At 39.5% G+C, this 57,671-nt stretch carries 48 protein-coding genes and 1 riboswitch (1 of these 49 running past the window's edge); of the genes, 37 read left to right on the plus strand and 11 right to left on the minus strand.

The features are described 5' to 3' along the window. Window positions 1-678: 678 nt before the first annotated feature. The 14 genes from RYO55_RS04005 to cysK all read left to right on the plus strand — a co-directional run bounded on the left by RYO55_RS04005 (window position 679) and on the right by cysK (window position 15,083). Window positions 679-2,682, plus strand: coding sequence for a molybdopterin-dependent oxidoreductase (locus RYO55_RS04005; RefSeq protein ID WP_314984246.1), 2,004 nt, complete (start codon window positions 679-681; stop codon window positions 2,680-2,682). Window positions 2,683-2,892: 210 nt separating this feature from the next. After that, window positions 2,893-4,224, plus strand: a complete 1,332-nt coding sequence (brnQ, locus tag RYO55_RS04010) for a branched-chain amino acid transport system II carrier protein (protein WP_278457232.1) — start codon at window positions 2,893-2,895, stop codon at window positions 4,222-4,224. A gap of 149 nt (window positions 4,225-4,373) precedes the next feature. Further along, a complete protein-coding gene (locus RYO55_RS04015; protein WP_004694993.1) occupies window positions 4,374-5,447 on the plus strand; it encodes an iron-containing alcohol dehydrogenase family protein in 1,074 nt (357 codons plus the stop codon). Between the two features lie 44 nt (window positions 5,448-5,491). Then, entirely contained in the window at window positions 5,492-5,728 is a 237-nt protein-coding gene (locus RYO55_RS04020; RefSeq protein WP_004698254.1) for a DUF1653 domain-containing protein, read from the plus strand. 8 nt (window positions 5,729-5,736) lie between these two features. Continuing rightward, window positions 5,737-6,513 carry an HAD family hydrolase gene (locus RYO55_RS04025; RefSeq protein ID WP_004695003.1) on the plus strand — a complete coding sequence of 259 codons (777 nt, stop codon included), beginning with the start codon at window positions 5,737-5,739 and terminating at the stop codon, window positions 6,511-6,513. A gap of 136 nt (window positions 6,514-6,649) precedes the next feature. Beyond that, window positions 6,650-7,558 (plus strand): DUF3829 domain-containing protein, encoded by a 909-nt coding sequence (locus tag RYO55_RS04030; protein ID WP_278457230.1) that lies wholly within the window; start codon window positions 6,650-6,652, stop codon window positions 7,556-7,558. 212 nt (window positions 7,559-7,770) lie between these two features. Next, on the plus strand, window positions 7,771-8,412 hold the full coding sequence (locus tag RYO55_RS04035; RefSeq protein ID WP_314984248.1) for a peptidylprolyl isomerase: 642 nt from the start codon (window positions 7,771-7,773) through the stop codon (window positions 8,410-8,412). Further along, window positions 8,402-8,683, plus strand: a complete 282-nt coding sequence (locus tag RYO55_RS04040; protein WP_278457227.1) for a GIY-YIG nuclease family protein — start codon at window positions 8,402-8,404, stop codon at window positions 8,681-8,683. The genes RYO55_RS04035 and RYO55_RS04040 overlap by 11 nt, the downstream gene beginning before the upstream one ends. 51 nt (window positions 8,684-8,734) lie before the next feature. After that, window positions 8,735-9,193, plus strand: coding sequence for a DUF1934 domain-containing protein (locus RYO55_RS04045; protein WP_278457226.1), 459 nt, complete (start codon window positions 8,735-8,737; stop codon window positions 9,191-9,193). Beyond that, the gene (gene argS / locus RYO55_RS04050; protein ID WP_314984249.1) at window positions 9,159-10,892 is read left to right on the plus strand and encodes an arginine--tRNA ligase; all 1,734 of its coding nucleotides are present in this window, start codon (window positions 9,159-9,161) and stop codon (window positions 10,890-10,892) included. The genes RYO55_RS04045 and argS overlap by 35 nt, the downstream gene beginning before the upstream one ends. 15 nt (window positions 10,893-10,907) lie before the next feature. Further along, a complete protein-coding gene (locus RYO55_RS04055; RefSeq protein WP_004695015.1) occupies window positions 10,908-12,518 on the plus strand; it encodes a CTP synthase in 1,611 nt (536 codons plus the stop codon). 222 nt (window positions 12,519-12,740) lie between these two features. Then, complete coding sequence (gene ahpC, locus RYO55_RS04060) at window positions 12,741-13,304, plus strand: alkyl hydroperoxide reductase subunit C (protein WP_004695016.1); 564 nt, start codon at window positions 12,741-12,743, stop codon at window positions 13,302-13,304. A gap of 377 nt (window positions 13,305-13,681) precedes the next feature. Next, the gene (locus RYO55_RS04065; protein ID WP_278457220.1) at window positions 13,682-14,131 is read left to right on the plus strand and encodes an Rrf2 family transcriptional regulator; all 450 of its coding nucleotides are present in this window, start codon (window positions 13,682-13,684) and stop codon (window positions 14,129-14,131) included. Window positions 14,132-14,147: 16 nt separating this feature from the next. Beyond that, window positions 14,148-15,083: a cysteine synthase A gene (gene cysK, locus RYO55_RS04070; RefSeq protein ID WP_278457218.1), complete on the plus strand. Its 936-nt coding sequence runs from the start codon at window positions 14,148-14,150 to the stop codon at window positions 15,081-15,083. Window positions 15,084-15,276: 193 nt separating this feature from the next. On the opposite strand, the gene RYO55_RS04075 is transcribed toward cysK, so the two are convergent. The 5 genes from RYO55_RS04075 to dapF all read right to left on the minus strand — a co-directional run bounded on the left by RYO55_RS04075 (window position 15,277) and on the right by dapF (window position 24,453). Further along, window positions 15,277-18,771, minus strand: a complete 3,495-nt coding sequence (locus RYO55_RS04075; RefSeq protein WP_314984250.1) for a subtype B tannase — start codon at window positions 18,769-18,771, stop codon at window positions 15,277-15,279. A gap of 478 nt (window positions 18,772-19,249) precedes the next feature. Continuing rightward, complete coding sequence (locus tag RYO55_RS04080; RefSeq protein WP_314984251.1) at window positions 19,250-21,244, minus strand: fructose-specific PTS transporter subunit EIIC; 1,995 nt, start codon at window positions 21,242-21,244, stop codon at window positions 19,250-19,252. A gap of 33 nt (window positions 21,245-21,277) precedes the next feature. Continuing rightward, a complete protein-coding gene (pfkB, locus tag RYO55_RS04085) occupies window positions 21,278-22,192 on the minus strand; it encodes a 1-phosphofructokinase (RefSeq protein WP_314984252.1) in 915 nt (304 codons plus the stop codon). A 28-nt stretch (window positions 22,193-22,220) separates the two neighbouring features. Further along, on the minus strand, window positions 22,221-23,558 hold the full coding sequence (locus tag RYO55_RS04090) for a Na+/H+ antiporter NhaC family protein (protein ID WP_314984253.1): 1,338 nt from the start codon (window positions 23,556-23,558) through the stop codon (window positions 22,221-22,223). A gap of 61 nt (window positions 23,559-23,619) precedes the next feature. Next, the gene (gene dapF / locus RYO55_RS04095) at window positions 23,620-24,453 is read right to left on the minus strand and encodes a diaminopimelate epimerase (RefSeq protein WP_308521694.1); all 834 of its coding nucleotides are present in this window, start codon (window positions 24,451-24,453) and stop codon (window positions 23,620-23,622) included. A gap of 317 nt (window positions 24,454-24,770) precedes the next feature. Between dapF and ptsP the strand changes: the two genes are divergently transcribed. Together ptsP and RYO55_RS04105 are read left to right on the plus strand one after the other, a co-directional pair. Next, window positions 24,771-26,498: a phosphoenolpyruvate--protein phosphotransferase gene (ptsP, locus tag RYO55_RS04100; RefSeq protein WP_314984255.1), complete on the plus strand. Its 1,728-nt coding sequence runs from the start codon at window positions 24,771-24,773 to the stop codon at window positions 26,496-26,498. 137 nt (window positions 26,499-26,635) lie between these two features. Continuing rightward, window positions 26,636-26,896: an HPr family phosphocarrier protein gene (locus RYO55_RS04105; RefSeq protein WP_005385362.1), complete on the plus strand. Its 261-nt coding sequence runs from the start codon at window positions 26,636-26,638 to the stop codon at window positions 26,894-26,896. A 93-nt stretch (window positions 26,897-26,989) separates the two neighbouring features. On the opposite strand, the gene RYO55_RS04110 is transcribed toward RYO55_RS04105, so the two are convergent. Further along, window positions 26,990-27,268 (minus strand): metal-sensing transcriptional repressor, encoded by a 279-nt coding sequence (locus RYO55_RS04110; RefSeq protein ID WP_004697521.1) that lies wholly within the window; start codon window positions 27,266-27,268, stop codon window positions 26,990-26,992. Window positions 27,269-27,599: 331 nt separating this feature from the next. Between RYO55_RS04110 and RYO55_RS04115 the strand changes: the two genes are divergently transcribed. From RYO55_RS04115 to RYO55_RS04160, 10 genes are all read left to right on the plus strand, one after another. Then, entirely contained in the window at window positions 27,600-28,406 is an 807-nt protein-coding gene (locus RYO55_RS04115) for a biosynthetic peptidoglycan transglycosylase (RefSeq protein ID WP_287529195.1), read from the plus strand. Between the two features lie 259 nt (window positions 28,407-28,665). Continuing rightward, on the plus strand, window positions 28,666-29,877 hold the full coding sequence (locus RYO55_RS04120) for an argininosuccinate synthase (RefSeq protein ID WP_287529190.1): 1,212 nt from the start codon (window positions 28,666-28,668) through the stop codon (window positions 29,875-29,877). Beyond that, entirely contained in the window at window positions 29,877-31,304 is a 1,428-nt protein-coding gene (gene argH / locus RYO55_RS04125; RefSeq protein WP_314984258.1) for an argininosuccinate lyase, read from the plus strand. Before RYO55_RS04120 ends, argH begins: the two co-directional genes overlap by 1 nt. A gap of 589 nt (window positions 31,305-31,893) precedes the next feature. Further along, window positions 31,894-33,225, plus strand: a complete 1,332-nt coding sequence (gene potE, locus RYO55_RS04130; protein WP_308521699.1) for a putrescine-ornithine antiporter — start codon at window positions 31,894-31,896, stop codon at window positions 33,223-33,225. Window positions 33,226-33,629: 404 nt separating this feature from the next. Beyond that, a riboswitch (cobalamin riboswitch) is annotated at window positions 33,630-33,817 on the plus strand. 144 nt (window positions 33,818-33,961) lie between these two features. Continuing rightward, window positions 33,962-34,900 (plus strand): nickel ABC transporter permease, encoded by a 939-nt coding sequence (nikB, locus tag RYO55_RS04135; protein ID WP_314984261.1) that lies wholly within the window; start codon window positions 33,962-33,964, stop codon window positions 34,898-34,900. Then, window positions 34,900-35,721, plus strand: coding sequence for a nickel transporter permease (nikC, locus tag RYO55_RS04140; protein ID WP_123138098.1), 822 nt, complete (start codon window positions 34,900-34,902; stop codon window positions 35,719-35,721). Before nikB ends, nikC begins: the two co-directional genes overlap by 1 nt. A gap of 153 nt (window positions 35,722-35,874) precedes the next feature. Then, window positions 35,875-37,443, plus strand: a complete 1,569-nt coding sequence (locus tag RYO55_RS04145; RefSeq protein WP_314984264.1) for an ABC transporter substrate-binding protein — start codon at window positions 35,875-35,877, stop codon at window positions 37,441-37,443. 12 nt (window positions 37,444-37,455) lie between these two features. Continuing rightward, complete coding sequence (locus RYO55_RS04150; protein WP_123138096.1) at window positions 37,456-38,253, plus strand: ABC transporter ATP-binding protein; 798 nt, start codon at window positions 37,456-37,458, stop codon at window positions 38,251-38,253. Then, entirely contained in the window at window positions 38,246-39,061 is an 816-nt protein-coding gene (locus RYO55_RS04155; RefSeq protein ID WP_024061594.1) for an ABC transporter ATP-binding protein, read from the plus strand. Before RYO55_RS04150 ends, RYO55_RS04155 begins: the two co-directional genes overlap by 8 nt. A 384-nt stretch (window positions 39,062-39,445) precedes the next feature. Next, window positions 39,446-40,999: an ABC transporter substrate-binding protein gene (locus tag RYO55_RS04160; RefSeq protein ID WP_314984267.1), complete on the plus strand. Its 1,554-nt coding sequence runs from the start codon at window positions 39,446-39,448 to the stop codon at window positions 40,997-40,999. Window positions 41,000-41,066: 67 nt separating this feature from the next. Here the strand turns inward: RYO55_RS04160 and RYO55_RS04165 are convergent, their stop codons facing one another. Further along, entirely contained in the window at window positions 41,067-41,996 is a 930-nt protein-coding gene (locus RYO55_RS04165) for a DUF3829 domain-containing protein (protein WP_314984269.1), read from the minus strand. Window positions 41,997-42,272: 276 nt separating this feature from the next. Between RYO55_RS04165 and RYO55_RS04170 the strand changes: the two genes are divergently transcribed. From RYO55_RS04170 to RYO55_RS04200, 7 genes are all read left to right on the plus strand, one after another. Further along, window positions 42,273-43,658 (plus strand): Sau3AI family type II restriction endonuclease, encoded by a 1,386-nt coding sequence (locus RYO55_RS04170; RefSeq protein ID WP_314984271.1) that lies wholly within the window; start codon window positions 42,273-42,275, stop codon window positions 43,656-43,658. A 145-nt stretch (window positions 43,659-43,803) separates the two neighbouring features. After that, complete coding sequence (dcm, locus tag RYO55_RS04175) at window positions 43,804-45,099, plus strand: DNA (cytosine-5-)-methyltransferase (protein WP_314984273.1); 1,296 nt, start codon at window positions 43,804-43,806, stop codon at window positions 45,097-45,099. Between the two features lie 191 nt (window positions 45,100-45,290). Beyond that, window positions 45,291-46,109 (plus strand): sulfurtransferase, encoded by an 819-nt coding sequence (locus RYO55_RS04180; RefSeq protein ID WP_314984275.1) that lies wholly within the window; start codon window positions 45,291-45,293, stop codon window positions 46,107-46,109. A gap of 13 nt (window positions 46,110-46,122) precedes the next feature. After that, a complete protein-coding gene (locus RYO55_RS04185; protein WP_012864802.1) occupies window positions 46,123-46,350 on the plus strand; it encodes a hypothetical protein in 228 nt (75 codons plus the stop codon). Between the two features lie 137 nt (window positions 46,351-46,487). Continuing rightward, complete coding sequence (locus tag RYO55_RS04190) at window positions 46,488-47,243, plus strand: exodeoxyribonuclease III (protein ID WP_314984278.1); 756 nt, start codon at window positions 46,488-46,490, stop codon at window positions 47,241-47,243. 164 nt (window positions 47,244-47,407) lie between these two features. Next, a complete protein-coding gene (queC, locus tag RYO55_RS04195; RefSeq protein ID WP_314984280.1) occupies window positions 47,408-48,097 on the plus strand; it encodes a 7-cyano-7-deazaguanine synthase QueC in 690 nt (229 codons plus the stop codon). Window positions 48,098-48,569: 472 nt separating this feature from the next. Next, window positions 48,570-49,061, plus strand: coding sequence for a QueT transporter family protein (locus RYO55_RS04200; protein ID WP_314984282.1), 492 nt, complete (start codon window positions 48,570-48,572; stop codon window positions 49,059-49,061). Between the two features lie 142 nt (window positions 49,062-49,203). Here the strand turns inward: RYO55_RS04200 and RYO55_RS04205 are convergent, their stop codons facing one another. The 4 genes from RYO55_RS04205 to ispE all read right to left on the minus strand — a co-directional run bounded on the left by RYO55_RS04205 (window position 49,204) and on the right by ispE (window position 53,998). Further along, window positions 49,204-50,460, minus strand: a complete 1,257-nt coding sequence (locus RYO55_RS04205) for a Glu/Leu/Phe/Val dehydrogenase (protein ID WP_314984284.1) — start codon at window positions 50,458-50,460, stop codon at window positions 49,204-49,206. A 352-nt stretch (window positions 50,461-50,812) separates the two neighbouring features. Further along, a complete protein-coding gene (locus tag RYO55_RS04210) occupies window positions 50,813-52,273 on the minus strand; it encodes an alanine/glycine:cation symporter family protein (protein WP_314984286.1) in 1,461 nt (486 codons plus the stop codon). Between the two features lie 139 nt (window positions 52,274-52,412). Then, a complete protein-coding gene (locus RYO55_RS04215; RefSeq protein ID WP_004697535.1) occupies window positions 52,413-53,105 on the minus strand; it encodes a GntR family transcriptional regulator in 693 nt (230 codons plus the stop codon). After that, window positions 53,102-53,998, minus strand: coding sequence for a 4-(cytidine 5'-diphospho)-2-C-methyl-D-erythritol kinase (ispE, locus tag RYO55_RS04220; protein ID WP_155085953.1), 897 nt, complete (start codon window positions 53,996-53,998; stop codon window positions 53,102-53,104). The genes RYO55_RS04215 and ispE overlap by 4 nt, the downstream gene beginning before the upstream one ends. A 205-nt stretch (window positions 53,999-54,203) precedes the next feature. Between ispE and RYO55_RS04225 the strand changes: the two genes are divergently transcribed. The 4 genes from RYO55_RS04225 to RYO55_RS04240 form a co-directional block, all read left to right on the plus strand. Continuing rightward, window positions 54,204-55,154: a YitT family protein gene (locus RYO55_RS04225; RefSeq protein ID WP_278604720.1), complete on the plus strand. Its 951-nt coding sequence runs from the start codon at window positions 54,204-54,206 to the stop codon at window positions 55,152-55,154. Between the two features lie 165 nt (window positions 55,155-55,319). Then, window positions 55,320-56,957: a phosphoglucomutase gene (locus RYO55_RS04230; RefSeq protein ID WP_314984288.1), complete on the plus strand. Its 1,638-nt coding sequence runs from the start codon at window positions 55,320-55,322 to the stop codon at window positions 56,955-56,957. Window positions 56,958-57,091: 134 nt separating this feature from the next. Next, entirely contained in the window at window positions 57,092-57,367 is a 276-nt protein-coding gene (locus RYO55_RS04235; RefSeq protein WP_004695058.1) for an ACT domain-containing protein, read from the plus strand. Window positions 57,368-57,375: 8 nt separating this feature from the next. After that, on the plus strand, window positions 57,376-57,671 hold the start of the coding sequence (locus RYO55_RS04240) for a PFL family protein (protein WP_004697539.1). 1,063 nt of this gene lie beyond the right edge of the window; only the first 296 of its 1,359 coding nucleotides appear in the window; the start codon lies at window positions 57,376-57,378; its stop codon lies beyond the right edge, outside the window.

Genomic DNA, 57,671 nt, shown 5'->3' on the forward strand with positions numbered 1-57,671 from the left:
GCTTCTTTTTCGGAGAAACCAAATTTTTGGAAAGCGTCCATGCTCAATTTTTTTAGTGTTTCATAAGGGAATAACACAGTGTTTTTTGCGTCTGCCATCGTTAAAACCTCTTTTCAGAAAATATGTACCTGATATAGCTACTTCACATTAGATAACCATGAATTCAAAATGATTTCTTGTGAGTTCTATATCCTCTCAAATGACACTGTCAGTATAGCACAGAAACAAGTGAGATTGAATAGTCTTACAGTCTGAACGACATTACTAAATATGCATACGTACCGGTGATTTTTGTCACATAATCTATACGACACTATTAAAATGTCTGATTATACCTAAAACTATATGGTTATGACTTTTAGTAATGATTGCATGATTTTTTTGAAGAATTTTGGTATTTTTATAGAACTTATTAGTATATCTGTTTAGGGGGTCGGAAAGAATGATAATAGATAGATATCGATAAAACTTGAAATGTTCAGTTACTCATATAAAAATAAGTGATGAGGTCATAAATGTAATGTGATAATCGAATGCATTGATATACAAAAAATAATTAGTTCTAAAACCTCTTAGAATCAGAAGATGTGTAAAAGGTTATACTTATACAAGCGATACTATACTATAATATAAATATACATCCTATAGTTTGTACAATTTATAAGCGAGGTGCTTATCATGAAAGAATATAAATCTGTATGCCCTTACGATTGTCCTGATGCATGCGGACTCATTGTATCAGTCGATAATAATAAAGTAATATCTGTTCGAGGGGATAGAACACATGCTTTCACAAGAGGTACGCTATGCCCTAAGATGGCACATTATGAAAAAGTAATCCATTCTCCGTTGCGCTTGAAGTACCCTATGAAGCGTGTCGGTAAAAAGGGGATTGGTGAAGATCAGTACACTCGTATTAGTTGGGATGAAGCCCTTGATGCAATTGTCAATAATTTCAAAGAAACTATTGATACTTATGGCAGTGAAAGTATTTTGCGTTACTCTTATGCAGGAACAATGGGGGTTATTCAGAGTCCTGCAGCAGATTATTTTTTTCGCCGTATTGGTGCTACAGACCAAGATCGAGGTATTTGCTCTCCTGCTAAACAAGCGGGGTTCCGCTCTGTTTACGGTGATACCTTAGCGATCAAACCACAAGAGGCGCAGCATAGCGACTGTATCGTCTTGTGGGGCATAAATGCGACAGCCACAGATGTTCATATTTTACATGATGTGAACATTGCGAAAAAAAAGGGTGCTCGCGTTTGGATTATCGACACTCATAAAACTTATACTTTTAGCCAAGCTCATGAACATATTATTGTTAAACCAGGAAGTGATGGGGCACTAGTATTAGGTATTCTCCATATCATTCATCGTGACGGCTTAGCAGATATAGATTTTATCAAGCAACATGTCCAAGGCTACGATGAGCTAGTAAAAGATGTATTGCTTGAGTTTACGCCGGAGAAAGCGTCTGAAATTTGCGGTGTTTCCGTGGAGCGTATGACTGAGTTTGCTCATGCTTACGCAAAGTCAAAAGCGCCGTTTATCCGTCTCGGCAGTGGACTATCTCGATATGGCAATGGTGCTATGACATGCCGTGCTATTAATGCTTTACCTGCAGTGGTTGGGGCGTGGCAACATCTTGGAGGAGGATTACTATCGAGTGCAAGTGGTAGTAAATTTGTTGGTAAAGAAGTGATGCAACAGGCTCATGTTCATGCGCCAGCTAAACGATTGATGCCGATGATTAAACTGGGTGAAATGCTTACAAACCCTGAAGGAACTAAAGTTCATAGTTTATATATCTTCTCTTCAAATCCGGCTATCACAGCTCCTGACCAGAATGTTGTACGTAGAGGGTTGATGCGCGATGACTTATTCACTGTGGTACATGAGCGTTTCTTTACGGATACTTGTAAGTATGCTGATATTATTTTACCAGCCACAACATCTGTGGAGCATGATGATATTTATAATTCTTATGGTCATTACACAATTGGAACGGGTTACAAATTGATTGAGCCAATCGGTGAATCTCGTTCCAACTGGCAAGTTATTGCTGAGTTAGCAAAACGCATGGGGTTGGAGGATGATTTTTTTGACCTTAGTGAAAAAGATCTTATTGAACAAATTGTGCGGACTTCGAGTCGTATATCCAAGAGGGACCAAGAGTTGATTTTAAACGGTGAGCCTGTGGAGATGACGGTACCTGAAAGTTATAAGATGGATTTCAAAACACCGTCTGGAAAAATTGAATTATATAATCCGCAGGATGTAGAACCATTAATTCGGTATATGCCTCCATATGGTGATAATGCACCGTTTTGGCTTATAAATGGTAATGATATTCGAATTTTGGACTCTAGCTTCTGCGAATTAGAATTTAATGATCCTGAGTTGATGAAACTTCGCATCCATCCAGAAGATGCAAAAATGTATAATATAAACGATGGTGCTGAGGTAGAAATCTATAACGATCGTGGCAGTGTAAAAATTAAGGCATACTACGACGATGAAGTACAGAGAGGGACATTGGTAACACTAGGTGTATGGTGGCAATCTCAATCGAGTGATCCTCACGTGGCAATCAACGCGCTTACCGCAGCTCGTCCCACAGATCAAGGGTGGGGTAGTACCTTCTATGATGTGCAAGTTCATATAAGAAACTTTTCATAGATAATAGTTTATTATCATATGATGAACGAATATGTATAAGATGTGTGATGTCACATGCTTTTACAGCTATATTTAAAAATTAAATTCTTTTACTTATGGGAATAACATTATACGGATATAGAATAGTGAGGATATTTTTCTTGTATACCCTAGCCCCTTTAGATTATAATAGTAATATTATTTTTATATAACCTAAAGGGGGTTACATTTATGAATGGTAACGACAATCTGTCGACCCGTGCTTATCTGGCTATAGGCATGATGTTATTTGCCCTATTCTTTGGGGCAGGGAACTTGATCTTCCCAGCGGCCTTAGGTCAACAAGCTGGTGATAATGTCGGTTGGGCATTGCTTGGTTTCGTATTAACTGGTGTAGGCCTTCCACTCTTAGGGGTTGCAGCTATGGGTTACTCTTCCTGTAAAGATGTTGAAGAACTTGCAAGTCGTGTTCATCCGATTTATGGCTTGTTGTACACAATTTCTTTATACTTGAGTATTGGTCCAATGTTTGCGACGCCGCGTACTGGTACTGTAGCTTATGAAATCGCAATTAAACCTTTTGCTGAAGGTTTAAGCATGAATATGGAACCAATTTTCTTGGCATTATTCTTTGGTATTTCTTTGTGGTTATCTATTAGTCCACAAAAGCTTGTTAACCGTATCGGTAATATTTTGACACCAGCTTTACTACTTGTAATTCTGTTGTTAATTGTTAAATCCTTTATTACTCCGCTTGGTGGTTATGCGGTGCCACAACCGGCATATGGTGATGCACCAACGGCTGTATTACAAGGCTTCCTAGATGGCTATAATACAATGGACGCCTTAGCTTCCGTAGTGTTTGCTATTCTTGTAATCGATTTTGTACGCCTTAGTGGGGCTACCTCTCGTGCTGTGATTACAAAAACAGTAATGGAGGTAGGGGCAATTGCAGTAGGCCTTCTTGGTATCGTGTATGTATTTATCGCTAATATTGGTGCTACAAGTGTTGAACGTTTTGGTTTGTTCGAGACAGGGGCTCCTGTATTGTCCGTAAGTGCTAACTATTTGTTTGGTGAGTTCGGTCAAATTATCTTGGCTATCATCGTTCTGCTAGCTTGCTTGTCTACAAGCATTGGTCTTATCACTTCTTGCGGTACGTATTTCCACAAGCTGACACCAAAGATTAGCTACAAATTATATGTAGTAATTTTCTCTCTAGCGGCCTTTGGCCTTAGTATGTTTGGCTTGAAAACAATCATCAGTGCAGCAATCCCTGTGTTGATGCTCTTGTATCCGTTGACTATCGTAATTATTTTGTTGGCGCTTCTTCATAATGTGTTCGGTGGTCGTCGTTGCGTATATGCATGGACTGTAGCGTTCACAATGATCTCTGCTCTTATGACTGGTCTTGAGACTGCAGGTATTGCACCTATAGCTTTGGAACAGCTCTTTGCTCAATATATTCCATTCCAAAGTGCCGGTATGGGCTGGGTAAGCTTTGCGGTATTAGGCTTTGTTGTGGGTCTTATCCATAAAGGTCTTGCTTCCGATAATAAGTAATAAAGATAAAGGCTCTATGCTTTCATTTTGTGAGAGTATAGAGCCTTTTTATGTTTTGATTGTTGTCATATAAAATTGATTTTGTGTGTAGAAGTTTCTATAATAAGGATTAATAAGGATATAAATGATAAAAGAAGGAAGGAAATTTTATGCGTAGTACTCATTGTTTACCTAGTTATAGTTTTGGAGGTCATGATGTATTTGACGCTATTCCAAAGTTTACAAAATTATATGGCAAGTCTGTAGCTATCATCGGTGGCGAAACAGCTCTTTCTAAAGCTTTGCCACACATTCGTCCAGTGCTTGATAAAGCGGGGATTAAGGTGCTAGATATTATCCACTTTGGTGGAGAATGTACTTTTGCTCGAGGCAAGGAAATTGCACAAATGGCATCTGTAAAAGATGCGGACTTTTTGTTTGCTGTTGGTGGTGGTAAGGCCATGGATACAGTAAAAGTAGTAGCTATAGAGTTAGATGATAAACCATTCTTTACAATTCCAACCATTGCATCTACTTGTGCGGCAACGTCAGAAGTGGCAGCTGTATACACGGCAGATCATACTTTTGATGACGTAGCTTTTGTAAATCATCCTCCTGTGCACTGCTTTATTGATGCTGATATTCTCGTAGAAGCACCAAGCCGTTACTTGTGGGCAGGAATGGGAGATACTATTGCAAAACACTATGAAACTCATCTTTCTGCTCGCAATCGCGAGCAAGACTATAATACTCAGTTAGGCCTTACTCTAGCTTCTATGTGTAGTGAACCAATTTTAGCACATGGTATACAAGCCTATAAAGATAGTCAAGCTAATAAACGTAGTGATGCCTTTGATACCATTGCTATGACTGTTATCTTTACTACCGGTGTTGTATCAGGTTGTGTTCCTATGGCATATAATAGCAACATGGCTCATGCTGTATGTTATGGCTGTGTTACTAATAAAGAAACAGAAGAAAATCATTTGCATGGTGAAATAGTAGCTTATGGCTTACTTATTTTGTTAACCGTTGACCAACAAATGGATGAGTTACAACGGTGGTTGCCAGTATATCGCGAATTAGGTTGGCCTACTAAACTTTCACAATTAGATCTTACTGCATCGCATATTCCTCAAATTGTTGAAAAGGCTACATCTGTTCATGATATTGATGTATCTCCATATAAAATTACAGCAGATATGTTGACTAAGGCTATTCAATATATGGAATCTCTTGATTAATATGGTTTGTAACTATTTGTGTATGTTATGTGATGAGGTTATAAATGCAAGAAATTGTAAAGGGTGGCTTATATCGTCATTTTAAAGGCATGTACTATTACGTGTTAGATGTTGCAACTCATTCGGAAACGAGTGAACAGTTCGTGGTATATCAAAAATTATATGATCAACGTGACTTATATGTACGACCACTAGATATGTTTTTGAGTGATGTGGACCATGAAAAATATCCAGATGTAAAACAAAAAGAGCGGTTTAAGCTGATGAGTGGACGTGATTAGGAGGGCCTGTGGAGCAGAAGTTTTTCTTTTTCGATATCGATAATACCTTAGCTGTATGGCCTGAAGGTAAAATCCCTGAAAGTGCTCAATACAGTTTAGATGAGTTAAAGCGTCGTGGTCACCGTGTAGCCTTAGCAACTGGTCGTATTCAAGTGGATGCTAAGCGTTTCGCAGAGCAAGCAGGCCTTACTGATTTCGTAGCAGATGGTGGTCACAGTATCACTGTTAATAATGAATTGGTATCCATGATAGGTATGGATCGTGATGCATGTATTAAATATTTAGAGTATTTAGAATCACATAATATTCCTTGGGCCGTAACTGACCGTAATAAACTCGGTCGTATTACACCGTATAAGGAAATTTTAGAGTGGCATCCAAATTGGGATGTATTTAAAACAACTGTAGACCCTAATTTTGACTTTCATAGTGTTGAAGAATTTTATAAGATTTATGTGTTTTTCAAGGAAGGAGAGGAAGAGGAGAAAGATATCGAGCATATGACACATAAGCTCATTCGTTATGGTGATGGCTGTGTTCTATATGAGCCTATGGAAAAGGCGTTGGGTATTCGTAATATGCTTGAACACTTTGGAATGAAGCCGAATCAAGCTGTTGTATTTGGTGATGGGTATAATGATCTGTCTATGTTTAGGCCTGAGTGGCTAAATATTGCTATGGGTAATGCGCGCCCTGAATTAAAGGCAAAGGCTGATTATATTACTACAGACTGTGATAAAGATGGCATTTATAATGCGTGTAAGCATTTTAAATGGATTGATTAATTATCGCTAATTCCCCTAAGCCAGGTGAAGTTTATATGAAGATTTATTTTTGTAGCTGTGGCTACAGAATTGGTGTAGTATAGTTAGTATAATGCGCTTAGTTCAATATTCATGTGTTAAAAGGAGAAGAGAAGATATGAACAATAAACGCAGATTATTTTCAACTTTACTTTGTGTAGCGGCATTGACAGCAGGTTTATTTGTTTCTGGTTGCGGCAGTGATAAAGCGGGTGGCATTGGCTCCGTAGTATCCTCCGTAGTTGATGGCGGTAGCGATGAGAAAGCAGCTGCTAAGCTTAATACACTTATTGATGCAACAAATCGCTTCAATGGTGACAATGCAACTTGGGGTCAAAACTATGCAGATAGTTTGGCTAAATTAAAGGGTGGTTTCCAAGAAGGTGCTATTGGTCGTCAACCTCACTATGATACTTTAAAAGATGCTTTGGAAAAATCTAAAAAAGAAGGTTCTACATTTAAAGAAGTTGACACAGAACGCGATAATGTATTAAATATTCTTAATGAATTAGTACCAACATTCAAAGATTTGAAAGCTTATGATGACTCTAAAGCCTACATGAACGATGGTGGTGCTAAAGGTAAAGAACTAGCAGCTAAATACGTAGCACAAGTAGAAAAATTTGATGCAGCTTATGCGAAGTTCAATGATGCTCTTAACAAAGCTAACACTGAACAAACTAAGAAACAAATCGAAAAATTGAAAAAAGACGGTAAAAAAGGCTATGCAGCAGCAATGGAATCTACGCTTCGCTTGACTACTCTTGTAGAAAATGTAGAAAAAGCTCCTAAAAATGCAGACAAACAAGCTGTAGAAAAAGAACTTAATGAAATTCAAACATTGCTTAAGAGCATAAATAATGATCGTGGAGAAGTGCTTGTTAACTCTTATAACTCTGTAGTTGGTTCTGTACGTCAAGTACTTACTGATGCAAATGAAAATAATCTTAACGAAATGATTGAGAATTTCAATAATTATATTGAGTCTTATAATAATACAACTCCAGACCAATTTGACTCTAAATAATCAAATTAACTAAGTGATTAGTTGAGGCCTACAAAAACAGAGCTCCTTTGAAGCTCTGTTTTTTGTTGTTATATTATTTTTTTATATTTTTAATCTCAATAGCGCCATAATATGATATACTAAAAAAGAGCCGCTCATGGGTTGAGCGGTTTTTCTATGTAAATTTTAAATCTACATTTAGTTAAATATAATATTAGTATTTTGGGGGACATATGAACTGGAAACGCTTGGCTTTATGCGCAATGTTGGGGATTACAGTACTTGGTACAACAGCATGTGGTACAAAAAGTGGGGAGCAACCACAAGGTAATACTGTGAAAGCAGAAACCGTGGCGATGCCTAATTTTACGAATGCGCCGATTACAGATGAATATGCTATTTTTGATACAAATTATGGTCAGTTTAAGGTTCGTTTGTTAGGCTCTAAAGCTCCGATTACGGTTAAAAACTTTGACTATCTTGTTAAAAAAGGCTTCTATAACGGTGTTACATTCCACCGTGTAATCGAAGGCTTTATGATTCAAGGTGGAGATCCTGATGGCACAGGTGCTGGTGGACCGGGCTATACAATTCCTGATGAATTCTCCAATGATTTACATTTCAATAAAATGGGCGTTCTTGCCATGGCAAACCGTGGCCCTAATACAGGAGGCTCTCAATTTTTCATTACCTTAGGTCCTACGGATTGGTTAGATAATAAACACACCATCTTTGGTACTGTAGTACAAGGTATGGATGTAGTTGAAAAAATTGGCAAGGTTAAGACTGGCCGCAATGATAAACCAGTTGAACCTGTAATTATCAATTCTATCACATTGGAACCAATCACTGATGATGCGAAAAATGGCAAATAAGGATGCTAAGTCTGAAGAACGGCACTATGTGTACTTGGTGCGATGTGCAGATGATTCTTTGTATTGTGGATGGACTACAGATCTTAAACGTCGAATAGATGCTCATAATGGACATATCTCAGGTGGTGCAAAGTATACGCGAGGACGTCGTCCTGTGACCTTAGTATATTCTGAAAGCTTTCATCAAAAACAAGAAGCACAACGCAGAGAATGTGCTATTAAACAGATGACGAAGACTAAGAAATTGGGACTCATTAAGGGTGCAAAATAGTCCTTGATTATGGTATAATATGATGATTAATTACTACCATGGAGGTTAAAAATGAAGCGGGTTCTAGTGTCCGTAAAGAGTGTACAACGAGATATGGATGGCAAGGATACCGTAGTGGAACTGATTTCCCCAGGTACGTCACATGAAAAGGGTAGTGCTCAATATGTGCGTTATGAAGAATCTAGTGTGACTGGATTGGATGGGGTTAAGACGACCATTAAAATCCATGATGATTCTATCGTGTTGCTTCGAACAGGGGCTGTCAATATGCGTCATCAATACGTCCGTGGTGAAGAACGCGAAGCCGTATATGAAACACCATATGGTGATTTACATATGGCTGTAAATACTCATGAATTAACAGTAGACTTTCATGATGGCGTAGGTCATGTTCATTTAGGATATGATATTTCCGTTGAAGGTGAATGGCAATTTTATAATCAGTTAGATATAGACGTGCGGGAGGATATAGAGCATGGACATGAAGGAAATCCTGAAATCGGGGATTGAACAGGCATTACAAGATACGATTAACAGCGGTGATTTGCCGGCTGGGGAATATCCAGAAATCGTTCTCGAAGTGCCACCTCAAAAGGAATTCGGTGATTTTTCTACAAACATCGCTATGCAATCCGCTCGTGTAGCTCGTCAAAATCCTCGAGCTATTGCTGAAGCTTTGATTAGCCATATGAACTTTGATTGGCTTGAACGTACTGAGGTTGCCGGCGCAGGTTTTATTAATTTCTTTTTGAAATCTGATATGGTGTACGATACGTTAAAAGCCATTTTGAATGCTAGTATTGAGTATGGTGTTCAACCATTGCGTGCGCGCGATACGATTCAAGTAGAGTACGTAAGTGCAAACCCTACAGGACCATTGCACGTAGGTCATGGTCGCGGTGCTGCGTACGGTAGTGCTCTTGTAAACTTGTTACGTGCAGCGGGTTATAATGTACAATCCGAGTACTATATCAATGATGCAGGTAATCAAATCGACAACATGGCTATTTCCATTGAGTACCGTTTCCAAGAGTTACAAGGTGCTACATTAGTATTCCCACCTAAACGCAATGAAGACGGTTCTATGCCTGAGTTTGATATTCCAGAAGGGGCTTTAGTGTTCCCTGAAAATGGCTATCGTGGCCCAGATATTATTGAAACAGCGAAAGCGATTGCAGAACGCGAAGGCTTTGATAAATTAAATGCTATGAACGAAGTAGATCGTGTAGCCTTGTTTAAGGAAGAGGGCTTAAAAGAAAAATTAGCTCGCTTAGAGGAAACATTAAGAAACTTCCGCGTTACGTTCGATAACTGGTTCTCTGAACGTACAGTTCATGAAACTGATGAGATTCATCATTCCGTAGAGGCATTAAAGGCCCTTGGCAAAGTTTATGAAAAAAACGGTGCTTTATGGTTAAAATCTACTGATTATGGTGATGATAAAGACCGCGTAGTTATTCGTGATAATGGGGTTCCTACGTATTTGGCGGCAGATATTGCATATCATCGCAATAAATATGACCGTGGTTTCAAAGAGATGATTGATATTTGGGGCGCTGACCATCATGGCTATGTATGTCGTGTAAAAGCGGCTATGGCGGCGTTTGGTTATGACCCTGATAAATTAACAGTATTGCTATTACAAATGGTAGCATTGTTCCGTGACGGACAACTTGTTAAATTGTCTAAACGTAGTGGTGATAGCGTTACATTAGATGAATTGATTGAAGAGGTTGGCGTAGATGCGTCTCGCTATTTCTTCTTGATGCGTTCCTTAGACAGCCAACTTGATTTCGATATTAACTTGGCAAAATCTCGCAGTAATGACAACCCAGTGTATTATATCCAATATGCTCATGCTCGTATTCACAGCATTTACAACCAAGTGCGTGAAGTTGGCATCGCATTTGGCGATTATAGTGAAACTGATTTCACAACACTTACAAGTGAAATGGAATTAGAATTAATTAAGAAATTAGCTGAATATCCGGAAGAGGTCGTTCAAGCTGCTGAACATCGTGCACCTCATCGTATTGCTCGTTATCTATACGATTTGGCAAGTATGTTCCATTCATTCTACCGTCAAGGTCGTATCATTGGCGTAGATCCAGCATTACAACAAGCTCGTCTTGGATTAATTACAGCGATTGCCCTCGTTCTTCGTCAAGGCTTGGGTATTTTAGGTATTTCCGCTCCGGAAAAAATGTAATAGGTGGGAGGCATCATGGCAACTAAGTATATTTTCGTAACTGGCGGCGTTGTTTCTTCTCTTGGGAAGGGAATTACAGCAGCATCTTTGGGGCGTTTACTAAAAAACCGCGGTTTCAATGTAACGATTCAAAAATTTGACCCATACATTAATATCGATCCGGGTACGATGAGCCCTTACCAACATGGTGAAGTATTTGTAACAGATGACGGCGCTGAAACTGACCTTGATTTGGGCCATTATGAACGCTTTATCGATATTAACCTTAGTAAACGTTCCAATATTACAGCTGGTAAAGTATATTGGTCTGTAATCAATAAAGAACGCAAAGGTGATTACCTAGGTAGCACTGTACAAGTAATTCCACATATTACAAATGAAATTAAACAAAATGTTTACCGTGTAGGTAAAGAGGATAATGCTGATGTAGTTATCACTGAAATCGGGGGTACTGTAGGTGATATTGAAAGCTTGCCATTTATGGAAGCTATTCGCCAGGTGAAAAAAGAAGTAGGTCGTAACGATGTACTTTACATTCACGTTACGTTGGTGCCTTACATCAATGCCGCAGGCGAGTTGAAAACAAAACCTACACAACATAGTGTAAAAGAATTGCGTAGCATTGGTATTCAACCAGATATTTTGGTATGTCGTAGTGAGAAACATATCTCTGATGATATGAAAGAGAAACTTGCTTTGTTCTGCGACGTAGAACCTGAAGCAGTTATTGAAAATCAAACTTGTAGCTCTATCTATGAAGTGCCATTGATGATGCAAGATCAAGGTCTTGACGATATTGTTATCAAAAAGTTAGGTCTTGAAGATCGTCCATGTGATATGACTGCATGGAAAGAAATGGTTCATAAGATCTTGAATCCTAATAAAGATATTACAGTTGCTATTGTTGGTAAATATGTAGCGTTGCATGATGCGTATTTATCCGTAGTTGAAGCTCTAGATCATGCTGGTATTGCTACGGGTACTAAAGTGAATATTCGTTGGATTGACTCTGAAGAACTTGATGATACATCTGTAGATCCTAAAGAGGTATTTGAAGGTGTTGAAGGTATCATCGTGCCTGGTGGCTTTGGTTCCCGTGGTGTAGAAGGTAAAATCCGCACAATCCAATACGCTCGTGAAAACAATATTCCATATCTTGGTCTATGCCTTGGCATGCAATCTGCAGTAATGGAATTTGCTCGTAACGTATGTGGCATGGAAGGAGCAACCTCTAGCGAATTCGATGAAAATGCTAAATACAAAGTAATTGACTTGATGAGTGATCAAGTTGATGTAGATAAAAAAGGCGGTACAATGCGCCTAGGTATCTATCCATGCAAAGTGGAAGCCGGTACGAAAACTCACGAAGCTTATGGGGAAGATTTGATTTATGAACGTCATCGTCATCGCTATGAGTTCAACAATGAATACCGTCAACAATTGACCGATGCAGGTCTTGTGATTTCCGGTACATCTCCAGATGGCCGTCTTGTTGAAAGTATTGAAGTAAAAAATCATCCATTCTTCATTGGTACACAAGCACATCCAGAACTTAAGTCTCGTCCAAATAATGCACACCCATTATTCCGTGGTTTCGTAGATGCAATCTTAGAACTTAAAAAATAGTAGTACATAAAAGAAGAAAGATGCTCAGAAATGAGCATCTTTCTTCTTTTTTTGCTTACATCGAAAAAATTTGGAAAAATATATCGATAAATTTAAAAATAACGCTTGCAATATTGAATGATATTTGTTATTATATAGACAAAGATAGATATAAATATGGTGCTAAGTACACCAATGTAAATATATTCGTTAAATATGGAACTCAAATAAGGAGGACATAACATGTCTATTATTGGTAAACAACTTCCTGAATTTACACTTGATGCTTTCAAAAAACCTGAATTGGTAAAAGTTAGCACTGCAGACGTGTTGGGTAAATGGTCTGTATTCGTATTCTATCCAGCAGACTTCACATTCGTATGCCCTACTGAGTTGGAAGACGTACAAAACTCCTATGCAGAGTTGAAAGAATTGGGTTGCGAAGTTTACTCCGTATCTTGTGATTCCGAATTCGTTCACAAAGCATGGTCTGATGCTTCTCCAAGCATCAATAAGATCGAGTATTACATGTTAGCTGACAAAAAACATGAATTGGCTGATTTCTTCGATGTATTCCAAGAAGAATCTGCTATGGCTTACCGTGGTACATTCGTAGTAGATCCAGAAGGCTTCGTGCGTACAGCAGAAATTCATGATATGGGTATCGGCCGTTCCGCTGAAGAATTGGTTCGTAAAGTACAAGCTGCTCAATTCGTAGCTAAACATGGCGATCAAGTGTGCCCTGCACGTTGGAAACCAGGTAAAGACACTTTGAAACCAGGTCTTGATCTTGTAGGTAAAATCTAATTAAGAAACTTATACTTAAATGCTAGAGTAATCTAGACAACTCCTCAAATGACATAAACACGGGCGCGCATCGTTTTCCTGACGATACGGTAAGTCCCAATACCAGATGAACCCTCTCCAATTCATCATGGTAAACCTCATATAACAAACTACAAACTATACGCAAAAGGACTGGCCTTCGGGCTGGTCCTTTTGTGTTGTTAATATCCCTTTATAAAAGTAGGAAATAAGTTCTTGCATTTTTATAGTGAGTGGTCTATAATGAAATTAATTCCTATTAATATGAAAGGTTTTATAAATAGCTTTATAAATATAATATAAGCACTTTTTAATATGGGTGTGTTTAACACTAACGTTTACAAAGAAAGGCAAGATATATGAGGATTTCCACAAAAGGTCGTTATGCATTGATGGTTCTCATCGATTTGGCAGAGCAAGGTCAAGATAAACCAGTTTCCTTGCGATCTGTGGCAGAACGACAAGGCATATCTGAAAAATACCTAGAAGGTATCGTAGCTCGTTTAGGCGCTGCTAACCTAGTGGATAGTATCCGCGGTAAATATGGCGGATATCGATTGTCTAAAAACCCTAAGGAGTACACAATTATTGAAATATTGCTTGCTACTGAGGAATCGATGGCTATCATATCTACTCTTGATGAAGGGGTGAGTACTGATACAGTAATCAACGAACGCACCGTTGGTTTCTGGGCAGGCTTACAAAACTATATTCATGATTATTTAGAAAACGTAACCCTACAAGATGTAATTGATGGGACTTACGCTAAACTTGATACAAAATATGATAATTGGGATGGTTCTATTTAATTAAGGAGTGACCACTATGTCTAAAATTGCTAAATCTTTTGTTGAATTAATCGGTAAAACACCATTATTGGCAGCTACACGTTTTGGTGCTAAATTTGGTGCAGAAGCAAATATTTTTGCTAAATTGGAATACTTTAACCCAGGTGGATCTGTAAAAGATCGTATCGCAGCAGCAATCATTCAAGCGGCTGTTGAGTCTGGTGAATTACAACCAGGTGGTACAATTGTAGAAGCTACATCTGGTAATACAGGTATTGGCTTATCTGCTGTAGGTGCTGCGCTTGGCTATAAAGTTGTAATCGTAATGCCTGAAACAATGTCCATTGAACGCCGTAAATTAATGCTTGGTTATGGCGCTCAGCTCGTATTGACTGACGGTTCTCTTGGTATGAAAGGCGCTATTGCAAAAGCTAAGGAAATCGTAACGGCTACAGCTGGTGCTATTGAAGCAGGTCAGTTCGTAAATCAAGCTAATCCTGCAATTCACTACAGAACAACTGGCCCTGAAATCTGGCAAGATACTGATGGTACCGTAGATATCTACGTATCTGGTGTTGGTACAGGCGGTACGTTGACAGGTGCAGGTCGTTACTTAAAAGAACAAAACCCTGATGTACATGTGGTTGCCGTAGAACCAGCAGATTCTCCTGTATTATCTAATGGTAAACCAGGCCCTCATAAAATCCAAGGCTTAGGTGCTGGCTTCATTCCAGATACATTGGATACTAACATTTACGATGAAGTAATCCAAGTTTCTAACGAGGATGCTTTTGCTACATCTCAAGCTTTTGGTCACACAGAAGGCGTATTGGTAGGTATTTCCTCTGGTGCTGCGCTTTGGGCGGCTCAAGAATTGGCAAAACGCCCTGAAAATAAAGGTAAAAATATTGTAGTAATTCTCCCTGATACAGGCGAACGCTACTTATCTACAGCTTTATTCCCTGAAGTGTAATAGAATATGATTGGTGAAAGTAGTGAACATGCTTTCCTAATATAGCAAAGCCCCTCATTAGAGGGGCTTTTTCTGGCTTTACACAGCAAAAGTTTATTTTAGGGATACTTAATTTGACATAAAGAAAATTGGCATAATGTAAAAGGAGCTACTAGGTAGCTCCTTTTATGTTATGGTAAGTATTTAATTGTAATTATCTACCGTTTTTAACGATATTGTCCATCCAGTTGAATAATTCATCTAGATCATAGTCACCAGAGTGGTCTACATCAAATGGTGTTGCCATATCCACTTGGTATCCAAGGTTCTGAGCACGTGTCCCTACAATTAATGGAATAGCTATGGATGTATTGCTATCAGCTGTGCCATAGCGGATACGATAGAACTGCGCATTTGTCGCTGCTGGGGAACCTAGATAGTTCATTGGGTTCATCATAGTAACAATTTTAGCATTTTCTACGTATACATTTTGGTTAGATGTTGTATCGTGTAAAGCTGCAGTAATTGTAAAGTGATTGTTATCTGTTGTACTTGTACCAAATAAGTTGTTCTCGCCAGAGTCATTAGAACGGGAGTCGAATGCACCTGGTGCTTTAGAACGGCTTACAAATTGATTGTAAGCTTCCCAGTTAATATCTTTAATAGCTCCGGTTTTATTATCTCTTACAAGGTATGTATGTTTAGATAAATCAGTACCTTTAGCTTGTGCTTTATTAGCTGCATCAATAATAAACGCTTTCACATAATTTTTGAAAGTACCATTACCATTCTTATCTAATTTTAAGACACGCCCCATGGAGTCATGTAATTGTAAATTATTTACGTATTCAGGGAAGTGTTCACTTAGTAAGTTGGAGTATGCTACATCATCAGCATTCAAGTTTACACGTTGTATTGTGCGTTGAGGTGGAGCAGCGTTACCACCTACATTAGCTTGAGGCAATTCGCCTTGACCCATCGTTACTTTGTTGAAGGAGGTAATACCTTTATAGCTCCATTCATAAGCCATATCTGCCGCATCAAGGTTAGTGATAGGGCAGTACGCAGAAACTGCGTATATATTCGTTGCCGCTGTAGCCGCGCCTAATGCTTGTAAATACGGTTGGAAGTCGGAACTGTTACCCGCAGCGCCTTGTAACAAGGATACCGCACCGCCAGCGCTTGTACCATTTGTGATAATGCGGTTTGCATTACCTGGCATAGCGGAATCGTTGGCGTGTAAGTAGGCTGTAGCCGCTTGTAAGTCAACGATTACTGCAGGAGCCTTACCGATGAAGTTGCCATCGGAAGCTTTATTGGTACGACCACGTGTAGCAGGGGAAGCTACTACATAACCACGGGATAATGCGTAAAGAACACTGTTAGGTTTACCATTTTCCATTTTTGGAGTCATAGCTTGACTTGGCATATAACCGCCTACCGCATTTGGCATGAAGATAGGGGCTGTTTGGGTGTTGTAACCGTTGATAGTGCCGTTGTTGAAATATTCCTCTGGTACATAAATGTTCATGTATTGCTGATCTATGTCGATTGGATTAGCCACGTAAGGGATATACTCGAAGGCGCGATATTTGATTTCCTTATTATCTACTGTCGTAGACATAGATTCGTAATTTTTCGCGTCAAAGGCAAGGCTAATTTTTGCAGATGCATTGGCTTGCAATGGTGGATCCATTGGTTGGGAAAGAATATTTTTCTCTTCTGTTACAGGAGAGCCTTTTGTAGAGGCTGTATTACGAGCATCTACATAAGATTGCGGTAATTTGCTCTCTTGAACTTGTCTAGTCTCAGCTTCAGATTTAGCTTTTGCCTCAGCTTGAGCCTTAGCAGCAGCGTCTGCTTCGGCTTTAGCTTTTGCTTCGGCCTCAGCTTGAGCTTTAGCAGCAGCGTCTGCATCTGCTTTAGCCTTAGCTTTGGCTTCAGCTTCAGCTTGTGCTTTGGCTGCAGCCTCAGCTTCTTCTTTTGCTAGTTGTTCAGCTGCTAAACGTTCTTGCTCTTCTTGGATTGCAGCTTGTCTTGCGAGTTCTGCTTGTTTAGCAGCAATACGTTCTTGTTCAGCTTTAATGGCTGCTTCGCGTTCAGTTCTAGCTTTTTCAGCAGCGATACGTTCTTGTTCAGCTTTTAACGCTGCTTGGCGTTGCGCTTCGGCTTGTATAGTCGCAATACGTTCTTGTTCAGTCTTAATGGCTGCTTCGCGTTCAGCTCTAGCTTTTTCAGCAGCGATACGTTCTTGTTCAGCTTTTAACGCTGCTTGGCGTTGCGCTTCGGCTTGTATAGTCGCAATACGTTCTTGTTCAGTCTTAATGGCTGCTTCGCGTTCAGCTCTAGCTTTTTCAGCAGCGATACGTTCTTGTTCAGCTTTTAAAGCCGCTTGTCGTTCGGCTTCGGCTTTAGCGGCAGCTTCGGCACGTTGGCGAGCTGCTTCTTCAGCGGCTAAGCGTTCTTCTTCGGCTTGTTGAGCGAGGATGCGTTCACGTTCCGCTTTTAAAGCAGCTTGACGTTGTGCTTCAGCTTGTTGAGCAGCGATACGCTCTTGCTCCGCTTTTAGAGCTGCTTGGCGTTGCGCCTCAGCTTGCTCGGCTGCGATACGTTGTTGTTCAGCTTGTTGAGCTGCAATACGTTCTTGTTCTGCTTTTAGAGCTGCTTGGCGTTGTGCCTCGGCTTGTTGAGCAGCTAAATGCTCTTGATTTGCTTGTTGCTCAGCAATACGGCGTTGTTCCTCTTGGATACGGATGCGTTCCAGCTCTGCCGCTTGACGGCGTTCTTCTGCGATACGAGCTTGCTCAGCTTGTTGAGCCGCAATACGTTCCTGTTCAGCACGTAAAGCCGCTTGTCGTTGTGCCTCGGCTTGCTGAGCTACCACACGTTCTTGTTCTGCCCGCAAAGCTGCTTGCCGTTGGGCTTCTGCTTGTTGTTGGGCTTGTAGTGCTGCTTGACGTTGAGCTTCAACTTGTTTTTGAGCGAGTTGTTGTTGATCAACTTGTGATATATTTTCTTGTTGAGCTGCTTCTTCCGTGGCTAGTTGAGCTAAACGCTCACGCTCAGCACGTTGAATATCGCGAATTGTAAGTCTTTGTTTGGCTACCACGGCTTTTGTTACTGTAGTATTAGATACAGTTAATGGCGCTATGGATTCTTGTTGAATCACAACAGGCGTACGCTGCACTTGTGTAGTTTGTACTTGTTGCTTACCATCTACTGGTTTCTCTACAGTAACAGGTTCAGTTTTTCGCTGTACATTTATCAAGCTGTGCATTGCTAATGTAGGTTCCATGACAGCCTTTGTATCTTTATTGACAACATACTGAGGTTGAGGTTGAACCTGTTGTTGAGATTGCATTGGTACTACTTGTTGTGGTACTGCTTGCAATGGTGTAACTTGTTGAGTTTGTACAGGGCTAACCGTTGCTGGTTGCATCACGTAGGATGGTTGAGGTTGTGCCATCGGTGGTGTTTGTTGTTGTACAACGGTGGACGGTTGTGGTGTAGTTGGTAAGACTGGCTGAGTTGCCATTGGTTTCACGACTGGAGTTGCTACACTTGTAGTACTCTGTGTCGTTGATTCAGCACTGGTACTCGTACCTACTAAATCATTCATGTTAAGTGTAGGCTCTGCATGGGCAACACCACCCAACGCAGCTGCGGCAAGAAATGCAGCAGTAACCTTACAATTTTTGGATGACTTCATGAATTAGCTCTCCGAACTAGATTTCTAATAATAATTTATAATTTTAAAGTTAATTAATATTTATATAGTTTAACATAAATCGATGTAATTGTACAATTTTGAGGATTTGCTTCTACTTTTAAAAGTAGTTTTGATAATGAATTATAAAATAATATTAATTATTTTTGAATATTAGAAAAGGACTAGAGCACGTATATTTCTGAACTATACCTCCTAAATTATGTCCAATTTTAGGTCAGTTCAGAACACGTATATTCTAGTCCTTTTACTATATCTACTGGTGTGACACTTGCTTTTACCATCGATAAGAGTCATTAATCAATTAGTCGCTAAATGTTAACTATTAGTTACTATCCGCTAATCGTCGAAACTCGCCATAAACAATCAACGAATAATAATCTATGAATCCTCAATCATCAATAATCAATGATCAGCCATCAATCATATATAAGCTATAATGGCTGGTTAATTTTATGATCTATTTAGCGATACTATTTTTTAAACTTGGCTTTACAAGTGCTAAGATGAAGCAAGCCACAATGGAACCAATTGCGATGGATGCAAGGTAAAGAAGTGGGTTACCAATTGTTGGTACTACAAAGATACCACCATGTGGAGCGCGTAGTGTGCATTCGAAGAACATGGATAATGCACCAGCTGTACCAGCACCGATAATGCAAGCTGGCAATACGCGAACTGGATCAGCAGCTGCAAATGGGATAGCCCCTTCGGTGATGAAAGAAAGGCCCATAATGTAGTTTGTGATACCAGATTTACGTTCTGCTTCTGTGAAACGGCTAGGGAAGAATGTAGTACAAAGAGCGATTGCCAATGGAGGAACCATACCACCTGCCATTACAGCAGCCATGATACCGTATTCACCAGTTACAAGTGCACCTGTGCCGATAACATAAGCCGCTTTGTTTACAGGGCCACCCATATCAACGGACATCATAGCACCAAAAATAAGACCTAACAATACGCGGCTAGTTGTGCCCATGGATTGCAAGGAGTCCATTAACCAGTGATTAAGTGCGGATACAGGAGGATTGATGATAAAGGTAATAGCGATACCGATGAACAATACGCCAAGTACAGGGTAGAAGAGAACCGGTTTTGTACCTTCTAATGCTTGAGGTAAACCAGATACTAATTTCTTAACTAATAATACCAAATAACCTGCTGCGAAACCGGCAATCAATGCGCCTAGGAAACCAGAGCCACCTTGGTTAGCTAATAAGCCACCAACGAAACCAGCTACAAGACCTGGACGGTCCGCAATACTCATAGCGATGTAACCCGCTAATACTGGTAACATGAAGCCAAAGGAAGCGCCACCGATTTGCATTAAGAAAGCCGCAAGAGGTGTGCCGGAACCAAAGTTTTTAGGATTCGCAGGATCGAATACGTCGAATAAGAAGGCGAGGGCAATCAAAATACCGCCACCGATAACAAACGGCAACATGTGAGAAACGCCGTTCATCAAATGTTTGTAGATTTGGCGACCAAAGTTATCTGCCGCATCGAATGCAGCTACTGCGCCATTTTTGTCGGATTGGGAAGCGTGATATACAGGTGCTGTACCCGCCATAGCTTCACGCAATAATTCTTCAGCTTTATTAATGCCATTCGCTACCTTAGTTTGAATCATAGGTTTACCGTCAAAGCGTGCCATTTCTACTTGGCGATCGGAAGCTACGATAATGCATTTAGCATGTGCAATTTCTTCTGCTGTAAGAGCATCTTTAACGCCAGAAGCACCGTTCTTTTCTACTTTTAAGGAGATGCCCATTTCTTTAGCTTTGCGCTCTAAAGATTCTGCAGCCATGTAGGTATGTGCGATGCCAGTAGGACAGCCTGTAACAGCTAGTACATCATAATGCGGGTTATCTACAGAAATCTTAGGTGCAACCTTTTCAATTGCTTCTGTAGCCTTCGCTTCGATAGCACCAGTAATACCGGTTACTTTTTGATCCTCTGCTGTTTTGATAAACCCTTCTACAGATGGATCAAAGTTGCCTTGCTCTTTAGCTGTTACGAGTTCCAAGAAACGTTCTACAGTTGGAGCTGCGATAAGAGCTTCTTTGAAATCAGGGTCGATCACCATCGTTGCTAACTGACTCAATACCTCTACATGAGTGTCAGCTGCGCCTTCTGGAGCAGCAATCATAAAGAATAGGCGAGATGGTTGACCATCAAGTGCTTCGAAATCCACACCGTTAGGTACGACCATAGCAGCGAGGCCTGCTTCTTTTACGCCTCCGGATTTAGCATGCGGTGTGGCGATACCATCACCGAGACCAGTAGAACCTGATTCTTCACGAGCAAAGACAGCTGTTAAGTACTCACCTTTATCGATGAGGTTGCCGCTTTTTTCCATCAATTCGCCTAAGGTATAAATGGCGTCAGCCTTTGTGACAGGATCTGCATTCAGCAAAATAGATTGAGGTTTTAATAAATCAGTGATTTGCATATGTGTACTCCTTGATGCAAATAAAATATAAAATCATTTAACTCGTACTTGTGAAAGTAGTGCTTCTACTTCTTCAAGGGTTGCGAGATTTTCAGAGTAGGCAGAGGCAGATCCACTGGAGATGCCCCAGTAGAGCGCCTCTTGTAAGTTACCTGTCTTTTCATAGCCCGTAATAAAGCCAGCGACCATGGAATCGCCAGCGCCTACGGAATTTACGAGTATGCCTTTAGGGGCAGGACTCGTGTATACAGTGCCGTCAGCAGCGACCAAGATAGCTCCATCACCAGCCATGGAGATGAGCACGTGTTGTGCACCTTTCTCTTTTAATGCTTTAGCAGCTTCTACAAGGTCATCCTTTGTAGCGAGAGTGCGACCAAAGATTTCGCTAAGCTCGTGATTATTTGGCTTAATTAAGAATGGTTTATAAGGCAAGACTTTTGTGAGTAGATCTTTTGTAGCATCTACTACGATGCGGATGTTTTTATGTTGTAAGCGTTCCATAATGAGTTCGTACATATCGCTTGGTAGACTAGAAGGAATGCTCCCAGCAAGGATTAGGGTGTCCTTTTCGGTCAACGCATCGAGTTGTTTGTATAGAGCCTCTAATTCGTCGGCACCGATGATTGGACCGCGGCCGTTAATCTCTGTTTCCTCATCAGATGCTTTTACTTTAACATTGATGCGGGTTAATCCTTCGCGAAGTCGGATGAAATCTTCTTTCACGCCGAATTTCTTGAGTTGTGTTACGATTTCTTCGCCTGTAAACCCTGCGATGAAGCCGAGTGCTGTCGTATCCATGCCAAGATTATTGAGCACGATAGATACGTTGATACCTTTGCCGCCACCGAGAACATATTCTTGGGTGGTACGATTAATAGTGCCCGTCTTGAGGTAATCAAGACGCACGATATAATCGAGAGCTGGGTTAAAGGTAATAGTGTAAATCATACAATTTCCCCTTTTGAGATAATACTAATTAGCGTATGATCGGTTGATCTTGCTTCCGTAATCGTAACCAATAGATGAGTGGTACTAGATATAGGAAGAAGGCAAATGGTACGTAACCTGCGGAACTTGTACCCATCATGACAACGGGCACGTAGGCAGCGATATTCCACGGTTGCAATGGAGCGATGAGGATGCCGCCATTTTCAAAGTCTAGCATCACATCTTCATCTTGAATACCCCGTTGAGCGTAGGTAATACGCATAATAGAGTGTGTCATAACTACCGCAATAGCTTGGCTGCATCCAACCGCACCTGTTAAAAAGGCAAGGCCTACATTGGCGGCAAATATATCGCTCCGTGTTTTAGCTCGTTCTAACAGTTGTCGTATGTCGTTCCAGAAGCCAACCCCTTCAAGCATGCCTGAAATGGCAGTCGCCATGAAAATCGAAAGGGTAGGGATAAACATCGTTTGTAGACCGCCGCCATGAATGATATCAGCGAGTGGATTGTAGTGCGGTAGCTCAAAGCCCGTTAAGGTATACCATCCCAACTCAGAAAGTGTAGTTCCTTGATTTGTATAAGCTAGAATGGCCGCTGCTAATGCACTGAGTCCGATAGGCCAACGGATGGATACTTTCAAAGGTAATAGACTAATGACGATGATGACTGGAATCCATAATGTCCAATCTATGTTGAAAATAAAGTGAATTGTATCGGATAGTAAACTATTTTCGTAATTGAGTGGGTACCACTGAGATAGTAATAGATACAGCACTGTAGAGATGATGAGTGCTGGGATACCATCTTTAAACATGATGGACATATTCGTCGATACCTTTGTATGGGTTAAGGCTGCTACGAGAGACGCACTAGAGGATAGGGGCCCGTTTCGATCACCAAAGTAAGCACCTGCAATAATGGCACCAGCCACGATATTTTCTGGAATACTCCCAGCTCTTGCCATCGTGATGAGTACGATGCCTATCGTGCCTACAGTTCCCAGTGCGGTACCCAACAGCATGCTCACTGCAGCTGTTATTAAAAAGGCACAGACGATAAAGATAGACGGATTAATTAAGTCGATGCCTGTGGCGATGATCATAGGGATAACACCCGCTGCTTGCCACATGGCGATGAGCCAGCCGATGAGAAGAAAGATTTGCATCACCACGATGGACGTTTTAGCACCTGTCCACGATAGGTTTAATAGTTCCTTTGGTTGATATCCTTTGCGATAAAATACAAAGGCCATGATGCACCATACGACAATCAAGGCGTAACCAATGGCGATGCTATTGGCTACAGCAATGAGGATGACGAGAATAGATGTAAGTAGTCCTAAGAGAGGCTCTATATTCCGTGGCATGAGTGTGCGACCCTGTTGGTATCTTAGGAACGCATTTAATATAAGTTGTAACCATTTCATCTTAGTCGATAGGAAGTTCTGTTTCGAAGACTTCCTCAGCAGGGCCTGTCATGAGCACCGTGCCATCCTCCAAGTATGAAATATGCAATGTACCTAAATAGAGTTCCACATCGACTTCACGGCCTGTTAAGCCCTTTTCAAAGGACATAACGGCAGAGGCACAAGAGCCTGTTCCACAAGCTAAGGTAGCACCAGCGCCGCGCTCCCAAGTGCGCACCTTGATATGTTTGTCATTTACTACTTCAATGTAGTTTACATTTGTGTTGGCAGGGAAGACATCGTTCTTTTCAAGGATTGGGCCTTGTGTCGTAACAGGGGCCTTTGTAATGTCGTCAATGAATACCTCCGTATGAGGCACACCGAGCAATACGGAGCTTACCGTTACGGTCTCACCATTTACATCGAGGTCTACGTCGATAACCTTATCCATGTTTACGTTCATAGGAATGTCTTGGGCCTTAAAGAACGGTCTGCCCATGTCTACAGTAACTTGTGTGACTATTCCGTTTTCGATAGTCAAGGTAGGCTTCATTACGCCTGCTAAGGTTTCGATGGTGAAAGTTTCCTTCGTAGTTTGACCGTGTTCATAAGCGTATTTTGCAAAGCAGCGAATCGCATTACCGCACATTTCTGCTTCACTACCATCGGAGTTGATGATGCGCATGCGCACATCACAGGTTTCGGAAGGTACTAGGATGGCAAGACCATCAGCACCAATACCCGTGCGACGATCGCAAAGGCGAATGGCGAGGTCTGTGTAATCTTTCTCAGTCCCTTTTGGGTCGGCAAAGAGGATGAAATCATTACCGAGACCATGCATTTTTGTTAATTTCATAAAGTCTCCTATCAATAAGTAAGACTTTCACCATGAAGCCCGTGAAAGTCTCATATATATTATTATATATTCTATATTATAATATTATATCATAAATAGGCCTTAAGCATGGCATGGAATCGTATAAATTTATAGCAAAATAAAGGGAAAATAAGGAAAGCTTACAGCGTTTATTAAGAGTTATAATGAAATAAAAAAATGCCCCATGTGGGACGGTTATTTAAGGGAATATAGGTGTTTGGATTACTTTATTGTTTAACCGAGAAATGATAAAATAAAAAGTAATGTAGCTAATCGTGATAGAAAGAGGAACACATATGCGAATTCAAGGGATTTCTGGATCTCGTGGCGTTGCAGTAGGCAATGTATATAGATATATTCAAGAGGAAATTGTCATTCCTGATTACACTGTAGCGGAAGACAAGGTAGAAGAAGAAATTAGCAAGTTTGCAACTGCTATGGCATCTACCTTAAAACAATTGGATACTATTCGTAAAAAAGCGTTGGATGAAATGGGACCAGAAGAGGCCGCTATTTTTGAAGCGCACATGCAAATCGCTCAAGACCCATCCTTGTCTGACGGAATTAAATCCCTTGTTGAGTCTAGCCATATGAACGTGGTAGCGGCCACGTCTCAAACAATTGAAAGCTTTGCCAATATCTTCCTCGGTATGGAAGATGCCTACATGCGTGAACGAGGTGCAGATATTAAAGATATCGGCGATCGTTTGATGCGGAATATATTAGGTATGAATCCTCGCGGTTTATCACATATTTCTGGCGAAGTTATCTTGGTGGCTCATGATTTGGCACCATCTGATACGGCTTCTCTCGATAAAAATGTAGTAAAAGGCATTGTCACTGCGGCGGGTGGTCCTACATCTCATGCGGCTATCATGGCTCGTACACTCGAAATTCCCGCTGTTATGGGAGTCGGCGATATTGAAAGTTTCGCTGATGACGACAAAGCAGTCGTTCTTGGTACTGATGGTATCGTAGAAATCAATCCATCTGATGCGGATTGGACGGAGTATACAAATCAAGCGTTGGCGTTCCAAGAGGAATTAAAACGGTTGCGCGAATCTGCTAATCTTGAAGCTACCACTACTGATGGTCACCATGTAGAATTATTTGGTAACATCGGCAAGGCAAAGGATGCTAAACATGCGCTCACTATGGGTGCGCAAGGTATTGGTTTGTATCGTACAGAATTTCTTTACATGGAAAACGATGAATTGCCTACAGAAGATGTACAATTTGAAGAATATAAAAAGGTTGCCCAAGATATGAAGGGGCAACCAGTTATCATTCGTACCATGGACATCGGTGGTGATAAGGAGTTGAAATGCCTTGATTTGCCAAGTGAAATGAATCCATTCCTCGGCTATCGTGCCATTCGTATTTCTTTAAATCGCCCAGATATCTTTAAGGTACAATTGCGTGCCTTATTACGAGCTAGTGCGTTTGGTGACATTCACATTATGTATCCTATGATTGCTTCCGTTGAGGAAGTGAAACAAGCGAATGCAATGCTTGATGAATGTAAGACGGAGCTTACAGCAGAAGGAAAGGATTTCAACAAGGATATCAAGGTTGGCATCATGATTGAAGTACCAGCGGCAGCTGTTATATCTCCAATCCTTGCTAAATATGTAGACTTCTTTAGTATCGGTACGAATGATCTTTGTCAATATACTTTGGCGGTAGATCGTATGAATGAAGCAATCGGTAGCTTGTATCAACCATTGCATCCAGGCGTGTTACGTCTTATTAAACATGTTATTGATGCCAGTCATGAGCAAGGTAAATTTACAGGTATGTGTGGTGAGCTTGCTAGCGATCCTGTGGCGACCATGATTCTATTAGGTCTTGGTCTCGACGAATTCTCCATGACTGCTTCTTCGATTCCTCTTATTAAAAATATCTTGCGTTTTGTTTCTAAAGCAGAATGTGAAGAGGTGGCAAATAAAGTACTTACTATGGACACAGCAGAAGAGATTACAGAATACGCTAAATCTGTATTAGCTGAAAAAGGTTTATTATAATTCTATTTTCGTTAAATTGGATCAGTACATAGCAAATAAGATGTAATATACTTGAATTGAAATGCTTGATATTGATACAATATACCTATTAGAACGTATGAGATAGGTTCTGCCTATCGAGATAGAAAGAGGTTATCATGAAAGAATTAACAGTAGAAATTACTAACGAATCTGGCTTACATGCTCGTCCTGCTACAGCCTTCACTCAATTGGCTGCTAAGTACGCTTCCAAATTAACGATTGCGGCTAATGGCAAAACAGCTGATGCAAAATCTATTTTAACAGTACTAACTTTGGGTGCTACAAAAGGTACATCCGTTACATTGACTGCTGACGGTGCTGATGAAGATGATGCACTCGCTGCATTGAGTGAATTCTTAACAACTAACCACGATTAATATTGGGGTAATAAAAAGGACCCTACATTTTGAACTGCACCTCCCGAAATTATGTCTAATTTTTTTTGTGCAATTCATTTGTAGAGTCCTTTTTTATTTACCCATATTTGCAAAGCGCTCTACAGCTTTTGTAAAGTCGCTAATGGTTTTTTCTACGTCACCATGTTCGATACCATCTCGTACGCAGTGGTTGATATGTCCTTCAAGAATTACTTGTCCTACTTTATGTAGTGCAGATTTAGCTGCATTAATTTGGCTCAACACATCTTCGCAGGGAATGTCTTCTTCAATCATTCGATCAATAGCTTGCACTTGACCTAAGATTTTACGCAATCGACGATGCAGATTTTCTGAATCCATACACTGTTTCATATTACTCCTCCATAGGCATGTTTTTATCATCTCATATATTATACTCTATTTAAAGTTTTTAATACAACTTAATAAGTATAATTAATATGCATTAATCGGTATTTATAGATATATAGTATCGTGCCGTTATAAGATATATTAAATATATTTGTAGTATGAGTGGTCGTCAGAAACTAGTGTTTTACATATCTTCTTCTTGATTGATGTGATACAATACATTTAATATACTTTATATCTGTATATGTATATAAGGTATTGTATAGATGGCTAGATTATAAACCTATATTTACATGTGTTTATATTACAGACCTTTAAGAAATAGGTGAAAGAAATGAAAGTATTTCGCTACCTTCGAAACCTAGTTGTATTCGTGGTGGTCATGATTTTGGCTATGTTTATCTATGACGGATACCATAGCTTTCAAGGGACAAATCGTGAGAGTAAAGCTCATACACTTGTTGAAAAACAAATAGAACAAAGTGAAGACACGCTCAGTCGTACAGATCGAATTATACGCCTGTTTACATTTAGAGATAAAGTACAGATAGCTCTTAATCAACGTGTTTCAAAAGAGCATTGGGTGAAAGGGGATGTTATTCCTGAGTATACAAAAAATGCATTAATCGCTATTGAGGATAAGCGGTATTATAAACATGGAGCTATTGATGTACTCGGTATTATTCGCGCCTTGTACACAAATACCATAGCAGGTGAAACGCTGGAAGGTGGTAGTACTATTACACAACAACTCGTAAAAAATCTTTTCCTTTCATCAAAGCGCATTATGAGTCGTAAGGTAGAAGAGGCGATTCTCGCTAGTGAAATGGAGCATTACTACTCTAAGGAAGAAATTCTCACCATGTATTTGAATACCGTATATTATGGACATAATTACTACGGTATCTACGAAGCATCTTATGGCTACTTCGGTACGAGTCCAAGTCGATTAACATTGGGGCAAAGCGCTTTACTCGCAGCATTACCTAATGCACCGTCCTATTTAGATCCTTATACGAACTATGAAGGCGCTAAGGCTCGACAAAAGCTGGTGCTTGAACAAATGGTAGACCAAGGCATGATTACACGAGCCGAGGCAGACTATGCGTATGAACAGGATTTGGAGCTTGTGGAAGAATAACTTAATATATTTAATAGGCTATATCTAGTGTTAGACTACTAGATATAGCTTTTTTATATTCTGTTAGTTCGGAAACAAAATATATTATTAAAATGAATAAAAATAATGCTTGCATTTATAATTATACAGGTGTATACTAATTTTTGTCAGAAGGAGAAAATGCCTGTCGGTGATAGAAGATACCACGGTGCTTTCACAATTATCTGATATCGTATTGATTATATGAGTCTAAATAGATAGTGGTTTATGAGGTGTTATCATGGGTAAAGCAAATAAAGTAGTACTCGCATATTCTGGTGGTTTAGATACTTCTGTTATCATTCCTTGGTTGAAAGAAAACTATGGCGCTGAAGTTATTGCTGTGTGTGTAGACTTGGGCCAACCTGAGGATTATGATGCAGTTGAGAAAAAAGCGATAAAATCTGGTGCTTCTAAAGCGTATATTGTTGACGCAAAGGAAGAGTTTGTAAAAGATTATATTTGGCCTACTGTAAAAGCTGGTGCAATCTACGAAGGTAAATATTTATTAGGTACATCCTTCGCGAGACCTTTAATCGGTAAAATCCTCGTAGATATTGCCGAAAAAGAAGGCGCTGATGCAATCGCTCATGGTGCGACTGGTAAAGGTAATGACCAAGTTCGTTTTGAGTTGACTATCAAAGCATTGGCTCCTAACATGAAAATCATCGCTCCTTGGAGAGAGTGGGATTTGAAATCCCGTACAGACTGCATGGAATATGCCGCTAAACATGATATTCCAGTTGTAGCTACAAAAAAACATCCGTATTCCATGGACCAAAACGTATGGCATTTATCCCATGAAGGCGGCGATCTTGAAAATCCAGCAAATGCTCCTAAAGATGATGTGTACTTGGTAACACATACACCTGAACAAGCTCCAGATGAAGCTGGTTATGTAACTGTATCCTTTAAAGAAGGTGTACCTGTAGCCGTAGACGGTCAAGAAGGCACTCCATTACAATTATTAGAAAAACTCAACGAAATCGGCGCACACTATGGTGTGGGCGTTGTAGATATCGTTGAAAATAGATTGGTAGGTATGAAATCCCGTGGCGTTTATGAAAACCCAGGTGGCTCTATCATCATGTATGCTCATAGAGAACTTGAATATCTCTGCTTAGATAGAGCTACATACCACTACAAAGAACTCATTGCTAACAAATACGCTGAACTCGTATATGATGGCATGTGGTTTGCACCATTGATGAATGCATTACAAGCGTTTGTTGATGAAACTCAAAAAACTGTAACCGGTGAAGTAAAACTTAAATTGTACAAAGGAAATATCATTTCTGCGGGCAGCACCTCCCCTTATTCCTTGTATAGCGAAGATTTCGTAACATTTGAAGAAGATGATGTATACGATCAATCTGATGCAGAAGGCTTCATTAACTTGTTCGGTTTACCTCTCAAAATTAACGCATTGATGAAAGAGAAAGCAGGTAAATAATGGCTAAATTGTGGGGCGGGCGTTTCACAAAAGGCACTGATAAAGCGGTAGAGGATTTTACATCCTCTATCGCTTTTGATGCGCGGATGTACGCCGAAGATATTGCAGGTAGCAAGGCGCATGCGACTATGCTAGCAAAACAAAATATTATCTCCGACGCAGATCGAGATGCAATTATAGCAGGTTTAACAAAAATTAAAGGGCAAATCGATAAAGGGGAATTCCCATTTTCTGTAGCTCTTGAAGATATTCATATGAATATTGAAAAGCGTTTAACTGATGACATCGGTGAAGCCGGTGGTCGCTTGCATACAGGTCGTAGCCGTAATGACCAATGCGCAGTAGACTTGCACATGTACGTGCGTAAAGCTGTTGTGGAAATGGGTGAACTCATCGTAGATATGCAAAAGGCCCTTATCGAAACAGCTGAAAAGTATAGTGATATTATCATGCCTGGCTATACGCACTTACAACGGGCTCAACCTGTATTGTTTGGGCATCATATGATGGCCTATTTCTCTATGTTGGAACGCGATTTTGATCGTTTGTTGATGGTATTTAAACATGCTGACATCATGCCTCTTGGTGCGGGCGCATTAGCTGGTTCTACATACGGCATTGATCAAACGTACACACAAAAACTATTGGGATTCTCTCGAATTTATGAAAATAGCATGGATGCCGTATCTGACCGCGATTACGTAGTTGAATTCTTGTCATTTGCATCTTTAGTGATGATGCACTTGAGTCGTCTTAGCGAAGAGTTGATCTTGTGGTCTACCAATGAGTTCAATTTTATTGAACTTGATGATGCTCACTGCACGGGCTCTAGTATTATGCCGCAAAAGAAAAATCCTGACGTTTGCGAGCTGGTTCGTGGCAAAACAGGCCGTACCTATGGTCATTTGTTAGGACTTTTAACAACTTTGAAAGGATTACCACTTACCTACAACAAGGATATGCAGGAAGATAAAGAGGGCATCTTTGATGCTATCGATACAGTTCACTTTGCATTGTCTATCAATGCGGCTATGATTCGCGGTATGAAGGTAAATGGGTCTCATATGAAAGCAGTCCTTGATGACGACTTCTCTAATGCTACGGATATGGCAGATTATCTTGCGAAGAAAGGCGTCCCATTCCGTGAAGCCCATGAAATTGTAGGTAATGCGGTGCATCATTGCATCGAAAAAGGTTGCGTACTTCTTGATTTATCCGTAGAGGACTTCAAAGCTATTTCCAACCGTTTTGATGCTGATATTCTTGACGCTATCTCCATCGAAGCTTGTGTTGCAGGTCGTAATAACTATTCTGGTACGGCTCCAGAATGTGTGGAACGACAACGTAATAATGGTAAAATTATTATCGCTGCTGAGGAAAAACAAATTGCTGAATGGAAAGCAATCGTTGAATCTGTACAAGAGTAGAACTTAGTGCGGAATAAGCAGTAGATAAAAATAAAGAATAGTTATCAATAAAATCTGAAAAAATAAGATCGATATACATATAAGGATTTCATTAAGGGGCTAATATTGCCTATTATACTTATATGTATATCGATTTTTTATTTAAAAGCTAGACGATACCTATAAATCCCATAATTCTAATTGATAATTAACTATTAAAATGATGCATTTGCGTGTACACATATAGTGGACTGTGAGGAAATAATAGTCTTGTACTAGGACACTATAACCGTGATAGATAGGAAAAATTACATCTATACACAGAATAAAATAGGGTAAAAATATACTTTGCCGCAATTAAAATGAATTCTCTTCGTTTTAGTTGATAAATTACCTATAATTTATTCAATTCGTGTAATATGCCTTGTCCGCCAATAAAGTACTTTTATTTTGGTTTCATAGGTGTTATTATTTAACTCGTAATAAGAATAAAAACGGTAAATTCACATTCAAGCCCATCACAGCACGAACTGGATTTACTTAGCGGTATATATATTTTAAGTGAATTATGGACGAGAAAAAATTCACCTTAGTGAAAGGGGATTGATACATGAAAACCACCGCTAAAAAAATGTCTGTATTCCAGCTAACCACAATGGTAGCAGCCAATATGCTAGGAGCTGGGATCATTATGTTACCAACTAATTTGGCTCAAGTTGGTACTATTTCAGTTTTATCTTGGCTCGTGACAGCTGTGGGTGCGCTTTTACTAGCGTATATTTTTGCTCAAGCGGGTATGTTCTCCCAAAAACAAGGGGGCATGGGCGGTTATGCAGAACATCGCTTCGGTAAAACTGGACATTTTATGGCGAGCTATGCTTACAGCATATCTCTCATCATTGCTAATATCGCCATCGCGGTATCTGCCGTAGGTTATGGCGCAGCTTTCTTTGGTGTTGACCTCAATGCGACACAAACAAGTCAAGTAACAATTGTGCTCTTGTGGTTTGCAGCGATTTTAAACTTTAGAGGTAATCGCTTTACAGGTCGACTCAGCAACATGACTATTTGGGGTTCTATTATTCCGGTTTTATTAATCGGTACAATTGGCTGGCATTGGTTCGATCCATCTATCTATTGGGCGGCATGGAACCCAAATGATCTTCCGCTTTATGATGCGGTAAAACAATCTATTTCCCTAACTTTATGGGGCTTCCTAGGGTTTGAGTCCGCAGCGGCTAATGCTGATGCTGTTGAGAATCCAAAGAAAAATGTACCTATCGCTACAGTGGCAGGTACATTAGCAGTGGCAGTGGTTTATATCTTGTCCACAAACGTTATGGCAGGTATTGTGCCGAACGTTGACTTATTAAATTCTAACGCACCATTCGGCTTGACATTCGTATACATGTTCAATGATACTATTGCGAACATCGTTATGGCTGCTATGGTTATTTCTTGCTTTGGTGCTTTACTTTGTTGGCAATTCACATTGTCCCGTGTATTCAAAAGCGCAGCAGAATATGGTTACTTCCCTAAAATATTTGCCCGTGTAAATAGCAAAGATGCTCCTGTTCGTGGCGTATTGATTTTACTCGCTGTTGAAACATTACTTACTTTGTTCACTGCAAGCGAATCCTTGCGTGAGCAATTTGAAATCTTAGTAAACTTAGCGGTTGTAACTAACGTAGTACCGTATGTATTGTGCATTTTGGCAGTACCTACAATGATGCGTATGGCTGGCGTAGCTGAAAGTCGTATTAAACGCTCTAATTACTTGTTCGGTATAGGCGTTCTTTATTGTCTATATGCAATCTACGCATGTGGTTTTGATGCTATGGTAGGTAGTGCGGTGGCAGTAAGCATAGGTTTGGTGATTTATGTTTTGCGTAAAGCGTGGGATACACGCAGAGCACACCGCTTACAACAAAGTATTGATTAACTGAATATATCTCGTCTTATTAGAGGCTATTACTTGGTAATAGCCTCTTTTTTTATCATAATCATGCATTAGACTTATAATTAATGCGAGCCAGATATGAAAAAACATAAAGAGTATTATTATTAATCAAATTTTCGCTGTGTATAAAAAGATTTTATAATAAAGTTTTACATTGTTTTATTATTATTAAAATTAATATATATACCGTCATATACAGTAAATATAAATAAAAAATTATTTATATAAGTTAATTTATATAATTTTATGCAGGATTATGAATTTAATCACTAATTAATATTTTTTATCAGTATAAAAACTATATTGAAAATACGCGAAATACATATACCCATAAGGGGTATATGTATTGCAAATAGAGTATTAATATAGTATATTTATAATCGATAAAAATGAATGAACTAGTGAGTGTCGGTATTTACCGAGCGTAAAAGAGGAAAATGGGTGAAAAACCCATACTATGCAAATAGCTGTAATGAGGAGCAAGGTTTCATTATAGGGTCACTGGGAAACTGGGAAGGCCGAAATGTTGCGATGAATCAAAGTCAGAAAGCCTGCTCTAAAGGCATGGTATGCATATGCTGTGCTTAATTTAGGTTAGTCGGGCGACTAGCCTTTTTTCGTTCCCTAGCCTTTAAGCTTCAACGCTATATAAAAAAGCTAGTACCATTAGTTTGTCATTTGAATTGTTGTTAGTGTTTAGAGAGTTTAGGAGGCGCCTATGGGCAAACGCTTTGTCAAACAATTGGGGCAATTTATTGTTACCTTGTTTGGCATCACATTTTTGACATTTTGTCTCACCTATTTAGCACCAGGTGACCCAGTAACGATGTTACTTGAAACGGCAGATACTATCGTATCTCAGGAGCTTATCGATGAAACTCGAGCTCAGCTTGGGTTAGATAAACCATTTGTAGTACAGTATGCAAACTGGGTCGTCAATGTCGCACAAGGTGATTTGGGGATGAGTTATTCTGCTAAAAAACCAGTAGTAGATCGTATGTTGGAGGCTTTACCAGGTACATTAATGTTAGCGGGTACGGCTTTAGTATTTACGCTGCTCTATGCATTGCCTGCAGGTATTATAAGCGCCTTAAATCGTAACAAATGGGTTGATTATGTGTTGAGATTTCTATCTTTCGTAGGCGTATCTATGCCTACGTTTTGGTTAGGTCTTATACTGATTTACATCTTCGGTCTTAAATTAGGCCTTGTACCGATTGCATCCTCTCGCGTGACTGCGTCTGGTGTTATTTTGCCCGCTATTACTTTGGCAGTTGTTGTTGGGTCTAAATACATGCGTCAAGTGCGGCTCGTTATCCTTGAGGAAATGCAAAAGGATTATGTTATTGGCGCTCGTGCTCGCGGTGTTAGTGAGATAAAAATTTTATTCGGTCATATTTTACCTAATGCGGTGTTACCACTCATCACTATTCTTGGTGTTCTTATCGGTTGGTTACTAGGTGGTGTGGCAGTCGTAGAAATGGTATTCTCTTGGCCGGGACTTGGGAATATGGCAATTTATGCTATTACCATGCGCGATTATCCATTGATCGAAGGTTTTGTGTTGTGGGTTGCTTTAGCATATATGTGTATTAACGCATTGGTTGATGCATCATATATCTTATTAGACCCTAGATTGAAAAGGGAGAGAGCATAATGGCAGAATTTATTCAAAAACATAAATTGTTCTCTTTCTATAGTGGGTTGATGATTATCATTGTTCTCATCGCTATCTTTGCACCCTGGCTTGCACCGGGCGATGCTTTCACCTCAAATATAAGTCAGGCATTGCAAGCACCAAGCAGCCAACATTGGTTTGGTACAGATAAATTAGGACGTGATGTATTATCTCGTATCATTTACGGTACTCAATTATCCTTGTTCATGGGCGTATCCATCGTCGTTATCATGGTGAGTATTGGTACTATCATCGGTGCTATAGCAGGCTATTTCGGCGGCAAAGTCGAAATGGTTCTCATGCGCCTAGCTGATATTATGTTATCCTTTCCAGGTGTTGTTTTAGCCATCGCTATTGCTGGTATTTTGGGTGGTAGCATTGTGAATACGATTTTGGCCTTATCTGTAGTAGGTTGGGCAAAATATGCTCGTTTAGTACGTTCTATGACGTTAAAAGTACGTGGTGAAGAATATGTAACGGCTGCGGTTATGATGGGGGCGTCTACGGCAACTATCTTAAGACGACATATTATTCCTAATATTATGCCTCTTGTTGTTACTACAGGTGCACTTGATATTGGGGCCATCATGATTGAGGTGGCAGGGCTTTCCTTCCTTGGTTTTGGTGCACAGCCACCAACACCTGAATGGGGCCTTATGCTTAACGAAGGCCGCCAGTACTTGCAAACAAGTCCATGGCTTATGGTATTCCCTGGTATGTCGATCTTAATCGTGGTATCTATTTTTAATCTTTGGTCTGATTCCTTACGAGATGTAGTGGATCCAAAAAATCAAGGATAAAATTGTTTTTACCTTCATAAATTTGAATCTTTATTTAGTGAAAGTTTCATTATGACTGGTAAGAAATTATGGTTTTTCCATCACAACTATTTTAGATAGTGATGATGTTAAATGTTTTTATGATTTACATATAGTTGTAAAAGGAGATTTTAAATGAAAAAATCTTGGAAAAAGGCTCTATTAGCAGGTCTTAGTATTGTAATGATGGGTTCCTTCATAGCAGGTTGTGGATCTGATAATAATGGTGCTGCTAACAAAGATGTATTAAAAGTAGGCGTTACTAACTTCGCATCCACATTAGAACCTACAGAAAACTTCTTCGCATGGGTTGTAATGCGCTATGGTGTAGGTGAAACATTGGCTAAGTTTGACGAACAAATGAAACCTCAACCATGGATTGCATCTAAATGGGAAGTATCCCCAGACCATAAAACGTGGACTTTCACAATCAATGACAAAGTAAAATTCTCCAACGGTAAAAAGGTTGATGCTGCAGCTGTTAAAGCATCTATCGAACGTGCTTTTGAAAAATCCAATCGTGCAAAAACGTTCTTTGAATATGATTCCATCGAAGCAAATGGTCAACAATTGGTAATTCATACGACGAAAGAATATCCTAATATGCCTGGTCTTTTGGCCGATCCATTATTCTTAATTGTTGATGTCCAAGCTGAAAAAGATGGCCGTAACTTTGCGAAGGAAGGCCCTATCGGTACAGGCCCATATGTAGTTAAATCCTTCACTAAAGAACGTGCTGAAATGGCTGCGAACGAAAACTACTGGGATGGTACAGTACCATTTAAAACTGTAGAAATTCCTTCCATCGATGACCCTAATACTCGCGCTATAAGCTTACAATCTGGCGACGTAGATATGGCTGTTAACATCGGCCCTGGTGAAATTGGTTTATTCCAAGGCAATGATAAATTCAAAGTAGATGAAATCGCATCTCTTCGTGTCGTATTGGCCCGTATTAATCAAAAAGGTATTCTTGGGGATGACAAAGTTCGTGCTGCAGTTATCTCTGCAACAGACCGTAAAAACTATGCTGATGTATTGTTAAAAGGTACATTTATTCCTGGTTCTGCTCCAATTCCACCATCCATGGACTATGGCTTCAACGATTTGAAAGATCCTAATGCGTATAATCCTGAACGTTCTAAACAATTGTTGGCTGAAGATGGTTGGAAAGATACTGATGGCGATGGGATCCTTGATAAAGATGGCAAACCATTAACATTCAACTTCGTAGTATATAACTCTCGTGCAGAATTACCACTTTACGCAGAAGCTGTTCAAGCAGATCTCAAAAAAGTTGGTATCGATATGAAAATTAAAACAGTTGACTACAACTTGATCGATAAAATGGGTCAAGATGGCGACTATGATATGCTTATTTCCAACATCGTAACGGCTAATACAGGCGATCCAATCTGGTTCTTGGCTAACTACTGGCATACAAATGACAATGGTTCCAACCCTCAAAACGGTTCTGGTTATTCCAATCCACAAGTTGACCAATTGTTAGATGCAGCTGAAACAGAATTCGATCCTGCAAAACGTCGTGAATACGCAATCCAAATTCAACAATTATTGATGAATGATGGTGCTGCATTATTCTTAGGTTATCCTAAAACTAACATTGTTACTGGTTCTTACTTGAAAGGTGCTGTCATGTACCCAAGTGATTACTACTGGATTACTAATAAAATTACAAAATAGTGAGGAGCTATAATGGCAGAAAACATACTAACTGTAGAAAACCTTAACATTGCGTACCAAGGTGTGCCTGCTGTTATGGATGTGAACTTTACCTTGGAACGCGGTAAGGTATTAACCATTGTAGGTGAGTCCGGATCCGGTAAAACTACTGTAATCCGGGCCCTCATGGGTTTATTACCTGTAGGTGGTGAGGTTACAGACGGTACAATGATCTTTAACGGTCACGACCTTCGTACCCTATCTAAGTCAGAATGGAGAGCCATACGTGGTAAAGATATGGCTATGATTTTCCAAGATAGTGGTAGTGCATTAGATCCAATTGTTCGCATTGGTAAACAATTTAGAGAATTGTTTACATCTCATATTGAAATCACTAATGATGAATGTGATCGACGAGCAATTGAGTTATTAGAATCTGTATCTCTTCCTAATGGAGCGGATATATTGCGCCGTTATCCACACGAATTATCTGGTGGTCAACGTCAACGTGTTGGTATTGCTATGGCGTTAGCATTGGACCCAGCACTACTCATCGGTGACGAACCGACATCAGCACTCGATGTAACAACACAATCTCAAGTGGTTATGCAAATGCTTGAACTAGCTAAAGAGCATAATTCTGCAATAGTCATGGTAACTCATAACCTTGGTGTAGCAGCGTATATGTCTGACTATATTATTGTTATGAAAAAGGGCTGTGTTGTAGATGCTGGAACCCCACAAGATATTTTGGAAAATCCATCTAATGAATATACGAAACAACTAAAAGACGCTGTGCCAACATTGGGAGGAGGTCGTTACATTGACTAATTACGCAGTAGAAATTAAGAATGTATATAAACGATTCCCACTTCCTACTGGTGGTGAGCTTGAAGCATGTAAGGATATTAATATAACTCTCGAAAAAGGTCAGTCCCTTGGTATTGTAGGGGAATCTGGCTCAGGGAAAACAACATTGGTTCGTATGATCATGAAGATGCTTCCTATTACAGAAGGCGAGATTTATGTAGATGGTGTAGAGATTCAACATATGAACTCCGAACAAACGAAAGAATACCGTAAAAAGATTCAAATGGTATTCCAAGATCCATCTGCAGCTTTTAACCCACGTATGAAGGTTAAAGATATCATTCTTGAGCCACTTTATAATTTTGGTCTTCTTGAAAAGGGAAAAGAAGAGCAAATCGCAGGTGACTACCTGGAAATGGTAGATTTACCTCGCGAGTTTATGCATCGCTATCCTCATGAAATGTCTGGTGGTCAACGCCAACGTGTTGCCATTGCTCGTGCTATCGTTTTAGAGCCCGAAATCCTGGTGTTAGACGAGGCTACTAGTGCTCTAGACGTATCTGTACAAGACTCCATTGCGTACCTTTTGGCGCGTTTACAAAAAAAGAAAAATTTAACATACCTATTTATTGCTCATGATATTGCCTTTATTCGTACGATGTGCCACAAGGTGGTCGTAATGTACAAAGGTGCTATCGTTGAAGAACTTGATGCTTTCCACTTGGCGGATGCAAAACATCCATATACAAAGGTTTTATTGAGCTCTATCTTTGAAATTGGCCAAGATCATAAGCCGCTTACCTTGGATGAGGCTGCATTAGAAGCTTAATAGGAAAATTTACTTTCAAAATTTCAAAAGCATAAATTTGAAATGTAGAGAGTTACATCGGATAGGTAAACTTAAAATAGCAGTTAGTTTCAAGACTAACTGCTATTTTTATGCATAGTTAAGATATGAAATTTTTTAATAAATATATTGAAATGTTTCTCAAATTATACATTGTGTTAACACCTAATATATAGTATAGTTGACTGTATAAAATATACCCCTATGGGTATAACAAGATATGCTCATATGAAGTGATGTACATAGATTTTTTTATATTAACTATTGTAAAAGCAGGTTATATTTACTAGATTATGTTAATGCAAAAAATAGTGAGTATCTGAGTATAAATAGATAGTTGATGTGTGTAGAAAGGTAGGTGTATAAATGAAAGGATTACGCAAGGCTTTACTAATTGGTATGACCCTTGGTGTGACTATGCTCGGAACTGTTGGTTGTATGAATCAAGATTCTGCTTCATCTAATGATGTATTAAAGGTAGGGGCTATTAGTTTTGCTGGCACATTAGAACCAACGGAAAATTATTTTAGTTGGGCCGTTGTACGATTTGGTATAGGTGAAACGCTTATCAAGTTTGATAATCAAATGAAAGCAACGCCTTGGCTTGCCACCTCTTGGAAGCAAGGTGATGACAAGTTAACATGGACTTTCACCATCAATGATAAAGTTAAATTCTCAAATGGTAATAGTTTGACAGCTGAGGCGGTAAAAGCATCTTTAGAACGAACTTTTGCTAAAAGTAAACGAGCAAAAACGTTCTTTAACTATACAGAAATTACTGCTAACGGTCAGGAGTTGACCATCAAGACTGACAAGGAATATTATAACTTGCCCAACTTGTTAGGAGATCCATTGTTTTTGATTATGGATGTGACAGCAGAGGCGAATGGTCGTGATATTGCAAAGGAAGGTCCTATTGGTACTGGTCCATATGTAGTATCCTCTTTCACAAAAGAGCGTGCTGAACTAAAACGTAATGATAATTACTGGGATGGTAAAGCAGGCTTTGCCAAGGTTGAGATCCCTTCCATTAATGATGCGAATACGCGTGCTATGGCATTACAATCTGGTGATGTAGATATGGCTATTAGCATTGGACCTGGTGAATATAGTATCTTCCAAAATGATAAGAACTTTACTATCTATGAAATGTCTTCCTTGCGTGACGTATTTGTTCGTATGGGGCAAAAGGGGAAACTACGAAATCCAAATCTTCGTGCAGCCCTCATTGCAGCAGCAGACCGTGAGTCTTATGCGAAAAATCTCATGAAAGATACGTTTGTAGCTGGTAAGGCTCCATTGCCGCCATCCATCGATTATGGTTTTAACCAATTACGTGATCCTAATAAATATAATGTAGAGCGCGCTAAAGAATTACTTAAACGAGAAGGCTATGAAGATACGAATGGTGATGGCATTGTCGATAAAGATGGTGAAAACCTCGTACTTGATTTTTATGCCTACACGACTCGTCCTGAATTGCCATTATATGCGGAAGCATTACAAGCGGACTACAAAAAAATCGGTGTAGATTTACGAATTAAAATCGTAGATTATGCGGTTATCGACACATTATCTCAATCTGGTGATTATGATATGATTATCTCCAGTGTTGTAACCGCTAATACGGGACAACCAGTATGGTTCTTGAAACAATATTGGGGTACAGGCGTTGAAACTAATGGCTCTGGCTTCTCCAATTCTCGTTTCGATGAATTGTTGGCTCTTGGTGAAAGCAGTAGCGACCCAGTGGTGCGTCGTAATGCGGTTATCAATGCGCAACAACTGATGTTAGATAACGCTGTAGCATTATTCCTTGGGTATCCTAAAATTAATATTGTAGGTAATAAACATATTGATGGTATCAAGATAACACCGTCTGAATATTACATCATTACAAAAGATTTGAAAAAGAAATAAAGTTTGCTGCTTACATAAAAATAAAAGGACTAGCTCGCATGGGCTAGTCCTTTGTGTTATCTAAATATTATTTTTTTTCTGTTACATCTAAGTCTGCCATGTTAACTGCATTGGCCTTGCCAATCATTTTATTATACTTGGTAAATAATTGCGTATAAGCTTCGCCATAAGATGAGTTGATAATAATGTAGTTGCGTGCCTCTGCAACAAATTCTTTTACTGAGTCTTGATACTCTCTTACCGCATTTTGTACTTCTGGTGTAGTACCAGGTTGTAATTTATTGAGGCGTTGTGTAATTTGTTGTAAGTTTGATTCTACCTTTTGGGTGTCTGTATTCCCATCTGGATCAATAAGGTCAATAGTTTGTGCCGTTATGAGATTTATCTCTATAAAGTTAACCGCATTTTCCCGTTTTTCTCCCTGATACTCAGTCATGCGTTCGTTATAAAGCTCATTATTACGATTATCTAAAGCTAAGTCTAATGCATTATATGTAGCGTAGAACTGTTCTGCTAAAGGTACATATTGAGCTGCTAGCTCATCGCTACCTTTATAATTATCCTTTTCATAACGACGTTCCACATAGTAAGATTGCAACTGATCAGCAATAGGAATAATTTGATCAAGTACTACGAGGACATCATTTGTTGCTTGGTTTACATCTTCGTAGGGCGTAGAACTATCTTGTTTTGCTACCTCTAATGCAGCTTTAAGTTCCTTGTATTTAGGTAGTGTAATCGTCGTATTATGAGAACCATTACGCAACTCTTCCAGCGTTGGTTGTAATTGGCTAGCATAGGCTACACTATACGAGTTATATGCGTCCAGTGCGATAATATAAGGTCGTATGGCGTTGATTTTATCGTCAACGGTTGATCGATATAAAATTGTCGTTGTATTGGATGATAAGAGTGTATACACCCCATAGATCCCACCACCGATAATAGCAACACCGAGCACAATGGCTGCTATTAACTTGATGTACCCCTTTTTCAACTGCGCACGCTCCTTGAAAACACACTAACTCTTTTGGATCCATTTGGGCAGACAAATGCCCTAAGAGTAATTATTTACATTATATCACAACTTTACGTGGCAAAAAAGACGTATGGATACGATAATTATAAGGAATAGATGAAAATGTTTGACTTGAACAGGTATTAATATTTATAATTAGCGATTAAACGATGAATGAACTAGTTGAAAGTTAAGTTAGTATAATTCTATATACCTTTGATATAATTTATGTATATGCGATGGGAGGCGGTTCTAATGACTTTGGATAAGATATATAACTCTATTGAAGATGTATTAGAGGTGGCAGAATCTGCGGAAGGTAAAACAGTAGGTGAATTTGATATAAATAAGCGCCTAGATAGCAAAGGAAACAAGGGTGGCATTGGTCAGATTTTAGAAGAAGGTCTTTTTAAAATTGCTGTGAATAGTCGAGCTGAAGCTGATTTTGTAAATTTGGGGTTAGAGTTAAAAGTAACTGCTATAAAAGAAAATAAGAAAAATGAGTTCTCAGCAAAAGAACGCCTAGTGCTTAATATAATTAATTATGAAGAAGATTATAAGGACTCATTTTATGATTCTTCCTTTTGGCAAAAAAATAAGAACTTATTAGTTGTATTTTATTTATATAAGGATGAAGTAGATAAAAAGGAATTTCCTATTGTTAAAGCTGTTTTACACAAATTTGATCCAGCTGATTTGGAAATCATAAAACAGGATTGGGAAACAATTATAGATAAAATTAAGCAAGGTGAAGCACATAATATTTCTGAGAGTGACACAATGTATTTAGCAGCATGTACTAAGGGGATTAACGCCAAATCGGTAAGAAGACAGCCGTTTTCAGATATACCAGCAAAACAACGTGCTTTTTCCCTTAAAAACTCTTATATGACTGCCTTTGCTCGACGTGTTATTGATAAGCAGTCAATTCCTTCACTCTTTAATGTTGATGAGCTAAAAAGTAAGAGTACCTTACAGCTATTGCAAGAGCGATTTGCTCCATATATTGGTAAAAGAGTGTCTGAGATTGCTAGACTTATGGATATCCCAGTTACCAAAAATAAAGCCTTTAATGCTAACCTTATAAGTGCCGTATTAGGCGTAAAAGGAACTAAGTTAGAATCCCTTAGGGAGTTTAATAAAGCAAATATTAAATTTAAGACTATAAGACTCGAGCCTAATGGAGTTCCCCGTGAACATATGTCCTTTGAACAAATCGATTTCAATCGTTGGGTTAGAGATAATTGGGAAGAGTCTCAAGTTTATGAGAATTTTGAGTATACAAAATATCTATTTGTAGTATTCCAATATGATGAAACAATGACAGAAAATAAAAACAGAGAGCCTTACTTAAAAGGAATTATGCTCTGGAATATGCCAGAAATAGTTATAGAACATGAACTAAAAGATCTTTGGAAAACTACAAAATCAATTTTGGAAACTGGCATTGAACTCAAACCTGTACTCAACAGAGTATCAAATAATTTGCCAGGGACTAAATTCAATGGTGTTTGCCATATAAGACCTAAAGGCAAAGATGGAAAAGATAAGGTTATGTTACCAGACGGTCAAATGATAGCTAAACAATGTTATTGGTTGAATAGAGAATATGTAGCAGAAATAGTTAAGGACGTGAAATAGAGCTAGAAATAAATCGTACTATTAGAGTCTAATTATAAGAATACCCTAAGGGTTTACATTAAAGTAATTAATTTTGATCTTGATCTTTTTTATTATTTTTGCTATAATAAAGATCTATGAATGTGATAAATTAAGGGGTAAAGTAATGAAAATATTCTCTATGTTTGATGGTGTAGGTGGATTTATAGTAGGTTTAGAGAACTCTTCTAAAGAGGCTTTCCAGACCCTGTATTCTAACCAATATGAGCCATCTCGTAAGACACAAGATGCCTATGAGGTAGGCTTATATAGATTTCCTAATATGGAACATATCCCAACCGATGTAGCTTTAATTCCTAATGAAAAGTTTGAGGAAATGAAAGCCAACGGTGTAGATATGATTGTTGGAGGCTTTCCTTGCCAAGACTATTCTGTTGCACGTAGTAAAAAGAATGAGCTTGGTATCGAAGGGAAAAAAGGAGTTCTTTTCTGGGAAATTATCCGTGCTACTGAGGCCATTAAGCCTAAGTATTTAGTATTAGAAAATGTTGACCGTTTATTGAAGGCTCCTTCCAACCAACGTGGTCGTGATTTTGCGATTATGTTGGCTGCTTTTAATCAATTAGGTTATTCTGTGGAGTGGCGTGTTATCAATGCTGCTGATTATGGTCGTGCACAACGGAGACGTCGTGTGTTCTTCTTTGTATTTAGAAATGACACAAAGTGGGGAAAACGACTACATACTAAATACGAAGCCACATTACCTACTGATGCCGATTTAGATACTCGTTTAGCTTGTTATACACCTTATATCTTTAAGGATGGGCTTTTTGCTCGTCAATTCCCTGTTAAAGGTGAAGCAGTTAAGAAACGTATTAATGCAAATAAGCTTGACAAAGATATTGCTGAAGTTTCTGCAAATTTCTCAGATGGTAAAATGTGGAACTCTGGTCTTATGACAAATGGGTACTATTATACGATTGAAACTGAACCTAAAGGTGATGAAAACCCAATCCCATTGAAAGAGATTGTGGTTTCACCTAATCAAGTGCCAGAAGAGTATTATATCAATGGTGAAAAATTAGAGAAGTTTAAATATCTCCGTGGACCTAAGAAAATTACACGGACTGCAACGAATGGACATACTTATACCTTCTCTGAAGGTGGTATGAGTGAATATGACTCTCTTGAGCTACCTGGGCGGACAATGCTTACATCTGAAGGTAGTGTTAATCGCTCTACACATCTTTTGAAAATTGATGGTAAATATCGACTCATTACACCGATTGAAGCTGAGCGTTTGCAAGATTTCCCTGATGATTGGACACGCTATAAGCGTAATGTGAAAGGTGAAGTAGTAGAAGTATCTGATCGTATGCGTATGTTCTTCATGGGCAATGCGTTGGTGACAGGCATTGTTAAACGTATAGGTGATGAGCTTCAGAAAATTGATGCTATCTAAATTAGGGGCTGTAACAGAATGTGGTTTTATCACATTTTAGTTGCAGTCCTTTTGTGCGTAATTTAAGTTTTTATGCCACGCAAATAAATAACTTTCACTGTGCCAAAATAAATTGTATATCCTGTTGTACTCGTATATAATAATATTAAGAGATTTGTATTTTTCGATATAATCAAAGAAAGGAGTACAATATGTCAAATTTTATCACTCCTAAAGAATTATTAGCTTGTTTCGATGAGGTCATCATTTTAGATGCTCGAGGGTATCAAGATTATAAAAAGGGACATATTAAGGGTTCTTATGCGGTGGATTTGGATAAGGATTTAACAGGTCCTTTGGGCGAGCATGGTGGTCGACATCCGTTGCCAGATATGGAACGATTGGCTCATACCTTTGAGTCTTATGGCATTACGCGCAACTCCAAGGTTGTAGTATATGATTCTTGGCTATTTTTAGCGGGCCGTCTTTGGTGGACGCTACGCTACATGGGCTTAACTGATGTACGGGTATTGTCTGGTGGTGTTGAACGTTGGGTTAGAGAGGGCCATCTTTTAACTAAAGAGCCTACTCCATTACCTGCTGAACCATCTATCTTTAACTACGAGTTGCAAACGCATATGGTTATGAGCCGTGATGAGGTTCTCAAGGCTAGTGAAAGCGGAGATCATGTTATCATTGATGCTCGTGCGCCATTCCGCTATGATGGATCTCAAGTAGATACGATGGACGGCATGACAGGCCATATCCCTGGCGCTGTTAATCACTTTTTTGAAAGCGGTTATACTGTAGATGGTCCTAAGTCTTTGAAAGACTTAGAGGCTGAGTATTACAACGAAATTTACCAAAATCGACCAGTTGTAACGTACTGTGGCTCTGGTGTAACGGCTTGTAATGCGTTGTTAACCATGAGCGAAGTAGGCCTAGAGTCTGCTTTATATGTTGGTAGTTCTAGTGACTGGGTAACCTATGAAGGCTTCCCACTTAATACTGGCGTAGAAACATTAAACTAATATAGGAGGGCAAATGAATCTTTTAAAACAACTATTAACGGTCGTTGCCTTTGGCTATATGTGTTATCATATCTATACCTTTGGACCAGGTATGTTTAATGTAACAGTATTGGTGATTCTTATCTTGTCGACGGTGGCTAATTATTTCCGTGAAAAACGTGAAAGCGACCTTAAGGCCAACGAAAATGCTCGTAAGGCTCGTGCTGAAGCAAGACATGCTAAGAAACATAAAAAGCAGTAATATCGCTAACATATAATCTTTAGATTAGCTTACATTAAGCAAAAACTTTGCTTATATTTTATGTGAAAGAGACTTTCACCAAGTTACATACGGTGAATACTATTAGATTGATGCGAATGATCGCAAAGGAGTAAGAATTGAAATTAATTTCTTGGAATGTAAACGGCCTCCGCGCCGCTGTAACAAAGGGATTTATGGAATCCTTTAACGAATTAGATGCTGATATTTTTTGTTTGCAAGAAACTAAATTACAACCTGACCAAATTTCTTTAGAGCTGCCAGGGTATGAGCAATATTGGAATAGCGCTGTGAAAAAGGGTTATAGTGGTACTGCCGTATTCACGCGCATTAAGCCTTTGTCTGTAACTAATGGTATCGGCATTGAAGAGCATGATCAAGAGGGCCGTGTTATCACTGCTGAATATGATAATTTCTATTTAGTATGCTGCTACACACCTAATAGCCAACGAGAATTGGCACGCCTCGACTATCGTATGACTTGGGAAGATGCGTTCCGTAATTATTTGCTTGAACTAGATAAGAAGAAACCAGTGATTCTTTGTGGTGATTTGAACGTAGCTCATCAGGAAATAGACCTTAAGAATCCTAAGACAAACCGTAAAAATGCGGGCTTCTCCGATGAAGAACGTGCTAAAATGACTGAGCTCTTAGGTGCCAGCTTTACAGATACATTCCGCCATCTCTATCCAGATGCGATTGAAGAATACAGCTGGTGGTCCTACATGGGGAAAGCTCGTGAACGAAATACAGGATGGAGAATTGACTATTTCATCACATCTAAACGTCTTGACGATAAAATCCAAGAAGCTAAGATTCACCAACAAATCTTTGGCTCTGATCACTGTCCAGTAGAATTGGTTATTGATCTATAAAATTACAGCGAATGTAAATACACAGCCTCATCTACGGATGAGGCTGTTGTAATAGCGTTAGGACTTTTACTATCGAAATATATATATTGTTGAAATATATCTATGTTTGTATTCTTTATTGTTCGAGATATTTTGAAAACTGTTATTCAGAATAAGGAGATAATATGGCTCAAAAACAAAAAGCCGTCGTTCTTTTTAGCGGTGGCGTAGATAGCACTACTTGTTTGGCCCTTGCCATTGAACGATTTGGTAAAGATAATGTAGTGCCCTTATCGATTCAATATGGTCAAAAACATAGTAAAGAATTAGAAGCTGCTATAGCTATTTTAGAACACTATGGTATCGAAGGTAAAACGATGGATGTTACCAAACTATTTGCCTTCAGTAACTGCTCCTTGTTAGCACAATCTAGTGAAGACATTCCGCAAGGTTCCTACAAAGAACAACAAGATGCAGAAGGGGAAGGTACGGTGAGCACTTATGTACCGTTTAGAAATGGTCTATTCCTATCTGCGGCAGCATCCTTGGCTTTATCTTTAGACTGTGGCTATATCTACTACGGTGCTCACAGTGATGATGCGGCTGGCAATGCATACCCTGACTGTACAGAAAACTTCTACAAATCCATGGGCGACGCCATCTTTGAAGGATCCGGTAAAGAATGCTCCTTAGAAGCACCATTCATTAACCACAATAAAGCAGACATCGTAAAAGAAGGCCTACGCCTCGGCGTACCATACCACTTAACCTGGTCCTGCTACGAAGGCGGAGACAAACCATGCGGACACTGCGGTACCTGTATCGACAGAGCAAAAGCCTTTCACGCAAACGGAGTCGAAGACCCAGCACTATAATATCCGTAAACTGGATTAAATTAGTAGCTGCCATTTAGGCGGCTACTTTGCTATATATTCTAATAGATAAGATGGTATATTGGGAATTAGGCGGACTTATATGTCACTAGTATTAGGATTAAGTTGATTAGCTAAATTCGCAGTGGCGGTAGATACCTTTTCAAAGAGCGACTTTGGCAGGTCGAGGCCCTAGGCCGATGACCGTATAGCCAGTGGAGCGATGAGGAAAGGTATCTTCCGCCACCCCGTCCTTACAAACTTAACACTAATAGTAGATTTACAGACAAGTCCGCCTACAACCAAATTGATTGCGAAGATATTAGATATATGCTAATATTAGTACTGCCTAAAGGCGACAACTAAATAAGACAGTTTGAAACCATCCTGTCTCTAAACAAAACTACGGAAATTCATAAGCATTGTAAGCATGGTAGTTTTGCCATGCTTTTTTTATTTTGAGGAGGTGAGTGTTATGATTTCTACACGCAAATTGACTATTTCTGCCATGGTTGTGGCATTGTACATCGTTGTATTGTATGTAACGCAAAGCGTTTCCTTCGGGGCTTATCAAATTCGTATAGCAACATCATTATATGCACTTGCTTATGCCTTTCCGTTCTTGGTGATTCCCATGGGGATTGGCAACCTCATTTCTAACTTCCTATTCGGTGGTCTTGGCATCCTCGATATGATGGGGGGCTTTGGTGTGGGCGTATTAACGACTGGCATCATCGTAGGAATGCGCAAGCTTGGCCTCAGCGCTTGGTGGGTAATGCTTCCAATCGTCTTTGTGCCTGCATTATGTGTGCCATTGTGGCTCAGTCCATTACTTGGTATTCCATACTGGCCATTAGTGTTGAATCTTATCGTTGGTCAAACTATTCCAGCTATTCTTGGTTCTGTATTGGTGAAAGCTTTGATAAGTCGTCCTAGCATGGCTACTTTATTAGGTTCTTTTAAATAATAAGTGGTTTCATCAATATAACTAAGTAAAAAAATTGAACCTCACGAGACGTTTTGATTATGTATATAGGTAAATAAAAAGGCGTAAACTCAAATTGAGCTTACGCTTTTTTTATGGCTAAAATGTATGGAGGTATAGAAGTTTAGCAGTTATAGCCACGCCATCTAGTTTCAACTACGAGGCGTTCAAGAGCAACCATGTACGCTGCTTGACGAGGAGGTACATTGTATTTATGTTGCATTTCCCAAACAGCTTCGAAGCTATTTTGCATATTCTTAGTTAATCTTTCATTAACTTCTTCTTCAGTCCAGTAGAAGCTTGCTTTATTTTGTACCCATTCATAGTAGGATACAACTACGCCGCCGCCGTTAGCAAGAACGTCAGGGATGATGTCGATGCCTTTTTCATAGAAGTATTTATCCGCATCATTAGTAGTAGGGCCATTAGCGCCTTCCAAGATGATCTTAGCTTGGATATTTTCCATGTTGTCTTTGTTTAATTGGTTTTCAAGGGCTGCCATGTATAATACATCAACTGGTTGAGCCAATAACTCTTGAGGTCCAATTGTAGTCATTCCTGGTTCGCTGTAACCTTCGAGGGAACGACCATGGGAGTTAGCGTATTCGTATGCTTTTTCAACATCGAGACCGTTAGGATTGTAGATGTTAACGCTTACGTCGCCGATAGCTACAACTTTTGCACCTGCTTGTGCAATGAGACGAGCACCTACGGAACCTACGTTACCAAAGCCTTGAACTGCAACAGTAAGGTTTTTGATATCCAAGTTTTTCTTAGCGAGGTAGCTTTGCAATGCAATGAGGCAACCGCGACCAGTCGCTTCATTACGGCCTAAGGAACCGCCAACTTCGATTGGTTTACCTGTAACGATACCTGGGCTCCATTCGCCTTTTAATGTGCTGTATTCATCAGCAATCCAGCTCATGATTTGAGCATTCGTATTTACGTCTGGTGCAGGAACGTCTGTATTAACACCGATGATAGGTGCAATACGGCGTACGAAGTTACGAGTTAAGCGTTCTAATTCACGAGGATTTAAAGTTTTAGGATCGACTTTGATGCCCCCTTTACCACCGCCATAAGGAATGTTAGCGATAGCGTTTTTAATAGTCATCCAAGCCGCAAGTGCACGCACTTCGTTTTCATCAGAATCTGGATGGAAGCGAAGACCGCCTTTAGCACTACCACGCAATGTGGAATGTTGGCAACGATAACCTTCGTATACGCGAACTTCACCATTGTCGAGTTGAAGAGGAACCGCTACTTTTAGTTCCCGTTCTGGGTGACGTAACACTTCGTATTCACTACGAGTATAGCCGAGCTTTTCAGCTGCTACGTCTAACGTGTTTAACATGTTTTCATATGGGTTATAACCGTTCATAATTACCTCCTGGATAATAGAGTAAATTAATAGTTTAATTAGTGCTAATTATATCGCATACTTAAATATTCGACATTGTAAACAGAATACCCTTTATATTTTCATAAATATATTCTATAGTTTTTGACCTTTGAAGGTTGTAAAAATATAGATAATTACTATGATCTTTATCACAGTATAATCTGCTGGTGAACAATGTTTTTATCTATGAAAATGGATACTTTTACAAAAAAATAAAGATTTATATTCTAAAAAATATAGACCTTTATATATGTACTAATAAACTATTTTGAAGAGTATACGAAAAAGACTGGTGAAAAATACTTTCACCAGCCTCATACGTCAATATATTTTATTTTTCCACAGTATCTTCAATTGGAGTAGGAGGTACGGAGGAGTCTGTAGTTTGACCATCACCCCACCATACGATGCCGTACGTGTGGTTTAGAATAGAACGGTTAAATACTGGCATTTCAATACCTGCTTTACGTTGTTTGATATAGTCATCAAGGGCAAGACCTGCTGTGCGCCCCATACGTACGATGGAACTTACGTTAGTTAATACTAAGAAAGCCATGAATAAATCGGCTAGATTCCATACGAGATCTAGAGAGGCAACAGAGCCAACAAATGTCATAAGAATTACGCCAATACGGAACAAATGTAGGTAGAATCGTTTATTTGTTAAGTGGCTGATATTGATTTCACCGTAGTAATAGTTACCAATTAAGGAACTAAAGGAGAACATAACGATGAAAATGGCTACGGCTGTAGGCGCCCAAGAACCAAGTTGTTGAGCTAGATTATGTTGTACAAGAGCAATGCCTGTTAGACCTGTAGTGCTGTAATCACCCACGATGAGTACGATGAAAGCAGAAGCTGTACAAATGATGAATGTATCAAGGAATACGCCGAATGCTTGTACAAGACCTTGTTCTACAGGGTGGTTAACAGCTGCCGTAGCGGCTGCGTTTGGAACAGAACCTTCCCCGGCTTCGTTAGAGAAGAGCCCCCGTTTGATACCATTCATAACAGTAGCACCTAATAAGCCACCACCTGCTGCAACAGGCTCAAATGCGGAGGCGAAAATAGTATAGATTACATGTGGGAATTGGGTGATATTCATAATTACCACAAATAATGCAGTAGCAATGTATAGAATCGCCATGATAGGAACAATGATTTCAGATGCTTTTGCAACGCGGTTGATACCACCGAATATGATAATACCAAGAAGGACTGCTACTACAGCGCCTGTATAGGACACATCAAGGTTGAATACCTGGAGAGATGCAGCCAAAGTATTGGCTTGTACAGAATTGTAAATCCAACCATAGGTAATACTGATTAAAATAGCAAATAGAACAGATAATGCCTTGTTGTTTAGACCATACCGAATATAGTAAGCTGGTCCGCCATAGAAACCGCCCTTAGCAACAGGTTCTTTGTAGATTTGTGCTAATGTAGATTCGATGAAGCCAGTGGCAGCACCGATGAGTGCGATAACCCACATCCAGAAAATAGCACCAGGGCCACCAAGTACAACGGCAATAGCTATACCTGCGATGTTACCAACACCTACACGAGATGCGGTACTAACACAGAATGCTTGAAATGAGGATACATGGTTCTTTTCTGTAGAGCTACCTGCGCCGTTAATTACGAGGCGAATCATTTCTTTAATCATGCGAATTTGTACAAAATTCGTTGTCATCGTAAAGAAGAGGCCTGCGCCGATAAGAATAAAAATGATGAAATAACTCCATAAATAACCGTTTATGGTGGATATAGCATCATTAAGCATTGCTTCCATAAAAACTCCCTTTCCTATAAAAAAATCCATATTTCATAATAATCAATGATATTGTATCAATTTCTATAGACTATGTAAAACAAAAATCCTTCACAAATAGGAAGGATTTTGCTTTATATAGTATTTTGTAGGATGTTTTTTATGCCTTAGTAAATTCTTGTGACTCTTCCATTCCTTGCAACAAGGTTTGTTCAGAATGTTCCATGTGAATTCGAGCTAGTTTACGAGCTTGTGCGGCATTGTGAGAGGCGATGGCTTCCACTAATTGACGATGTTCCTCCCAAGTTTTTCTAAGACGACCTGGTTGGTTCATAGAAAAACTACGGAAGCGATAGGTTTGTTCTCGCAAGTTGTGAACGATGTCTGCTAATCTTTCGTTACGAGATGCGCGGTAGAGGACTTCGTGGAATTCTACGTCCGCAGCCACAACGGATTCCATATTTTTGTTTTCCATATGATCGCCGATTTCTACAAGCATTCTCTCCAGCGTTTCGATTTCCTCTTCTGTAATGCGTTCTGCTGCAAGACCTGCTGCCAGTTCTTCGAGGGCAGAGCGGATTTCAAATACTTGCGTAATATCCTTCAAAGAGATGTTGGCAACGTAGGTGCCGCGGCGAGGCACCATAACGACAAAGCCTTCTAGCTCCAGTTTACGTATGGCTTCACGAATGGGGGTACGACTTACGCCTAACTCTTCGGCAAGGGGAATTTCCATGAGGCGCTCCCCAGGTTTTAACACCCCATCTTGGATGGCTTGACGCAATGTTTCACTTACCACTTCTCTTAGTGGTTTATACGCATCGAGTCGTATAGGTTGTAACCGTTTTGTCATACTAAGTCCTCCTGTGTACATGTTTTAGTAATGAGTGACAGCCAATCATGACCAGCTGCTTTAATCTCTTCTTGTAATTGTAAGGCTTCCATAGGTTTGTTAAGTAATACTACCATCGTAGGACCGCTTCCTGTCATGATGGTTGGGTAACCACGGCTAGTGAAAAACTCCTTACATATTCCTAGTTCTTCGTGATCTGGGAATAATAATTCTTCGAAAGTATTAGCGCTACTAGTGAAAGCAGATTGTAAATCATTATTCTGAAGATGATTCAGAACGGTATCGATTGTTTTTGCGGTGGCATTAGATTTACCGTTGAAGCGACCATAAGCAACCGCTGTAGAAATAGATACCTTTGGCTTTACTAGTAATAGCCAATGTGCTTCTGGCGATTGGCTATAGGTTAACACTTCGCCACGACCAGTTCCGCGAGCTGTACCACCTTGTAGTAGGAACGGCACATCAGATCCTAGTGAGGCACCAATATTTAAAAGTTCCTCTTGTGTGAGCCGTAAGTCCCAAAAGCGGTTGAGACCTAATAACATGGCTGCTGCGTCTGCACTACCGCCACCAAGACCCGCTTGAATAGGAACGCGTTTTAATAGGTGGATGGCGGCACCGGCTTTACAACCCGTATAGGCCTGTATGGCGCGTAACGCTTTGAGCGCGAGATTATCTTCTCCATAGCTTACGAGTTTTTGCATGTAGTCAGGCAATTCGGGAGCGCCACCAGAAAATACTACGGAATGATGCTTAGCGAAATAAATAGAATCACTAAGGCGAATCGATTGAAATATAGAATCGATGTCGTGGTATCCATCGTCACGCTTGCCTGTAATAGCAAGCCCAATATTAATTTTGCTGCAACCGAGTTGCTCAAAACTTTTACTCATAATAGCCTCGTTTGTAATGTACAAAATATATGCAGTTTATATGTTTATTTTATACTGTTATAAAGTGATTGAAAATAACCATTAAGTGGTTTATGATGATTTTGTATATACCTGTTGTTTGATTATTAAAAGCATTGTAAACAGCGTATGTTTTAATTAGTTCATTATAGAATATTTATAGTGAAATGGCAATTTGGAGGGAGCTATGTTCGCCAAGTATAAAGATGTTGTCTATCAATGTGTCATAGTTGCTATTGGTTGTGCAATTTTTGGTGCTGGTTTAGATGCCTTTGTACTACCTCACAAACTGGTTAGTACTGGTATTAGTGGGGTAGGGTTGATTTTGTATTATCTAACGGGATTATCCGTTGGTTCTTGGAACGTTATTTTGAACGTCCCTATATTTTGGGCTGCTTGGAAGTGGCTTGGTAAACGTGTAGTGCTTAATACCTTGTATGGTACGCTCATGTTATCGTGGATGATTGATCTGTTTAGTTTCTTGCAATATGACATGATTATTAAGGATCCACTACTCAGTTCTATGATGGCAGGTATCACAACTGGACTAGGGCTTGGTATCGTCTACCGTGTAGGTGGTAATACAGGAGGCCTTGATCCAATTGCACTTATCGTTCGTAAATATTATGGACTTCAAATGGGGTCCATTAATAGCGCTATCAACTGTGCCATCCTCTTAGTTGCTGTCGGCGTTGTTGGACTTGAAGCGGTAGCTGTAACTCTTATCAGTGTGTATGTGTATACTATTATTACAAATAAGGTGGTAATCGGCTTTAATCAACGTAAAGTTGCTTTTATCATTACCTATCGCACCGATGAAGTATGTGAGTGTATTATCAATAAGGTTGGTCGTGGTGCCACTATTATTAATGGTATTGGTGCCTATACACGGACGCCTAAGCAAATTGTGATGGTTGCAGTCAACTTGCTGCAGGTAAATAAATTGAAAGAGGTTATTCAAGAAGCGGACCCAAATGTGTTTATCTTGATTACTGATGCCCAAGAGGTTATCGGTCAAGGTTTTACTCAACCTATTGTTCCTGCGGAAATATCTAAACAGCTGAAATCACAAGATAGAACTACCGAAGCGAACAATAATGTTGTAATAGATGAAAATAGTTGTAACAAATCAAAATAAAGAATTATGATAAAATCTCTGGCTGTTGTCATCTTATATTAATTATGTGTAAATATAATATTTTATGAATGATACATACATTTTGGAAATAATTTAATGTAATTGATCGAATATCAAGGTTGTAAAATGAGAGGGCTTGCCCTCAAGATAAGATTAGAGGTTTCTATGACTCACAAATTAGCAGGTACGCCTGTACAAGAACAAGATATTATCGATGTGCAAACCCTTGTGGATGCATATTTTGATAATGCTCCGGATATTACAGATCCGACACAACTCGTATCCTTTGGCACATCTGGCCATCGCGGTACATCTTTAAATAGTACGTTTACAGATTTACATGTGGCCGCTATTACACAGGCTATTTGTGATGGCCGTGGTCAATTTGGCGCTACAGGTCCGATTTTTGTCGGTCAAGATACACATGCTTTATCTCAGCCAGCCCTTGTGACGGTTCTAGAGGTCCTTGCTGGCAATGGTGTAACGGCAATGGTTGATTCCGATATGGATTTCGTGCCGACACCATCTATATCTCGTGCTATTATTCGTTATAATGAAAGCCACGATGATAAGGCGGATGGTATCGTGATTACGCCGTCTCATAATCCTCCAGATAATGGTGGCATTAAGTATAACGCTACCAATGGTGGTCCAGCGGATACGTTGATTACTAAATGGATTGAAACACGTGCCAATGAATATGTTCACGCATATTGTGAATTAGAAGGATTTAAACGTATTAGTATCGACAATATTGAGCCCGATCAACAGGTTCCATATGACTATAAAGGTCTATATGTAGAAGAACTATCTTCTATCATTAATATGGAGGCAATCCAAAGTGCAAAACCTAAGGTCCTCGTTAATGCTCTCGGCGGTAGTGGGCTAGGTTATTGGCGTGCTATTAAAGAGCGGTATAATCTAAACCTAGATATTATTAATGATGAGTATGATCCAACGTTTAGCTTTATGACCTATGACCATGATGGTAAGGTACGTATGGATTGCTCATCTGAATATGCCATGGCTGACGTAATTAAACAAATTGGTAATTATGATCTCGCTGTTGGGAATGACCCTGATTATGATCGCTATGGTATCGTTAGTCCGCATGGGCTAGCTTCTCCAAACGCATTTCTTGTGACTGCGGCGGATTATTTGTTTACGACTCGTGGTTGGACAAATAAAGGGGTCGGTAAAACCGTTGTTTGTACCACTATGATTGATAAATGGGCTGCTAGTAAAGAGGTTCCTGTTTATGAGGTTCCAGTAGGTTTTAAATATTTTAGTTCCCTATTATTCGATGGTGAGATTGGTATTGGCGGTGAAGAATCTGCTGGTGCATCGTTCCTTAAAAAAGACGGTACCGTATGGACCACAGATAAAGATGGTATGATTATGGCTCTCTTAGCAATGGAGATGTATGCTGTAATGGGCGCAACTGTTGAGAGACTATATAACAATATTGTGGAAGGCTGTGGGGATCCACGATTTGGTCGTATTGATGCGCCTTGTACAAAGGCGGCCAAGGCTAAGTTGAAACAATTAAATGCAAGCTCCATTACGGCTACCGAAGTAGATGGTGATGCGATTACTAATGTTCGCACTACTTCTTTGTATAAAGATATGCCTATCGATGGTGTTCGTGTGGAAACGGAAACAGGATGGTTTGTAGCACGCCCATCTGGCACTGAAGATTTATATAAAATTTATGGTGAAAGCTATAAAGGGGATAAAGGTCTTATCGCATTGTTAACTGCTGGTGAAGAGATTGTAACAAGTGCTTTGTCTGACGAAGTGTAACATGTTGTTTTCACTAGAAAACTCATAAAGATTTCACTCATGAAAAATAATAAATGTGTTATAATATATTAATATAGTTTATTGAATGCCCTATACTGGCTATATAGCTTGTAGTGCTTAGAGAAGGTGATGTTATGAAATTAGTTGTTACCGTTGTCGGCGTAGACCGCGTTGGTATCATTGCTGGAGTTAGTACTGTACTCGCTAACTACGGTGTAAATATTATGTCCATTAATCAGACCATCCTCGATGGCGTTTTCAATATGATTATGATGTGTGAAACCAAGTCTGAAGATATGAAAAATCTTACAGCTATCCAAGAGGCTTTGACGACTCAAGGTAAAGAACTAGGTGTTGAAATCCGTGCACAACATGCTGATATTTTCTTGAGCATGCACCGCGTAGGATAGGAGGCACTATGTTATCTATCGACAATATTTTAGAAACGAATCAGATGATTCACGATAACAAGCTTGATGTTCGTACTATTACGATGGGAATTAGCTTGCTTGAATGTGCATCTAGTTCTGGTAAAGAGCTATGTGACCGTATTTATGACCGTATTACAAAAGAGGCAGAACATCTTGTATCTACAGGGGAAGATATTGAGCGAGAATTCGGCATCCCTATTATCAATAAGCGTATTTCTGTAACACCCATTTCTTTAGTTGCAGGAGGTAGTGATTTAACATCCTATGTTCCTGTGGCGGAAGC

Source organism: uncultured Veillonella sp. (assembly GCF_963551295.1).
Taxonomy (GTDB): Bacteria; Bacillota; Negativicutes; order Veillonellales; family Veillonellaceae; genus Veillonella.

Bases quoted from the DNA above. Each gene is read 5' to 3' on its own strand.
- RYO55_RS04200 (WP_314984282.1), top strand. From the start codon at position 48,570: ATGATTTCTACACGCAAATTGACTATTTCTGCCATGGTTGTGGCATTG.
- brnQ (WP_278457232.1), top strand. From the start codon at position 2,893: ATGAATGGTAACGACAATCTGTCGACCCGTGCTTATCTGGCTATAGGC.
- RYO55_RS04075 (WP_314984250.1), bottom strand. From the start codon at position 18,771: ATGAAGTCATCCAAAAATTGTAAGGTTACTGCTGCATTTCTTGCCGCA.
- ispE (WP_155085953.1), bottom strand. From the start codon at position 53,998: ATGAGTAAAAGTTTTGAGCAACTCGGTTGCAGCAAAATTAATATTGGG.
- RYO55_RS04210 (WP_314984286.1), bottom strand. From the start codon at position 52,273: ATGGAAGCAATGCTTAATGATGCTATATCCACCATAAACGGTTATTTA.
- RYO55_RS04225 (WP_278604720.1), top strand. From the start codon at position 54,204: ATGTTCGCCAAGTATAAAGATGTTGTCTATCAATGTGTCATAGTTGCT.
- nikC (WP_123138098.1), top strand. From the start codon at position 34,900: ATGGCAGAATTTATTCAAAAACATAAATTGTTCTCTTTCTATAGTGGG.
- RYO55_RS04015 (WP_004694993.1), top strand. From the start codon at position 4,374: ATGCGTAGTACTCATTGTTTACCTAGTTATAGTTTTGGAGGTCATGAT.
- RYO55_RS04160 (WP_314984267.1), top strand. From the start codon at position 39,446: ATGAAAGGATTACGCAAGGCTTTACTAATTGGTATGACCCTTGGTGTG.
- RYO55_RS04120 (WP_287529190.1), top strand. From the start codon at position 28,666: ATGGGTAAAGCAAATAAAGTAGTACTCGCATATTCTGGTGGTTTAGAT.
- RYO55_RS04005 (WP_314984246.1), top strand. From the start codon at position 679: ATGAAAGAATATAAATCTGTATGCCCTTACGATTGTCCTGATGCATGC.
- RYO55_RS04045 (WP_278457226.1), top strand. From the start codon at position 8,735: ATGAAGCGGGTTCTAGTGTCCGTAAAGAGTGTACAACGAGATATGGAT.
- potE (WP_308521699.1), top strand. From the start codon at position 31,894: ATGAAAACCACCGCTAAAAAAATGTCTGTATTCCAGCTAACCACAATG.
- RYO55_RS04090 (WP_314984253.1), bottom strand. From the start codon at position 23,558: ATGCCACGGAATATAGAGCCTCTCTTAGGACTACTTACATCTATTCTC.
- RYO55_RS04055 (WP_004695015.1), top strand. From the start codon at position 10,908: ATGGCAACTAAGTATATTTTCGTAACTGGCGGCGTTGTTTCTTCTCTT.
- argS (WP_314984249.1), top strand. From the start codon at position 9,159: ATGGACATGAAGGAAATCCTGAAATCGGGGATTGAACAGGCATTACAA.
- RYO55_RS04040 (WP_278457227.1), top strand. From the start codon at position 8,402: ATGGCAAATAAGGATGCTAAGTCTGAAGAACGGCACTATGTGTACTTG.
- RYO55_RS04170 (WP_314984271.1), top strand. From the start codon at position 42,273: ATGACTTTGGATAAGATATATAACTCTATTGAAGATGTATTAGAGGTG.
- dcm (WP_314984273.1), top strand. From the start codon at position 43,804: ATGAAAATATTCTCTATGTTTGATGGTGTAGGTGGATTTATAGTAGGT.
- RYO55_RS04105 (WP_005385362.1), top strand. From the start codon at position 26,636: ATGAAAGAATTAACAGTAGAAATTACTAACGAATCTGGCTTACATGCT.
- RYO55_RS04150 (WP_123138096.1), top strand. From the start codon at position 37,456: ATGGCAGAAAACATACTAACTGTAGAAAACCTTAACATTGCGTACCAA.
- RYO55_RS04080 (WP_314984251.1), bottom strand. From the start codon at position 21,244: ATGCAAATCACTGATTTATTAAAACCTCAATCTATTTTGCTGAATGCA.
- RYO55_RS04020 (WP_004698254.1), top strand. From the start codon at position 5,492: ATGCAAGAAATTGTAAAGGGTGGCTTATATCGTCATTTTAAAGGCATG.
- ptsP (WP_314984255.1), top strand. From the start codon at position 24,771: ATGCGAATTCAAGGGATTTCTGGATCTCGTGGCGTTGCAGTAGGCAAT.
- RYO55_RS04030 (WP_278457230.1), top strand. From the start codon at position 6,650: ATGAACAATAAACGCAGATTATTTTCAACTTTACTTTGTGTAGCGGCA.
- RYO55_RS04230 (WP_314984288.1), top strand. From the start codon at position 55,320: ATGACTCACAAATTAGCAGGTACGCCTGTACAAGAACAAGATATTATC.
- dapF (WP_308521694.1), bottom strand. From the start codon at position 24,453: ATGAAATTAACAAAAATGCATGGTCTCGGTAATGATTTCATCCTCTTT.
- RYO55_RS04110 (WP_004697521.1), bottom strand. From the start codon at position 27,268: ATGAAACAGTGTATGGATTCAGAAAATCTGCATCGTCGATTGCGTAAA.
- RYO55_RS04205 (WP_314984284.1), bottom strand. From the start codon at position 50,460: ATGAACGGTTATAACCCATATGAAAACATGTTAAACACGTTAGACGTA.
- RYO55_RS04035 (WP_314984248.1), top strand. From the start codon at position 7,771: ATGAACTGGAAACGCTTGGCTTTATGCGCAATGTTGGGGATTACAGTA.
- queC (WP_314984280.1), top strand. From the start codon at position 47,408: ATGGCTCAAAAACAAAAAGCCGTCGTTCTTTTTAGCGGTGGCGTAGAT.
- ahpC (WP_004695016.1), top strand. From the start codon at position 12,741: ATGTCTATTATTGGTAAACAACTTCCTGAATTTACACTTGATGCTTTC.
- cysK (WP_278457218.1), top strand. From the start codon at position 14,148: ATGTCTAAAATTGCTAAATCTTTTGTTGAATTAATCGGTAAAACACCA.
- RYO55_RS04215 (WP_004697535.1), bottom strand. From the start codon at position 53,105: ATGACAAAACGGTTACAACCTATACGACTCGATGCGTATAAACCACTA.
- RYO55_RS04065 (WP_278457220.1), top strand. From the start codon at position 13,682: ATGAGGATTTCCACAAAAGGTCGTTATGCATTGATGGTTCTCATCGAT.
- nikB (WP_314984261.1), top strand. From the start codon at position 33,962: ATGGGCAAACGCTTTGTCAAACAATTGGGGCAATTTATTGTTACCTTG.
- pfkB (WP_314984252.1), bottom strand. From the start codon at position 22,192: ATGATTTACACTATTACCTTTAACCCAGCTCTCGATTATATCGTGCGT.
- RYO55_RS04145 (WP_314984264.1), top strand. From the start codon at position 35,875: ATGAAAAAATCTTGGAAAAAGGCTCTATTAGCAGGTCTTAGTATTGTA.
- RYO55_RS04180 (WP_314984275.1), top strand. From the start codon at position 45,291: ATGTCAAATTTTATCACTCCTAAAGAATTATTAGCTTGTTTCGATGAG.
- RYO55_RS04115 (WP_287529195.1), top strand. From the start codon at position 27,600: ATGAAAGTATTTCGCTACCTTCGAAACCTAGTTGTATTCGTGGTGGTC.
- argH (WP_314984258.1), top strand. From the start codon at position 29,877: ATGGCTAAATTGTGGGGCGGGCGTTTCACAAAAGGCACTGATAAAGCG.
- RYO55_RS04185 (WP_012864802.1), top strand. From the start codon at position 46,123: ATGAATCTTTTAAAACAACTATTAACGGTCGTTGCCTTTGGCTATATG.
- RYO55_RS04235 (WP_004695058.1), top strand. From the start codon at position 57,092: ATGAAATTAGTTGTTACCGTTGTCGGCGTAGACCGCGTTGGTATCATT.